At 61.5% G+C, this 55,512-nt stretch carries 58 protein-coding genes, 1 tRNA gene and 1 riboswitch (1 of these 60 only partly in view); of the genes, 34 read left to right on the top strand and 25 right to left on the bottom strand.

Annotated elements, in window-relative coordinates:
- Positions 1 to 243: 243 nt before the first annotated feature.
- Entirely contained in the window at positions 244 to 906 is a 663-nt protein-coding gene (locus tag WMO64_RS08955) for a sigma-70 family RNA polymerase sigma factor (protein ID WP_349231744.1), read from the bottom strand.
- Positions 887 to 1,726, bottom strand: coding sequence for a helix-turn-helix domain-containing protein (locus WMO64_RS08950; RefSeq protein ID WP_349231743.1), 840 nt, complete (start codon positions 1,724 to 1,726; stop codon positions 887 to 889). Before WMO64_RS08950 ends, WMO64_RS08955 begins: the two co-directional genes overlap by 20 nt.
- Positions 1,727 to 1,955: 229 nt before the next feature.
- Here WMO64_RS08950 and WMO64_RS08945 point away from each other — a divergent pair, with 229 nt between their 5' ends.
- The 3 genes from WMO64_RS08945 to WMO64_RS08935 all read left to right on the top strand — a co-directional run bounded on the left by WMO64_RS08945 (position 1,956) and on the right by WMO64_RS08935 (position 4,565).
- Positions 1,956 to 3,335 (top strand): DNA primase family protein, encoded by a 1,380-nt coding sequence (locus tag WMO64_RS08945; protein ID WP_349231742.1) that lies wholly within the window; start codon positions 1,956 to 1,958, stop codon positions 3,333 to 3,335.
- A gap of 80 nt (positions 3,336 to 3,415) precedes the next feature.
- Positions 3,416 to 4,399, top strand: coding sequence for a MobV family relaxase (mobV, locus tag WMO64_RS08940; protein ID WP_349231741.1), 984 nt, complete (start codon positions 3,416 to 3,418; stop codon positions 4,397 to 4,399).
- Positions 4,386 to 4,565: a hypothetical protein gene (locus WMO64_RS08935; RefSeq protein WP_204886078.1), complete on the top strand. Its 180-nt coding sequence runs from the start codon at positions 4,386 to 4,388 to the stop codon at positions 4,563 to 4,565. The genes mobV and WMO64_RS08935 overlap by 14 nt, the downstream gene beginning before the upstream one ends.
- Positions 4,566 to 4,806: 241 nt before the next feature.
- On the opposite strand, the gene WMO64_RS08930 is transcribed toward WMO64_RS08935, so the two are convergent.
- Positions 4,807 to 4,883, bottom strand: a tRNA-Pro gene (locus WMO64_RS08930).
- 208 nt (positions 4,884 to 5,091) lie between these two features.
- On the opposite strand from WMO64_RS08930, the gene WMO64_RS08925 reads away from it, so the two are divergent.
- From WMO64_RS08925 to rsmA, 3 genes are read left to right on the top strand one after another with little or no spacing between them, the layout of a single operon-like run.
- Entirely contained in the window at positions 5,092 to 6,141 is a 1,050-nt protein-coding gene (locus tag WMO64_RS08925; protein ID WP_294522155.1) for a M23 family metallopeptidase, read from the top strand.
- A 52-nt stretch (positions 6,142 to 6,193) separates the two neighbouring features.
- Positions 6,194 to 6,787 carry a site-2 protease family protein gene (locus tag WMO64_RS08920; protein WP_349231740.1) on the top strand — a complete coding sequence of 198 codons (594 nt, stop codon included), beginning with the start codon at positions 6,194 to 6,196 and terminating at the stop codon, positions 6,785 to 6,787.
- A 58-nt stretch (positions 6,788 to 6,845) separates the two neighbouring features.
- Positions 6,846 to 7,715, top strand: coding sequence for a 16S rRNA (adenine(1518)-N(6)/adenine(1519)-N(6))-dimethyltransferase RsmA (gene rsmA / locus WMO64_RS08915; RefSeq protein ID WP_349231739.1), 870 nt, complete (start codon positions 6,846 to 6,848; stop codon positions 7,713 to 7,715).
- 52 nt (positions 7,716 to 7,767) lie between these two features.
- On the opposite strand, the gene WMO64_RS08910 is transcribed toward rsmA, so the two are convergent.
- The 8 genes from WMO64_RS08910 to WMO64_RS08875 form a co-directional block, all read right to left on the bottom strand.
- Positions 7,768 to 8,355, bottom strand: coding sequence for an HdeD family acid-resistance protein (locus tag WMO64_RS08910; RefSeq protein WP_349231738.1), 588 nt, complete (start codon positions 8,353 to 8,355; stop codon positions 7,768 to 7,770).
- Between the two features lie 94 nt (positions 8,356 to 8,449).
- Positions 8,450 to 8,932 carry a YbaK/EbsC family protein gene (locus tag WMO64_RS08905; protein ID WP_294522143.1) on the bottom strand — a complete coding sequence of 161 codons (483 nt, stop codon included), beginning with the start codon at positions 8,930 to 8,932 and terminating at the stop codon, positions 8,450 to 8,452.
- The gene (locus WMO64_RS08900; protein WP_294522139.1) at positions 8,922 to 9,326 is read right to left on the bottom strand and encodes a thioesterase family protein; all 405 of its coding nucleotides are present in this window, start codon (positions 9,324 to 9,326) and stop codon (positions 8,922 to 8,924) included. Before WMO64_RS08900 ends, WMO64_RS08905 begins: the two co-directional genes overlap by 11 nt.
- A gap of 170 nt (positions 9,327 to 9,496) precedes the next feature.
- Positions 9,497 to 10,588, bottom strand: coding sequence for an ABC transporter substrate-binding protein (locus tag WMO64_RS08895; RefSeq protein WP_294522136.1), 1,092 nt, complete (start codon positions 10,586 to 10,588; stop codon positions 9,497 to 9,499).
- A gap of 36 nt (positions 10,589 to 10,624) precedes the next feature.
- On the bottom strand, positions 10,625 to 11,581 hold the full coding sequence (locus WMO64_RS08890; protein ID WP_294522133.1) for an ABC transporter permease: 957 nt from the start codon (positions 11,579 to 11,581) through the stop codon (positions 10,625 to 10,627).
- A complete protein-coding gene (locus WMO64_RS08885; RefSeq protein WP_349231737.1) occupies positions 11,578 to 12,390 on the bottom strand; it encodes an ABC transporter permease in 813 nt (270 codons plus the stop codon). Before WMO64_RS08885 ends, WMO64_RS08890 begins: the two co-directional genes overlap by 4 nt.
- Positions 12,380 to 13,507: an ABC transporter ATP-binding protein gene (locus WMO64_RS08880; protein WP_294522128.1), complete on the bottom strand. Its 1,128-nt coding sequence runs from the start codon at positions 13,505 to 13,507 to the stop codon at positions 12,380 to 12,382. The genes WMO64_RS08885 and WMO64_RS08880 overlap by 11 nt, the downstream gene beginning before the upstream one ends.
- A gap of 266 nt (positions 13,508 to 13,773) precedes the next feature.
- Positions 13,774 to 14,739, bottom strand: coding sequence for an RluA family pseudouridine synthase (locus WMO64_RS08875; protein ID WP_349231736.1), 966 nt, complete (start codon positions 14,737 to 14,739; stop codon positions 13,774 to 13,776).
- 198 nt (positions 14,740 to 14,937) lie between these two features.
- On the opposite strand from WMO64_RS08875, the gene WMO64_RS08870 reads away from it, so the two are divergent.
- The 6 genes from WMO64_RS08870 (at position 14,938) to WMO64_RS08845 (ending at position 20,327) form a co-directional block, all read left to right on the top strand.
- Positions 14,938 to 15,441: a YceD family protein gene (locus WMO64_RS08870; RefSeq protein WP_277216173.1), complete on the top strand. Its 504-nt coding sequence runs from the start codon at positions 14,938 to 14,940 to the stop codon at positions 15,439 to 15,441.
- Between the two features lie 42 nt (positions 15,442 to 15,483).
- A complete protein-coding gene (gene rpmF, locus WMO64_RS08865; protein WP_040646773.1) occupies positions 15,484 to 15,678 on the top strand; it encodes a 50S ribosomal protein L32 in 195 nt (64 codons plus the stop codon).
- A gap of 127 nt (positions 15,679 to 15,805) precedes the next feature.
- The gene (locus WMO64_RS08860; protein ID WP_294522114.1) at positions 15,806 to 17,191 is read left to right on the top strand and encodes a DUF512 domain-containing protein; all 1,386 of its coding nucleotides are present in this window, start codon (positions 15,806 to 15,808) and stop codon (positions 17,189 to 17,191) included.
- A 63-nt stretch (positions 17,192 to 17,254) separates the two neighbouring features.
- A complete protein-coding gene (der, locus tag WMO64_RS08855) occupies positions 17,255 to 18,580 on the top strand; it encodes a ribosome biogenesis GTPase Der (RefSeq protein WP_294522111.1) in 1,326 nt (441 codons plus the stop codon).
- Between the two features lie 4 nt (positions 18,581 to 18,584).
- Positions 18,585 to 19,253, top strand: coding sequence for a glycerol-3-phosphate acyltransferase (locus WMO64_RS08850; protein WP_349231735.1), 669 nt, complete (start codon positions 18,585 to 18,587; stop codon positions 19,251 to 19,253).
- 72 nt (positions 19,254 to 19,325) lie between these two features.
- A complete protein-coding gene (locus WMO64_RS08845; protein ID WP_349231734.1) occupies positions 19,326 to 20,327 on the top strand; it encodes an NAD(P)H-dependent glycerol-3-phosphate dehydrogenase in 1,002 nt (333 codons plus the stop codon).
- 61 nt (positions 20,328 to 20,388) lie between these two features.
- On the opposite strand, the gene WMO64_RS08840 is transcribed toward WMO64_RS08845, so the two are convergent.
- Positions 20,389 to 20,571 carry a DUF6774 domain-containing protein gene (locus WMO64_RS08840; protein ID WP_294522103.1) on the bottom strand — a complete coding sequence of 61 codons (183 nt, stop codon included), beginning with the start codon at positions 20,569 to 20,571 and terminating at the stop codon, positions 20,389 to 20,391.
- Between the two features lie 217 nt (positions 20,572 to 20,788).
- On the opposite strand from WMO64_RS08840, the gene WMO64_RS08835 reads away from it, so the two are divergent.
- Positions 20,789 to 21,646 (top strand): sigma-E processing peptidase SpoIIGA, encoded by an 858-nt coding sequence (locus WMO64_RS08835; protein ID WP_294522100.1) that lies wholly within the window; start codon positions 20,789 to 20,791, stop codon positions 21,644 to 21,646.
- 26 nt (positions 21,647 to 21,672) lie between these two features.
- Positions 21,673 to 22,395 carry an RNA polymerase sporulation sigma factor SigE gene (gene sigE, locus WMO64_RS08830; protein ID WP_294522097.1) on the top strand — a complete coding sequence of 241 codons (723 nt, stop codon included), beginning with the start codon at positions 21,673 to 21,675 and terminating at the stop codon, positions 22,393 to 22,395.
- A 53-nt stretch (positions 22,396 to 22,448) separates the two neighbouring features.
- On the opposite strand, the gene nth is transcribed toward sigE, so the two are convergent.
- Positions 22,449 to 23,090: an endonuclease III gene (nth, locus tag WMO64_RS08825; protein WP_349231733.1), complete on the bottom strand. Its 642-nt coding sequence runs from the start codon at positions 23,088 to 23,090 to the stop codon at positions 22,449 to 22,451.
- A 209-nt stretch (positions 23,091 to 23,299) separates the two neighbouring features.
- Here nth and glyA point away from each other — a divergent pair, with 209 nt between their 5' ends.
- Complete coding sequence (gene glyA / locus WMO64_RS08820) at positions 23,300 to 24,541, top strand: serine hydroxymethyltransferase (RefSeq protein ID WP_349231732.1); 1,242 nt, start codon at positions 23,300 to 23,302, stop codon at positions 24,539 to 24,541.
- Positions 24,542 to 24,586: 45 nt separating this feature from the next.
- Here glyA and WMO64_RS08815 read toward each other — a convergent pair whose 3' ends face one another.
- Complete coding sequence (locus WMO64_RS08815; protein WP_349231731.1) at positions 24,587 to 25,798, bottom strand: tRNA(Met) cytidine acetate ligase; 1,212 nt, start codon at positions 25,796 to 25,798, stop codon at positions 24,587 to 24,589.
- Between the two features lie 154 nt (positions 25,799 to 25,952).
- Between WMO64_RS08815 and WMO64_RS08810 the strand changes: the two genes are divergently transcribed.
- From WMO64_RS08810 to WMO64_RS08775, 8 genes are all read left to right on the top strand, one after another.
- Positions 25,953 to 27,152 carry an acetate/propionate family kinase gene (locus WMO64_RS08810; protein WP_294520636.1) on the top strand — a complete coding sequence of 400 codons (1,200 nt, stop codon included), beginning with the start codon at positions 25,953 to 25,955 and terminating at the stop codon, positions 27,150 to 27,152.
- A gap of 195 nt (positions 27,153 to 27,347) precedes the next feature.
- A complete protein-coding gene (locus WMO64_RS08805) occupies positions 27,348 to 28,613 on the top strand; it encodes a replication-associated recombination protein A (protein WP_349231730.1) in 1,266 nt (421 codons plus the stop codon).
- A gap of 5 nt (positions 28,614 to 28,618) precedes the next feature.
- The gene (locus WMO64_RS08800) at positions 28,619 to 29,473 is read left to right on the top strand and encodes a patatin-like phospholipase family protein (RefSeq protein WP_294520642.1); all 855 of its coding nucleotides are present in this window, start codon (positions 28,619 to 28,621) and stop codon (positions 29,471 to 29,473) included.
- Positions 29,474 to 29,846: 373 nt separating this feature from the next.
- Positions 29,847 to 31,775 carry an FAD-dependent oxidoreductase gene (locus WMO64_RS08795; RefSeq protein ID WP_349231729.1) on the top strand — a complete coding sequence of 643 codons (1,929 nt, stop codon included), beginning with the start codon at positions 29,847 to 29,849 and terminating at the stop codon, positions 31,773 to 31,775.
- A 126-nt stretch (positions 31,776 to 31,901) separates the two neighbouring features.
- Positions 31,902 to 32,807, top strand: a complete 906-nt coding sequence (locus tag WMO64_RS08790) for a LysR family transcriptional regulator (RefSeq protein ID WP_349231728.1) — start codon at positions 31,902 to 31,904, stop codon at positions 32,805 to 32,807.
- Between the two features lie 70 nt (positions 32,808 to 32,877).
- Entirely contained in the window at positions 32,878 to 33,471 is a 594-nt protein-coding gene (locus tag WMO64_RS08785; protein ID WP_294520652.1) for a DUF1836 domain-containing protein, read from the top strand.
- Positions 33,472 to 33,536: 65 nt separating this feature from the next.
- Positions 33,537 to 34,289, top strand: coding sequence for a hypothetical protein (locus WMO64_RS08780; protein WP_349231727.1), 753 nt, complete (start codon positions 33,537 to 33,539; stop codon positions 34,287 to 34,289).
- Between the two features lie 32 nt (positions 34,290 to 34,321).
- Entirely contained in the window at positions 34,322 to 35,740 is a 1,419-nt protein-coding gene (locus tag WMO64_RS08775) for a flotillin family protein (RefSeq protein WP_294520660.1), read from the top strand.
- Positions 35,741 to 35,864: 124 nt separating this feature from the next.
- Here WMO64_RS08775 and WMO64_RS08770 read toward each other — a convergent pair whose 3' ends face one another.
- The 7 genes from WMO64_RS08770 to ylxM all read right to left on the bottom strand — a co-directional run bounded on the left by WMO64_RS08770 (position 35,865) and on the right by ylxM (position 40,515).
- Positions 35,865 to 36,701, bottom strand: a complete 837-nt coding sequence (locus WMO64_RS08770) for a DegV family protein (protein WP_349231726.1) — start codon at positions 36,699 to 36,701, stop codon at positions 35,865 to 35,867.
- 167 nt (positions 36,702 to 36,868) lie between these two features.
- Entirely contained in the window at positions 36,869 to 37,630 is a 762-nt protein-coding gene (gene trmD, locus WMO64_RS08765) for a tRNA (guanosine(37)-N1)-methyltransferase TrmD (protein WP_349231725.1), read from the bottom strand.
- The gene (gene rimM / locus WMO64_RS08760) at positions 37,623 to 38,126 is read right to left on the bottom strand and encodes a ribosome maturation factor RimM (protein WP_294520670.1); all 504 of its coding nucleotides are present in this window, start codon (positions 38,124 to 38,126) and stop codon (positions 37,623 to 37,625) included. The genes trmD and rimM overlap by 8 nt, the downstream gene beginning before the upstream one ends.
- A gap of 79 nt (positions 38,127 to 38,205) precedes the next feature.
- Positions 38,206 to 38,436, bottom strand: a complete 231-nt coding sequence (locus WMO64_RS08755; RefSeq protein ID WP_040646823.1) for a KH domain-containing protein — start codon at positions 38,434 to 38,436, stop codon at positions 38,206 to 38,208.
- Positions 38,437 to 38,460: 24 nt separating this feature from the next.
- Positions 38,461 to 38,700 (bottom strand): 30S ribosomal protein S16, encoded by a 240-nt coding sequence (rpsP, locus tag WMO64_RS08750; protein WP_040646762.1) that lies wholly within the window; start codon positions 38,698 to 38,700, stop codon positions 38,461 to 38,463.
- 68 nt (positions 38,701 to 38,768) lie between these two features.
- The gene (gene ffh, locus WMO64_RS08745; protein WP_294520682.1) at positions 38,769 to 40,139 is read right to left on the bottom strand and encodes a signal recognition particle protein; all 1,371 of its coding nucleotides are present in this window, start codon (positions 40,137 to 40,139) and stop codon (positions 38,769 to 38,771) included.
- A gap of 4 nt (positions 40,140 to 40,143) precedes the next feature.
- Positions 40,144 to 40,515: a YlxM family DNA-binding protein gene (gene ylxM / locus WMO64_RS08740; RefSeq protein WP_294520685.1), complete on the bottom strand. Its 372-nt coding sequence runs from the start codon at positions 40,513 to 40,515 to the stop codon at positions 40,144 to 40,146.
- A gap of 296 nt (positions 40,516 to 40,811) precedes the next feature.
- Between ylxM and yfmF the strand changes: the two genes are divergently transcribed.
- From yfmF to folD, 4 genes are read left to right on the top strand one after another with little or no spacing between them, the layout of a single operon-like run.
- Positions 40,812 to 42,098, top strand: a complete 1,287-nt coding sequence (yfmF, locus tag WMO64_RS08735) for an EF-P 5-aminopentanol modification-associated protein YfmF (RefSeq protein WP_349231724.1) — start codon at positions 40,812 to 40,814, stop codon at positions 42,096 to 42,098.
- Positions 42,095 to 43,375: an EF-P 5-aminopentanol modification-associated protein YfmH gene (gene yfmH / locus WMO64_RS08730; RefSeq protein WP_349231723.1), complete on the top strand. Its 1,281-nt coding sequence runs from the start codon at positions 42,095 to 42,097 to the stop codon at positions 43,373 to 43,375. Before yfmF ends, yfmH begins: the two co-directional genes overlap by 4 nt.
- A complete protein-coding gene (lgt, locus tag WMO64_RS08725) occupies positions 43,372 to 44,361 on the top strand; it encodes a prolipoprotein diacylglyceryl transferase (RefSeq protein ID WP_294520694.1) in 990 nt (329 codons plus the stop codon). Before yfmH ends, lgt begins: the two co-directional genes overlap by 4 nt.
- Positions 44,342 to 45,184 carry a bifunctional methylenetetrahydrofolate dehydrogenase/methenyltetrahydrofolate cyclohydrolase FolD gene (gene folD / locus WMO64_RS08720; protein WP_294520697.1) on the top strand — a complete coding sequence of 281 codons (843 nt, stop codon included), beginning with the start codon at positions 44,342 to 44,344 and terminating at the stop codon, positions 45,182 to 45,184. Before lgt ends, folD begins: the two co-directional genes overlap by 20 nt.
- A gap of 119 nt (positions 45,185 to 45,303) precedes the next feature.
- Here folD and rpmB read toward each other — a convergent pair whose 3' ends face one another.
- The 4 genes from rpmB to asd all read right to left on the bottom strand — a co-directional run bounded on the left by rpmB (position 45,304) and on the right by asd (position 48,543).
- Complete coding sequence (rpmB, locus tag WMO64_RS08715) at positions 45,304 to 45,492, bottom strand: 50S ribosomal protein L28 (RefSeq protein WP_006572618.1); 189 nt, start codon at positions 45,490 to 45,492, stop codon at positions 45,304 to 45,306.
- A gap of 191 nt (positions 45,493 to 45,683) precedes the next feature.
- Positions 45,684 to 46,454, bottom strand: coding sequence for a 4-hydroxy-tetrahydrodipicolinate reductase (dapB, locus tag WMO64_RS08710; RefSeq protein WP_294520702.1), 771 nt, complete (start codon positions 46,452 to 46,454; stop codon positions 45,684 to 45,686).
- 69 nt (positions 46,455 to 46,523) lie between these two features.
- On the bottom strand, positions 46,524 to 47,417 hold the full coding sequence (dapA, locus tag WMO64_RS08705; RefSeq protein WP_294520705.1) for a 4-hydroxy-tetrahydrodipicolinate synthase: 894 nt from the start codon (positions 47,415 to 47,417) through the stop codon (positions 46,524 to 46,526).
- A 34-nt stretch (positions 47,418 to 47,451) separates the two neighbouring features.
- Positions 47,452 to 48,543, bottom strand: a complete 1,092-nt coding sequence (gene asd, locus WMO64_RS08700) for an aspartate-semialdehyde dehydrogenase (protein ID WP_294520708.1) — start codon at positions 48,541 to 48,543, stop codon at positions 47,452 to 47,454.
- A 198-nt stretch (positions 48,544 to 48,741) separates the two neighbouring features.
- A riboswitch (Lysine riboswitch) is annotated at positions 48,742 to 48,919 on the bottom strand.
- A gap of 90 nt (positions 48,920 to 49,009) precedes the next feature.
- Here asd and WMO64_RS08695 point away from each other — a divergent pair.
- From WMO64_RS08695 to scfB, 7 genes are all read left to right on the top strand, one after another.
- On the top strand, positions 49,010 to 50,668 hold the full coding sequence (locus tag WMO64_RS08695) for a SpoIID/LytB domain-containing protein (protein WP_349231722.1): 1,659 nt from the start codon (positions 49,010 to 49,012) through the stop codon (positions 50,666 to 50,668).
- A 55-nt stretch (positions 50,669 to 50,723) separates the two neighbouring features.
- Positions 50,724 to 51,749, top strand: coding sequence for a tRNA preQ1(34) S-adenosylmethionine ribosyltransferase-isomerase QueA (gene queA / locus WMO64_RS08690; protein ID WP_294520756.1), 1,026 nt, complete (start codon positions 50,724 to 50,726; stop codon positions 51,747 to 51,749).
- A gap of 35 nt (positions 51,750 to 51,784) precedes the next feature.
- Positions 51,785 to 52,924 carry a tRNA guanosine(34) transglycosylase Tgt gene (gene tgt, locus WMO64_RS08685; RefSeq protein ID WP_349231721.1) on the top strand — a complete coding sequence of 380 codons (1,140 nt, stop codon included), beginning with the start codon at positions 51,785 to 51,787 and terminating at the stop codon, positions 52,922 to 52,924.
- A 92-nt stretch (positions 52,925 to 53,016) separates the two neighbouring features.
- On the top strand, positions 53,017 to 53,316 hold the full coding sequence (gene yajC, locus WMO64_RS08680) for a preprotein translocase subunit YajC (protein ID WP_294520717.1): 300 nt from the start codon (positions 53,017 to 53,019) through the stop codon (positions 53,314 to 53,316).
- 141 nt (positions 53,317 to 53,457) lie between these two features.
- Complete coding sequence (locus WMO64_RS08675; protein ID WP_294520720.1) at positions 53,458 to 53,880, top strand: TIGR04086 family membrane protein; 423 nt, start codon at positions 53,458 to 53,460, stop codon at positions 53,878 to 53,880.
- A gap of 78 nt (positions 53,881 to 53,958) precedes the next feature.
- A complete protein-coding gene (scfA, locus tag WMO64_RS08670; protein WP_294520725.1) occupies positions 53,959 to 54,102 on the top strand; it encodes a six-cysteine ranthipeptide SCIFF in 144 nt (47 codons plus the stop codon).
- 74 nt (positions 54,103 to 54,176) lie between these two features.
- On the top strand, positions 54,177 to 55,512 hold the 5' portion of the coding sequence (gene scfB / locus WMO64_RS08665; RefSeq protein ID WP_294520728.1) for a thioether cross-link-forming SCIFF peptide maturase. It continues 47 nt past the right edge of the window; only the first 1,336 of its 1,383 coding nucleotides appear in the window; its start codon is at positions 54,177 to 54,179; its stop codon lies beyond the right edge, outside the window.

The following is a 55,512-nucleotide window of genomic DNA, read 5'->3' as shown; positions in this document are numbered from 1 at the left end:
CGACTTTCCCTCGGAAAGTCTAGTGTGTTATACCTTTGCTTCCGGCTGTCGCCGGGAAGGGGTTGGCTGCGGCATCTGCAACTTGGGCAGATGGGCAGCGGGCAGACACTTCTCGGCGGCAGTAGGGCAGGCGGATTTTGTGCGATCACGGACGAAATCGGGATTTGCACAGAGGGCAAAATCCGCCTGACTGGAAAAGGAAGCAAAGGTATATCATCCCCCGTCCCGCCGCAGCGAAACGCACTAATACCACCAGGGTAGCTCCAGCCATAGGTTGTCCAACGCCTGTTCCTCGGTGCGCTTTGCCCGGCTTTCACCGAGGTGAAAATGCAGCGCCGTCCCAAGTAGGGGATGGGCTGTATCATCCGCAAAGCCAAACCGATACAGGAGATAGGTTTGCTCTCTGGCAGACAGCTTCCCAAGGGCTTGATACAGCTCGGAAAGTTCCTCCTGCTTGATGTAAATTTCCTCTGGAGAATGTGCCAGAGGATGGGAAATGGCCTCGATGCGCTGGGCCTGTTCTTCCTCGCTCCGCACATCTTCCAGACGGATGATCTGAATGCCCAGTTCGTTTTCACCATGCACCACTTTTTGCTCAAACTGGGCAAATTCCGCCCGGATCAAATCGGTCATGGCGTTGCGGATGGCAGGGGCCGCATAAGTCAGAAACTTTATGCCCCGTGCAGCGTCAAACCCCGCAGCGGCGCTCAACAGGCCGATGCTACCCTCCTGGACCAAATCTTCGCAGTCCACGCAGAGATTACTTTGGGCAAGGTTCATGCTTCGGTACAGTTCTCCGGCGGTCTTACGGAGAAACCCCGCGTTTTGCTCCACCAGCAGACTGCGGGCTTCGGTATCCCCTTTTTGAGCCAGGGCGCACAGCTGCTCATTGGTTCGGTTCTTCATCTGTATGTGACGCTGGCGGTGCTAAGGTGCTTTCCAAGAATGTCTGGATTGCCTGCCCGAACTGATTTAGAGCATCCAGATTGACGCCATCCATGCCGGACACGCTGCTTGTAACCGCCTGTGCAATCTGCTCCGGTGTGATGGATGGGCTTTGCATATCCTGGCCCTTGGTCAGCTCGGTAAACATCTTCTGGGTGACGGCTTTAGAGAGGCTTTTGGCGGCATCCAGATCGTTTCCTACCTCTTGCTTGACTTCCCGCACCGCCGCCATAAATTGGTTTTGAATGGTGGTCAAGTCGGCCTGATAGGGTGGCACTTTCAGGCGGTTTACCTCTCTAGCCGCTTGCACGGCGGCGTCGGTCCGCACAGCCCCCATCAGCATGGAGCGGAGGGTGGTCATCATCTGGTTTTGAAGCGCATATCCCTCTGCCAGTGTATCGTCCAGATATTGGCCGATCAGATAGGTCACCTCCGCAAAGCGGGGGCTTTCCAAAAGCCGATTGACCACATCCGGCTGCACCTTGCCCAGATACAGATTTTTAGCCGCCTCCACGGACAATCCCAGCTCGGAAATCTCATAGTTTTTACGGTCCGGGATCTCTGTCAGCCCCAGCAAAAAGTCGGTGGATACCTGGAAGGTCCGGGCCAGGCGGAGGACCTGCTCATGGCCCAGCTTTTCCACCTTTCCAGTCAGAAAACGGTTTAAGGTACTCTCGGTTACGCCTATTTTCACGGCCAGATCCGCCTGAGAAATCTTATGGTATTTCATCAAATCCACGATCCGGGTCCGAAGGTCTCCCGGCAGAAAAACTGGTTCCATAAACGCTCCTCCTTTCTCAATCAGCCTGTCTCCACTGTATCGGGGAGCACTGAAACGATTCAACAATTTTCTATGCTGCACCGCCCTGTGGTCTTGCATTTCTGCAAGATGGCAGGGCGGATTTTTTTATTTCCTGCATTTTCGCCTGTTTTTTAGGTCTATAGCCTTTTTCTTCGTATATTCAGGCAGACAGGCAGAAACCTACCACACTTTAAGGAGGGATAGATCCATGAAAAATAAACAGAAGCCTGAGGGAATGCCTATCTGGTTCGATGGAAAAAGCATTAACGAAGCCCTGTTTTGTGAGGAGTTCTTGCAGACACACAAGATCATCTTCACAAACGGGGCTTTTTTCACGCCAGAAGGCCGTGTCACCGATGAACTGCCTTTGCGGGGAGAAATCTTTGAGGAATTGAAGTGTTGCGCCGTCAGCAACGTCCCCCGCAAAATCAGCAACATTGTAGAGCTGATGAAGCTGGCGGCGCTGGTGGAGGATTTTCCACCGGAGCCGGATCGGATTCATCTGGCAAACGGCACCTTATTCCTGGACGGTACCTTTGAGGAAAGCAAACCTAATATTGTCCGCAACCGTTTCCCTGTGGCCTACCATCCTAACGCTCCGAAGCCCGTCCTTTGGCTGCAATTTCTGGATGGCCTGCTTCACCTGGAGGACATTCCCACCTTGCAGGAGTATATCGGCTATTGCCTGATTCCCAGCAATAAGGGCCAAAGGATGATGATTCTCAAGGGGAACGGTGGTGAAGGCAAGAGCCAGATTGGCGCTGTAATGGGGCATTTATTCGGTGTGAATATGAAGGACGGCAGTATAGGAAAGGTATCGGAGAACCGATTTGCCCGTGCGGACCTGGAGCATATCCTCCTGTGCGTGGACGACGATATGCGGATGGAGGCCCTGCGCCAGACCAACTATGTAAAATCCATTGTTACCGCCCAGGGCAAGATGGATTTGGAGCGCAAGGGCAAGCAGAGCTATCAGGGATGGATGTGCGCCCGGCTGCTGGCCTTCTCCAACGGAGATTTGCAGGCACTGTTTGACCGGAGCGACGGATTTTATCGCCGCCAGCTGGTGCTAACCACAAAGGACAAGCCTGCTAACCGTGTGGATGACCCAGATCTGGCCGAAAAGATGAAGGCCGAGGTGGAGGGCATCCTGCTCTGGGCCTTTGAGGGGTTACAGCGGCTGGCAGCCAACAACTTCAAGTTTACCGAAAGTGAGCGCACCAGAGAAAACCGGGAGGCAGTCAAACGGGACAACAACAATGTGTTCGATTTTCTGGATTCGGACGGATATATCCGGCTGAAAGCCGATGCTTCCGCCAGCTCCAAGGAGCTGTACGAGGCATATCAGATTTTCTGCACCGAAAACAGCCTGCTTTCGCTAAAACCCCGCAGCTTCAGCGATGCTCTCATCGCCAACCAGAGCCGCTACCATCTGGAATACTGCAACAATGTGACCAATGCCGCCGGTCGGCGTGTGCGTGGATTCCTGGGCATCGAGGTGCTGGTGAGAAACAATATGTCGGTGTTTTCCGGTGATTCGCTGCGTACGTGCGTACCGGAAGATGTGCCGGAGGAGTGGCGGCGCTGACCATGTACGCACGTACGCAGTGATTGACGGCTCTTCACTCTTTATACAGCAATTTGTCTATCAAACAGGAGGGGTCAAACATGGATCAGGCACAATATGGGATTATGCGGTTTGCCAAGTACAAGGGGCCGGAAATCGGGAACATTGAGGCCCGCAATGAGCGCACCAAGGAAAAATACGCCAGCAACCCCGATGTGGACGTTAGTAGAAGCAAGTACAATTTTCATCTAGTGAAGCCGGTGCAGCGATACCGCACAGAGGCAGAAAAACAGATTGTCGCCGCTGGCTGCTGCACCCGAAAAGACAGCGTTCGGGTGGTGGAGGTGCTGTTTACGGCCAGCCCGGAGTTTTTCAAAGGAAAAAAACGGGCAGAGGTTCGAGCCTACTTTGAGGAGGCCCTGCGATTCTTTGAGCAGCATCAGAATAAAGCGAATATCATATCCGCCGTGGTGCATATGGACGAGAAAACGCCCCATATGCACCTTTCTTTTGTCCCGCTGACTGCGGACGGTAGGCTGAGCGCCAAGGAAATCGTCGGCAATAAGAAAAAGCTGACCCAGTGGCAGGACAACTTCTGGTCCCACATGGTCCAAACATACCCGGAACTGGAGCGTGGCGAGAGTGCCAGTCAGACTGGGCGGGACCACATTCCACCCAGGGTGTTCAAGGAGATGACCCGATTGACCAAGCAGAAAGCCAAGCTGGAGGAACTGCTGGCCGGTATTGGAGCATTTAACGCCAAAAGCAGAGCTGCTGAGATTGCGGCACTGCTGGACAAGTATATCCCGGCGGTGGAGCAGATGCACACCACGATGAAGAAGTATCAGGTGGTGTTCACGGCCACTACCGCCGAGAACAAAAAGCTGAAACAGGAGAACGCACAGCTGGAGCAGTCTCTGGACAAGGCCACCAAAGAAAGCACATTGAAGCAGCTGGCCGACGCCAAACTGCGGCGAGACTATGCGGATGCCGTCGCTGTGCTGGATCGTATCCCCAAGGAAGTGTTAGATGTATATGCCCGTGGAGACCACGGGAGAGAGGAGCGGCCTATTGAAGAACGGTAAAAAGAAAAAGCTGAACGATTATGGTACCGGCATCCCGCAGCATGAGATGGAGGCGCTGGCCCGTGTGCTACTGCCGGAGATCGAAAAGTTTTACGCCAGCGAAGAAGGGCAGCGCCGATTTGCTCAGTGGCAGGCTGAGCAGGCCAAGAACCAAAAGACCAAGTGATTGCCTGTAAGCTGTGATCTACATTAAAAACGAAAACACAAGGAGGTCTGCAAAAGAACTGCTATGGTTCCTATCATACACCGGAATTCGACAAAAATAAATCGAAAAAGGGCGAACTTTCCTCGGCTAGAAGGAAGGTTCGCCTTTTTTTTGTTTATCGGGTCAAATTTAAGTTTTCAGTAAAAAGAAGAAATCCGAACGCATCCCCCACACGGAAGATGCAGTTCGGATTATCCTCTTTTGGTCCGAGTGGCGGGATTCGAACCCACGGCCTCTTGGACCCGAACCAAGCGCGATACCAAGCTTCGCCACACCCGGATATGAACTTCCTGCCTGCACTGCAAAGAACATGTCCTGTACAGACTGCAATTTATTATAGTGATTTTGCCGCCAAATGTCAAGGCAATTTTTCCGCTGCCAGGGAGATATTTTCCGCATAAGACAGGCGGAAAGCGAATAGGGATAATACACAGGAAAATGGACGGGCAGCGGTTGCGGTACGCCAGAGAAGGGGAGGACACAGGGCATGGAGAGCGCATATCGTCAGTGGGAAAAGCGGCGGGAGCGGCGGCAGGGTAGGCCGGCAGAACGGCGGAGCGGGAAAAAGGTGGCGCTGGCGCCCAGAGAGTGCCGGAGGCTGGTCCAGCTGGGCGTGTGCATTGCACTGTTCCTGGTGGTGTTTGTGGGCAAGGGTGTGTTCCCAGAGCAGATGCTGGCGGCCCGGGAGAAAATCGTCCAGGTGATCCAGGGCGACACGGACTTCCGGGCGGCATTTGCCAGCCTGGGGCAGTCCATCTCGGAGGGAGAGCCGGTACTGGATACCCTGGGGGCGCTGTGGATCGACGTATTTGGCGGGGAACAGGTGGAGCTACCGGACAGCGGCTGGGAGCCGCTGCCGCTCTACACGGAGACAGTGGCCAAACTCCAGGGCGGCGTGACGGTCCAGGGTATGTTGGATCTGGAGTTGGACACAGCTGCTCCTCCGGCGGAAGAAGCACCTGCGGAGGAGCAGCCAGTGGCCAGCCCAACGCCTGCGGAGGATACCGTCCAGCCCCAGCCTGACGCGGCAGAGGACGCGGTGCAGCCCACGCCGGTACCGGACGTCATCCACGTGGACTACGATGGCCCGGCGCTGCCTGCCAACGCCACAATGGACCAGTATAACCTGGGTCTGGCTGCAACCATCTCGCCTGTGGATGGAGCGGAGGGCTGGTGGGTGTCCTCGCCCTACGGCTGGCGGGAGCACCCGGTGGACGAGGAGGAGAAGTTCCACAACGGTGTGGACCTGGCGGTCAACACCGGCACTAGCATAAAAGCTTTTGCGGACGGCGTGGTGGACTATATCGGAGACAGCCCGGTCTACGGCCTGTACACCCAGATCGACCACGGAAACGGCGTCACCTCTTTTTATGCCCATTGCAGTGAACTGCTGGTGCAGCAGGGGCAGACGGTGTCAGTGGGCGACGTGATCGCCCTGTCCGGCGCCACGGGGAACGCCACCGGGCCCCACCTACACTTTGAACTGAAGAAGGAGGGAATCCTGCTCAACCCCCTCTACTATATCCCCAGCGCGTGAGGTGGGCATGCTGAGGTGGGGGAGAGCTGAGGTATCGGGCGGCTTTCTGCTGTTGGCAGCGCTGCTGTGGTATCTGGACGAGGACGGAACGCTGCTGCTGGCCGGGATAGCCTGCCTGCTCCATGAGCTGGCCCACTGTGCGGCCATCTGGGTCCTGGGTGGGAAGATCGCCGGACTCAGGCTGTCGGTCACCGGCGCGGAGCTGGTCCTCTCCGGGACCCGACCGCTGGGGCATACGGCTCAGTTCCTGGCGGCGGTATCCGGGCCTGTGGCCAACACGGCGGCGGCCCTGGCGGCGGCCCGATGGGCGGAGCGGGGCGGGGGAGAGGCACTGTGGGTCTTTGCGGGGCTGAATCTGGGCCTGGCGGGCTTCAACCTGCTGCCCATGTCCCAACTGGACGGCGGTCGGGCGGTGCGCAGCCTGGCCGGAATTTTTTTGCCCGAAGCAGCCGCGGACGGATTGGCGGCCGCGCTGTCCTGGATTACTAGGGTGGGGATCCTGGCGCTGGGCGGTCTGCTGTTCTGGCGGAATCAGGCCAATTTCACCATGCTGCTCACCGCCCTCTGGCTGGTGTATGCCAACAGCCGGAGCCGGGGCGGCCTGCGCACGGCAAGACGGCGGGACAGGACGGGAAGAAAACGGTGACAAACAGGGGAGAGCCTGATATAATCCTTGTAGAAGCAAACAGAAGCGAGGATGAGTCATGGACCTCTGTAATGTAAACGACATCAAGGCCCTGCTGGGACGGCATGGATTCCGTTTTTCCAAGAGCATGGGGCAGAACTTTCTGATCGAGGACCGGGTTCCCCGGGACATCGCGGCGGCCTCCGGCGCCGATAAAGACTGCGGCGTACTGGAGATCGGCCCGGGCATCGGACCCCTGACCGTCCGGCTGGCGGAGCGGGCCGGACGGGTGGTTTCAGTGGAGCTGGACAAGGCGCTGCTTCCGGTGTTGGCCGAGACGCTGGCCGGGCGGGATAACGTGGAGATCGTGCCGGGAGACATCATGAAGCTGGACATCGCCGCCCTTGTGGCGGAGAAGATGGGCGGCCTGAAGCCTCTGGCCTGCGCCAATCTGCCCTACAATATCACTACGCCGGTGCTGACCGCCCTCATTGAGGCGGGCTGTTTCCAGGCCATCACGGTGATGATCCAGCGGGAGGTGGCCCTGCGGATCTGTGCCGCGCCGGGCAGCGGGGACTACGGCGCTTTCTCGGTCTACTGCCAGTACCACACCGCGCCGGAGCTGCTCTTCGACGTGCCGCCCGACTGCTTTATCCCCGCGCCCAAGGTCACCTCGTCGGTGATCCGGCTGGTGCCCCGGCCCGCGCCGGAGGAGGTGAAGGACGAGAAGCAGTTCTTCCGGCTGGTGCGGGCGGCCTTTGCCCAGCGGCGCAAGACCCTGCTCAACGCCCTGTCCTCCGCCTACGGGAATCAGCTGAGCAAGGATGAGCTGCGGGACGCCATCGCCGCCTGCGGCCTGCCCGCCGACGTGCGGGGCGAACGGCTGGGGATCTCGGAGTTTGCAGCGTTGGCCGACGGGCTGGCGCAGCGGATGGCGGGAAGAGATTAAAAAAATGGCTCCTCTCACATGAGAGGAGCCATTTTTTTGCGGAAAATCGGGTTTACTCGATGTCGATGGGGTCCACCTCGATGGGGTGGAGTTTGCGCAGCTCCTTGGCGACCCGGCCCAGCTTGAACAGGCCCCACAGGTCGGAGATGCCGGTGTAGATCAGCACGGCGCCGATGACCATGAAGATGACGTCCGCCAGGAACAGGGGACGGCAGAGGATGAGCACGCCGAAGGCGGCGGACACCAGGGAGAGGATCAGCACCACCCACCAGTGGGAATAGTTCATCCGGTTCAGGTCAATGGCCCGCTTCAGGTTGAGCAGGGCGTCGATGACGATATAGATGCCCAGCACCACGGGGAGGATGGAGAGCACGATGTCGGGCCGGATGAGGAACACCAGGCCAACGCCGGCGGCCACAATGCCCAGGAACAGCTCCAGACGGAAGGAGCCCTGGCGGCTGTCATGGACGAAGAAGCTGATGATGGTGATGACACCGTAGACCAGGAGGACCAGGCCGAACGCGAAGCACACCAGGCTGCCGGTGATGTCAGGCCAGATCAGGAGAACCAGACCCAGGACAATATAGAGGATAGCGGCCAGGAAGTAGCTGATTTTCATGTTTTTCAGGTATTCCCGCATGAGAGATCCCTGCCTTTCTGTATCTTGGCACTAGTATATCCCGTCTGTGGGAAAATGTCACGGGACAAAACAGTGGGCGTGTGTGGGAGCGCCGTTACGCCTCCGGCTGCCAGTTCTTGCACACGTCGATCCAGCCGGCGCTGTGGGCATACTCCGACAGCTCGTCACAGGTGAGCTGGATGGCGGAGTTGGAGGAGCCGGCGGCGGGGTAGACCGTGTCGAAGCGGCGGAGGGATACGTCCAGATAGGTGGTGACGGCGGGATTGTCGATGCCGAAGGGACACACGCCGCCCACCGCGTGGCCGGTGAACGCCAACACCTCATCAGCTGTCAGCATTTTGGCTTTACAGTGGAACATGGCCTTGAACTTGGTGTTGTCGATCTTGGCGTCCCCGGCGCAGACGATGAGGACGCAGCCGCCCTCGACAGAGAAGGACAGGGTCTTGGCGATGCGGGCGGGGATCACGCCCACCGCCTGGGCGGCCAGCTCCACCGTGGCGCTGGAGACGGGAAATTCCAGAATATCCTGCTCCCGGCCCAGGGCGCGGAAGTAGGTGCGTACTGCTTCAATTGACATGGGGCGCCTCCTTTTTCTGATTGGTCCGGGCCAGGAACTTTTCGTTGGAGATGATGCAGCGCTGGTGGGTACCGCTGCCGATGGGGCCGGCCTCGTCCCACGCGGAAACTGTAAAGGAAATACGCCTGCCGTCAACGGCGGTGACCCTGGCCTCTGCCCGTACCTTCATGCCCACAGGTGTGGCGGCGTCGTGGGTGATGTCCAGACGGGTGCCCACGGTGCCCTGGCCCTCCTCCAGGCCGGTGGCCACCGCATCCATGGCGGCGGCCTCCATCAGGGCGGCCATCATGGGAGTGGCGAACACGGGGAGAGCCCCGCTGCCCACCGCCAGCGCGGTGTTCCGGTCAGTGACAACGGTCTCCGCCCGGCCTGTCATACCGATTTCAATTGACATGGAAACTTCATCCTCTCGGAAAAACTGCGGCTCTCGCTGTGCCGGCAGAAAGCCGCGCCAACAGACAGTATTTTACACCGGTATGGACGGCCGCGCAAGCGGCAGATGAAAACGGAAAATGGCCGCCCGAAGGCGGCCATTTTCCATTCCCGGCAGGGACGAATATCTGCTTAAAAGAGACCCCAGAAGCTGCCGGTGGTGGTTTTGAGCCGGATCCACTCGCTGTCGTACAGGTCCAGGATGTTCTGAGGCAGGCCGGCGTAGCTCTCGCACTTGGCCATGATGTCGGCGTCAGGGTAAGCGTAGGGGTCGTCGGCGATCTCCGGGTCCAGCGCTTCGCGGACGGAGAGCAGGGGAGAGGAGTACCAGATGGCCTCGCAGTTCTTCAGTCCGGCCTGGGTGGAGCACATATAGTTGATGAAAGCCTCGGCGTTGGCCTTGTTGGGGGCGTCCTTCAGGATACACATGGCGTCCACGTAGATGTTGGTGCCCTCCTCGGGAATATAGAAGCCCAGGTCCGGGTTGTTCTCGTACATGGTGAGGTAGTCGCCGTAGTAGTAGGTGCCCACGTAGGCGTTGGCGCCCTCCAGCTTCTGAAAGATATCGTCCATCACGTAGGCCTGGACGATGGGCCACTGGTCCACCAGCAGATCCACGGCCTCACGGATCTGGGACTCGTCGGTGGTGTTGTAGGAGTAGCCCAGACGCTTGAGGGCGATGCCGATGGCGTCCCGGGAGTTGTCGATCATGAGGATGTCGCCCGCGTACTTCTCGTTCCACAGCAGGTCCCAGCTGCCCAGGTCCTCCTCGTCCACGGCCTTGGTGTTGTAGATGACCCCCATCAGGCCCCACATGTAGGGGACGGAGTAGAGGTTCTCCGGGTCATAGGCGGGATTCTTCAGCGCCGGGTCGATGTCGGCAAAGTTGGGGATGTTGTCGAAGTCAAGGGGGGCCAGCAGGTCCTCGGAGATCAGCCGGGCGATCATGTAGTCGGAGGGGATGACCACATCGTAGTTGGCCCCGCCGCCGGCGATCTTGGAGTACATGGTTTCGTTGCTGTCGTACATCTGGTAGTTGACCTTAATGCCGGTGGCGGCCTCAAAGTCGTCCAGTACGGACTCGTCGATATACTCGCCCCAGTTATATACGTTGACCACGTTGGAGCCGGTGTCGCCGCCTACATCGTCCCGGCTGCGGACGCATCCGGTGAGCAGCCCGGCGGTGAGGGACAGAACCAGGGCCATGACAAGCAGTTTTTTCACTTTGGTTCCCAATCTCCTTTCACGCGGCGCGGGGGTTCAGCGCTCTCCGGGCTCGCGGCCCACGTTTTCCGCTGTAATATCCATGATGCTCTCGGGGGCCGCGGGCGGAGCGCCCAGCACCTTCCGCCGCCTGGCCTCCTTGGCGTCCTGGCGGACCTGGCGCAGGTTGATGACAATGAGCAGCACCAGCACCGCCACGAACATCAGGGTGGACAGGGCGTTGATCTCCGGGCTCACCCGGCGGCGCACCATGGAGTACACCACCATGGACAGGGTGGACTCCTGGCTGCCGGCGGTGAAGTAGCTGATGACAAAGTCGTCGATGCTCATGGTGAAGGCGATGAGGGCGCCGTTGACCACGCCGGGCATCATCTCGGGCAGCACCACCTTGCGGAAGGCGTACAGGCTGGTGGCGCCCAGGTCCTGGGCGGCCTCGGCGATGTTGGGGTCCAGCTGCCGCAGCTTGGGCATCACCGACAGGATGACGTAGGGAATGTCAAAGGTGATGTGGGCGATGAGCAGGGTGCCGAAGCCCAGGTTGAAGCCCAGGTCGAACCACAGGTTGGCGTTGATGACCCAGTCCAGATTGTTGAGCCAGCCGGACAGGGAGGCCAGGGCCTGGCCCGCGAAGACAAAGAGCAGCATCATGGACACGCCGGTGATAATGTCGGCGTTGGTCAGGGGGATGTTGTTGATGCCCAGGAAGATGCCCCGGGGCCGCCGCTTCATGTTGTAGAAGCCGATGGCCGCGGCGGTGCCCACCACGGTGGCGATGAGGGTGGCCAGGAAGGAGACCAGCAGGGTAGTCCGCAGGGCGCTGAGCACCGTGTCGTTCTGGAAGAGCTGGACGTACCAGTCCAGGGTGAAGCCGCCCCACACTGCGTTGCTCTTGGAGTCGTTGAAGGAGAACACGATGAGCACGAAGATGGGGGCGTACAGGAAGAGAAAGACCAGCAGGATAAAGAGGCGGGAGAGGGGGCCATTCTTTTTCACAGCAGCACCGCCTCCCCTTCACCTTCGCCGAAGCGGTTCATGACACCCATGCAAATCAGCACGATCACCATCATTACCAGGGAGATGGCGCTGCCCAGATGGGGATTGTAGGCCGAACCCAGGAACTGCACCTCGATCAGGTCGCCCAGCAGCAGGGTCTTGCCACCGCCCAGCAGCCGGGAGATAACAAAGGTGGACACCGAGGGAATGAACACCATGGTGATGCCGGAGAGCACGCCGGGCAGGGACAGGGGGAAGGTGATCCGGCGGAACACGGTCAGGCTGTCGGCGCCCAGGTCCTGAGCGGCCTCGATGACCCTGGGGTCGATCTTCTCGATGACCGAGAAGATGGGCAGCACCATGAAGGGCAGGAAGTTGTACACCATGCCCAGCACTACCGCGCCGGAGGTGTTGATGATGTCCAGCCTGGGCAGGCCGATGGCGGAGAGCAGGTTGTTGAAGAAGCCGTTGCGCTCCAGCAGGAACACCCAGGAGTAGGTCCGCAGGAGGAAGTTCATCCACATGGGCAGCATGATGAGCAGCATGGCCATGCCCCGCAGGCGGCCCCGCTCCCGGGCCAGGAAGTAGGCCAGGGGGTACCCGATGAGAATGCACACGATGGTGGCCACAAAGGCCAGCAGGAAGGACCGGCCGAACACGCCGGCATACTGTCCCAGAGTGGTGAAGTGGTCCAGGGTGGCGCTCCAGTCCCGGTTGGTGAAGGCGTATACCACCACAACAACCAGGGGGGCCACCACAAAAATGGCCATCCAGACCACATAGGGGATGGCGATACCCTTACTCTTCATCGCCGCCCTCCGGAGTGTCCTCGTTGAGCTCGTCGTACTCCTCGCTGTAGGAGCTGTAGTCGCCGAACATGCCGGAGTACCGGCTCTTCTTCATGACATGGAAGCCGTCGGGGTCGATCTTCACGCCGATGCGGGAGCCGACAGGGGAGAAGTCGGTGGTCTGGATCAGCCACTTGAAGCCTCGGAAGTCCACGATGATGTCGTAGTGCATGCCCTTGAAGGTGACCTCGGTGACGGTGCCGGTGAGCTGGCCCTGCTCCACGGGGACGATGTCGATGTCCTCCGGCCGGATGACCACGTCCACCGGTTCATTGGGGGCGAAGCCGCTGTCCAGGCAGGGGAACTTCTTGCCGTACATGCCCACAACCTTGTCCTCGTGCATGATGCCGTCGATGATGTTGCTCTCGCCGATAAAGTCGGCCACAAAGGCGTTCTTGGGCTCGTTGTAGATGTCCTCAGGGGTGCCGATCTGCTGGATGTTGCCCTTGTCCATGACCACAACCGTGTCCGACATGGTGAGGGCCTCTTCCTGGTCGTGGGTCACGTAGATAAAGGTGATGCCCACCTGCTGCTGGATCCGCTTGAGCTCGATCTGCATGTCCTTGCGCAGCTTCAGGTCCAGGGCGCCCAGGGGCTCGTCCAGCAGCAGCACCTGGGGTCGGTTGACGATGGCGCGGGCGATGGCCACTCGCTGCTGCTGGCCGCCGGACAGGGAGTTGACCGACCGCTTGCCGTATCCGGCCAGGTTCACCAGGGCCAGGGCCTCCTCCACCCGGGTGCGGATCTCCGGCTCGGGCACCTTGGCAATGCGCAGGCCGAAGGCCACGTTCTCAAAGATGTTCATGTGGGTGAACAGGGCGTACTTCTGAAAGACCGTATTGACCTTCCGCTTGTGAGGCGGAACGTCGTTGATCCGCACGCCGTCGAAGAACACGTCCCCCGAGGTGGGCTTCTGGAACCCGCCGATGATCCGCAGGGTAGTGGTCTTGCCGCAGCCGGAGGGCCCCAGCAGCGTGAGGAATTCCTTGTCGTTGATATAAAGGTTAAGGTGGTCCAGGATAATATCGTCGTCATACTTCATGACGCAGTCTGACAGACGAATCAACTCTTTGGCCATGTATCCTCCCCCATTTCTCTCTAAAATTACAGCAGACAGGAAAAAAGACGCACCCCACATGGTTGAATCGGGCACGTCCCTACAGACGTGATAATCATATATTTTCCCCATGGGAAAGTCAATAAAAAACCGCAAAATTTTACGGGATTTTTCCATGGAAAATGGAAAGAAAGCGCGTCTGAGGGAAAAAAGCGGAGAAGAACCCCGCTTAATCCCGCCAGACGCGCGGAAAAGCAGTATAATCAGGAAAAAGAGGAAATCAGTGCTCACAGTCCGGGGAAGTACTCGTCCACAAAATCCACGTGCTCCACCGTGAAGGTCCTGCCCTTCAGGTTGTTGAGGATTCCCGCGTCGGTGGGGAAGGAGAAGGTGAGCTTATAGGAGTAGAGGGCCTGGCCATTGGTGCGGCCGAAGCGGCGGTTGTCCCGCTCCCGACCGTACTTGCCGTCGCCCAGCAGGGGGTGCCCGGCGTCAGCGAACTGGGCGCGGATCTGGTGGGTGCGGCCGGTGAGCAGCTCGCACTCCACCAGGGAAAGTCCGTTGCCCACCTTCAGGGTCTTGTACACAGTGAGGGCAGTCCTGCCGTCGGGCACCGGGCGGTGGTACACCGTCACCTGCTTCTTGACCTCGTCCTTTACCAGAAAGCCCTCCAGCCTGCCCTCCGGCGGGGTCATCTTACCCAAGATCACTGCCAGATAGAATTTGTCGATCTCCCGATCCTTGATCTTCTGGTTCATGATCCGCAGGGTCTCGGCGTTCTTGGCCGCGATGACGATGCCGCCGGTGTTGCGGTCGATCCGGTTGCACAGGGCGGGTGCAAAGGAGTTCTCCTTGTAGGGGCTCCACTCCTTCTTCTGGTAGAGGTAGGCCTGGATGTGGGTGATGAGGGTGTTGACCCGCTCCGTCTCGTCGGGGTGGACCACGATGCCGGGCTGCTTGTCCACCAGCAGCAGGTTCTCATCCTCGTATACAATGTTCAGCCGGGGCTTGAACACGGAGAGAAAGGCGTTTTCCAAAGTGGGGGTATCAAAAAACTCGTCGTTGATGTATAATTGGAGCAGGTCCCCCTCCTGGAGGCGGTAGTCCCGGGCGGAGCCCTTGCCGTTGACCTTGACCCGCTTGAGGCGGATGTACTTCTGGGCCAGGGGCGCGGGGAGGAGGGGGAGGGTCTTGCCCAGCCAGCGGTCCAGCCGCTGCCCCGCGTCATTCTTTTTTATGGTAAATTCCTTCATAAATCATCTTCTCCGGTGAGGCCGGCCGAAAACACGGCCTGATTTTCTATCTGTAAAGGGCGAAAAACGGGGGAATCAGATTGCCTTTACAGCTGCTCGGGTTATTCTATCACATTTTAAGAAAAATTTGAAGAAAGTATTTGACAATAGCCGAGGTTTTTATTATAATACCATCTGTGTCATTGTGCGAGGTGTACCATGCGTTTAAATCTGCGTAAGATTATCCCGGCGCCCGGCGCAAGCATTCCGTTCGACTTCCAGATGGACCTGTCCGATCTGGAGTGGAACGGGGAGCGGCCCGCGGCACATCCCATTCATGTCAGCGGTACCGTCCGGAATATGGCCGGCGCCCTTCTTCTGGAGGGAGAGGCGGACACGGTTCTGGAGCTGCGGTGCGACCGCTGCCTGAAGCCCTTTTCCCGCGAGACCCGGATTCCTCTGGAAGCTCTTCTGGCCACTGAGCTGGCGGACGAGGAGAATGAGGATGACATCGTCCTGCTGGACGGGGACGAGGTGGATGTGGGCGAGATTGCGCGGACGGCATTCATTCTCGCCATGGATACCAAGCATCTCTGCTCAGAGGATTGCAAAGGCCTTTGCGCCAAATGCGGCGCGAACCTCAACAACGGCCCCTGCGGGTGCAAGCCCGAGGTTGACCCGCGTCTGGCCAAGCTGGCTCAGTTACTGGACCAGCCTGAGTAAGTAATTCATGCCCGCCCGGGCATAGCCTAAGGAGGTGTCACCATGGCGGTTCCTAAGAGTAAAGTATCCAAGCAGCGTCGGAATAAGCGTCGCAGCTCCGTTTGGAAGCTGGAGACCCCCAATACCACGACCTGCCCCAAGTGCGGCGCGTTTCGTCTGCCTCACCGGATGTGCAAGTCCTGCCTGACCTACAATGGTCATGAGATGGGCAAGGCTCAGGCCGAGGCTGCGAAGTAAAACCGAACAGCAAGAAAAAGAAGAGGGGGGAACCCCTCTTTCTTTTTGCGTGGAAATCGGGTAAAATAAGAACAGTATGTCTCCGAACCGTTGGAGGCGGAATACACACAGGAAGAGAGCAACGACCATGAGCCTTACCGTAATTCGCTCCGTGGACGCGGGCAGCCCGGCCTGGGACGCGGGCATCCATCCCGGGGAGACCCTGACCAAGGTCAACGGCCATCCCATTGTGGATGTGATGGACTACAAATACTATACCTATGACGCCCGCCTGGAGCTCACCCTCACCGAGGCAGGCGGCAATACCCGCACTGTGCGGGTCCGCAAAGAGGAGGGGGAGGACCTGGGCCTCAACTTTGAGACCTACCTGATGGACAGGGCCCGATCCTGCGCCAACAACTGCATTTTCTGCTTTGTGGACCAGATGCCGCCGGGGATGCGGGAGACCCTCTATTTCAAGGACGATGACGCCCGGCTCTCCTTCCTGATGGGCAACTACATTACCCTGACCAACCTGTCGGAGCGGGAGCAGCAGCGGATCATGGATCTGCACATCTCGCCCATCAACGTCTCGGTCCACGCCACCGACCCGGCCCTGCGTACCGAGATGCTGAAAAACCGGAACGCGGGGAAGTGCCTGGAACAGATGAAGCGGTTTGCCCAGGCGGGCATCACCATGAACTGCCAGATTGTCTCCTGTCCCGGCGTCAACGACGGCCCGGCCCTGGAGCGCACCCTCGCCGACCTGGCCGGGCTCTATCCCCAGGTGAACAGCGTCTCAGTGGTGCCTGTGGGACTGACCAAATTCCGGGAGGGCCTGTGCCATCTGGACGGCTACACGGCGGAGACCGCCGGGGCGGTGCTGGACCAGGTGGAGGCCTTTGCCAAGCGGTGCATGGACAAGCTGGGCACGTCCCTGGTCTGGTGCTCCGATGAGTTTTACCTGAAGGCGGGCAGACCGCTGCCCGAGGACGAGTACTATGAGGAGTATACCCAGCTGGAGAACGGCGTGGGCATGCTCCGCCTGCTGGAAGTGGAGTTCCAGGGCGCCATGTTTGCTCTGGAGGGGGATGAGACTCCGCCGCCCTTTTCCGTTGCCACCGGCGTGTCTGCTGCGCCCCACATCGCCGCCCTGCTGGAGAAGCTCCAGGCCCGCTGTCCCGGTGTGCGGGGCGTAGTCTACCCGGTGGTGAACCGCTTCTTCGGCGAGACCATCAACGTGGCCGGACTGGTCACCGGCCGGGACCTGATGGACCAGCTGAAGGGAAAGGACCTGGGAGAGCGGCTGCTCATCCCGGCCAACATGCTCCGCTCCGGCGAGCAGGTGTTCCTGGACGACGTGACGGTGGCCCAGGCCGAAGAGACCCTGGGCGTGCCCATCGTCCCGGTGGAGCAGGACGGCGGCGTCCTGCTGGACGCCATGCTGGGGCTGGACAGCCCCGAACCCCAGCCCGGCCCTCCGCTGGGCGGCGGCGAGGAGTTTTACTGCTATAACCCCGGCGCCGGAAGATAAACCGATTGATTGACAGGGAAGATGACTTTACAGTTGTTCTCCCTGAGAGAGGTGTGATATTTGATGAAGCCCCTGGTAGCAATTGTGGGCCGGCCCAACGTGGGCAAGTCCATGCTCTTCAACCGACTGGTAGGTCAGCGGCTGTCCATTGTGGAGGACACCCCGGGCGTCACCAGAGACCGGATCTATGCCGAGTGCGAGTGGCGGAACCGGAAGTTCGACATTGTGGACACCGGCGGTATTGAGCCAAACACCGACAGCGAGATCCTCAGCTTCATGCGGGAGCAGGCGGAGATCGCCATCCGCAACGCCGACGTGACCGTCTTTGTCTGCGACATCAAGAGCGGTCTCACCGCCTCGGACCAGGAGGTGGCCAACATGCTGCTCCGGTCCGGCAAGCCTGTGGTGCTGGCGGTCAATAAGATGGACCAGGTGGGTATGACCAACCCGGACATCTATGAGTTCTACAATCTGGGCCTGGGCGACCCCATCGCGGTCTCCGCCGTCCACGGCCACGGCACCGGCGACCTGCTGGACGCCTGCTTCCAGTACTTCCCCCCGGAGGACCAGGTGGAGGAGCAGGACGATGTGATCAAGGTGGCTGTCATCGGCAAGCCCAACGTGGGCAAGTCCTCCCTCATCAACCGGATCCTGGGGGAGGAGCGGGTGATCGTCTCCAACATGGCGGGCACCACCCGTGACGCCATCGACAGCTATTATGAGAACGACAAGGGCAAGTATATCCTCATCGACACGGCGGGCATGCGGAAGAAGTCCAAGGTGGACGACCGGATCGAGAAGTTCTCGGTGCTCCGGGCCACCATGGCCATTGAGCGGTGCGACGTGTGCCTGATCATGATCGACGCCCAGGAGGGCGTTACCGAGCAGGACACCAAGGTGGCCGGCCTGGCCCACGAGGCGGGCAAGGCCTGCATCATCGTGGTCAACAAGTGGGACGCCATCGAAAAGGACGACAAGACCATGGACAAGATGCGGCAGGATGTCCGCCGGGATCTGGCCTACATGACCTACGCGCCCATCCTGTTTATCTCGGCCAAGACCGGCCAGCGGGTGGAGCGGCTCTTTGAGCTCATCAACTATGTCAACGACCAGGCCGCCATGCGCATCACCACCGGCATGCTGAACACCGTCCTGGCCGACGCCACCGCCCGGGTCCAGCCGCCCACGGACAAGGGCCGCCGGCTGAAGATCTACTACATGACCCAGGTGGGCATCAAGCCGCCCCACTTTGTGGTCTTCTGCAACGACGCTCAGCTGTTCCATTTCTCCTATCAGCGCTATATCGAGAACCAGATTCGGAATACCTTCGGCCTGGAGGGCACCCCCGTGGTGCTGACTGTGCGGCAGAAGGGCGATAAGGAGGACTGACGAGATGAGTGTGGAGCTTCTCACGGAGATGGGCCCCGGTTTTGTGCTCCCGGCCCTGGTGGTTGCGGTGATCGCCTATTTCTGCGGCTGTTTCAACGGCGCGGTCATCGTCTCCAAGTATATCCTGCGGGATGACGTCCGCAAGCACGGCAGCGGAAATGCAGGCCTGACCAACTTCTACCGCACCTTCGGCGGACCGCTGACCCTGGTGGTCATCCTCACCGATGTGCTGAAGGCCATTGTGGCCGTGTGGGTTGGCATCCTGGCCGCCAAGTATTTTGTGGCCGACGACGCGCTGATCATCGCCCTGGGCAAATACTGGGCAGGCACCTTCTGCCTGCTGGGCCACATGTTCCCCTGCATGTTCCAGTTCAAGGGCGGCAAGGGCATCCTCTCCGGCGGCACCATCGCCATCATGATGGACTGGCGGGTGGCGCTGGTGGTGTGGGGCGGCTTCCTGGTGCTGGCCATCATCACCAAGTGGGTGTCCCTGGGCTCCTGCTGGGCGGGCCTGTCCTTTCCCTTTGTGAGCTGGTTTGTCTATCAGGACCTGATCATCCTGGTGCTGGCCATCGTCTGCGGCGGCCTGATCCTCTGGAAGCACCGGGGGAATATCAAGCGCATTCTCAAGGGCGAGGAGTCCAAGTTCAGCTTCCACCATAAAAAATCCTGACGGCGGAAACAATACGCCTGAAAGCGCCCGCCCCATGGGAGCGGCGGGACGCCCATCAAGGAGGTCATTGACATGAAAATTGCGGTTCTTGGTTCTGGCGGCTGGGGTACGGCCCTGGCTATGGTCCTGCTGGAGAACGGCCACGACGTCACCCTCTGGTCCTACAATCCTGCTGAGTCCAAGGTGCTGCAGGAGACGGGGGAGAACCCCATGCTCAAGGGGGTTCCCCTGCCTGCGGAGCTGAAGTTCACCGCCGATATGGCCTGCGTGGCGGGCTGCGGCGCGGTGGTACTGGCCACGCCCTCCTTTGCTGTCCGCGAGACGGCCCGGAAGCTGGCCGGCCTGCTTACCCCCGGGACCATCCTGATCTCTGTGTCCAAGGGCATCGAGAAGGACACCTCTCTGACCCTGACCCAGGTCATCGAGTCCGAGGTGGGGGAGGACTTCAAGATCGTGGCTCTGTCCGGCCCCTCCCACGCGGAGGAGGTGGGGCGGCACGTGCCTACCACCGTGGTGGCGGCCTCCCGGGACCAGGCGGCGGCCGAGCTGGTCCAGGATCTGTTCATGAACCCCCGCTTCCGGGTGTACGCCTCCGACGACGTGGTGGGCGTGGAGCTGGCTGCGGCGCTGAAGAACGTCATCGCCCTCTCCGCCGGCGTGTGCGACGGCATGGGCTTCGGCGACAACACCAAGGCGGCCCTGATGACCCGGGGCCTGTCCGAGATCGCCCGGCTGGGCGAGGCGCTGGGGGGACGGAAGGAGACCTTTGCCGGTCTGGCCGGCGTGGGCGACCTGATCGTCACCTGCACCTCCATGCACTCCCGCAACCGCCGCTGCGGCATCCTCATCGGCAAGGGCACTCCGGTGCCCGAGGCGGTGAAGGAGATCGGCGCTGTGGTGGAGGGCTACTACGCTGCCGCCACGGCCAAGGCCCTGGCGGACAAGACCGGCGTGGAGATGCCCATCACCGAGGCCGCCTATCAGGTGCTCTACCACGGGAAAGACCCCAGGGTGGTCATCACCGAGCTGATGACCAGGGCCAAGAAGCATGAGATCGAGGAGAGCTGGGTGTAAAGCTTTTCCGCCTTGCAGAAAAAGCGGCGTGGCCGATACTCCGGCCACGCCGCTTTCCTGTCTATTGCGATTGCTCCGGCTGGCTGCGGCCCGTGGCGATCAGGGCCAGATTGTCGCCGAGGGCGGTAAAAAATGCGGCGGTCAGCGCCAGATCCTGGTCAGGCAGGGCCCGGGACAGCTGGACGGACACCAAAGAGGCCAGAACAGGCAGCAGCTCGCCGGAAGACCCCTGTTGCTTTGACAAGGCGGCGCCTCCTCTCATGTATCATTCTACGCCGCAGCGAGAAAAAGGGGACCGGAACACAGCCGGGTATCTGCGAACAGCCGCGGATACCCGGCTTTTTGCTGACAAGGAAAAATGCTTGTCGGCATTCTTTTCCGGCCCGTCCCGGATTTGACCTTTTTTGAAGGGCCGGGCCGGTATAATAAGGTCTGCTGAGCAATGGCGGAGGGGGGAGGACATGACGGTCGTATACATAGACTCCCTGTTTCTCCTCAACTTTGTGGTCAACTACCTGCTGCTGCTGGCCGCTGCCCGGCTGTCCGGCGCGGTCATCCGCCGTCCGGCTCTGGCCGCCGGAGCAGCTCTGGGCGGGGGATATGCCGCTGCGGTCTTTCTGCCCGGTATGGGGTTCCTGCTTCACCCGCTGTGCAAGCTTGGAGCTGCGGTGCTCATGCTGCTGTGTGCCTTTGGAAGCAGCAGGCGGCTGCTGCGGACGGGGTTGATTTTCTTCGCGGTGGCGGCGGCCTTCGGCGGCGGAATTTTCGCCATTGAGCTGCTGGGGGGCAGGGGACTGAGCCTGAAAAACGGCATCTTCTACTCCGCCATGGATTTAAAACTGATCCTTCTTTCAGCAGCCGGGTGCTACGTGGTCATTAGCCTGGTGCTGCGCCGGACCGGGGGGCACAGCGCAGCCCGGCGGGAGCTGCGGCCCGCGGTGGTGACGCTGGGGGAGAAAAAAGCCGTGCTGACCGCCCTGGTGGATACGGGCAACACCCTCACCGATCCGGCCACCAACCGGCCCGTCATGGTGGCGGAGGGAGAGAAGCTGTCCGGCCTCTTTCCAGCGGATGCAGTTCCCGACCCGGCGGCCCTGGCCGATCCGGTGTCGGCTCTGGAGCATATGGCGGACGGTCCGCTGCGGAGCCGCTGCCGTCTGCTGCCCTACCAGGCGGTGGGGGTGGCGTGCGGTATGCTGCTGGCGGTCCGGATGGACCGGGTCCAGGTGGGGACAGAGGACTACGGGGGCATTCTGGTGGCGCTGTCACCCAACCGGCTGTCGGACGGCGGGGGATACAGCGCCCTGATCGGGGCCTGACGGGAAACAGAGAGGGAGGATGGAGTATGCGAGGATGGAAGCTGCGCTGGTATGTCCGGGTCCAGCGCATCCTGGCCCGGCTTGGGATAAAGCTGCCGGGAAAGATCATGTACATCGGCGGAAGCGATACCCTGCCGCCGCCCCTCTCCAAGGGGGAGGAGGCGGAGCTGATCGCACGGCTGGACAGGGGAGAGGAGACGGTCAAGTCCCAACTCATTGAGCGGAACCTGCGCCTGGTGGTGTACATCGCCCGCCGGTTCGAGAACACCGGCGTGGGCATTGAGGATCTGATCTCCATCGGCACCATCGGACTCATCAAGGCCATCAACACCTACAAGCCTGCCAAGAACATCAAGCTGGCCACCTACGCCTCCCGGTGCATTGAGAATGAGATTCTGATGCACCTGCGCAAAACATCCGGCCTGAGAAGCGAGGTATCCTTTGACGAGCCGCTGAACACCGACTGGGACGGCAACGAGCTGCTGCTCTCCGACATCCTGGGCACGGAGAACGACGTGGTGATGAAGCCCATTGAGGACGACGTGGACCGCCAGCTGTTATTGGAGGCCATGGAGAAGCTGGACGGCCGGGAGAAGCAGATCATCACCATGCGCTTCGGTCTGGACGGCAGGCCGGAGCGCACCCAGAAGGAGGTGGCCGACCTGCTGGGCATCTCCCAGTCCTATATCTCAAGGCTGGAGAAGCGAATCATCTCCCGGCTGAAGAAGGAGATCCTGAAGATGCTGTAACAGCCCGGGTCCCTGCGTTTACCGCAGGGACCCGGGCTGTGTTGTAAGCGCGCTTAGCAGGAGCCGGAGTAAAAGTCGCACCAGGGGCGCAGGGTACAGTTGGCGCACTCAGGCCCACGGGCCATGCAGACCGCCCGGCCGTGGAGCACCAGCCGGTGGCAGAAGTCGTTGGACTCCTCCGGTGGGAGGATTTTCCGCAGCTGAGCCTCTACCTTGGCCGGGTCCTTGGTGCCGTCGGTCAGACCCAGACGGCCGGACAGGCGGATGCAGTGGGTGTCCGCCACCACCACGCCGGGCTTGTGGTACACATCGCCCAGGATCAGGTTGGCGGTCTTGCGGCCCACGCCGGGCAGGCGGAGCAGATCCTCCATGGTGTCGGGCACCACGCCGCCATACTCGTCCAGCAGCATCCGGGAGGCGGCCACAATGTCCCGGGCCTTGGCCCGGAAGAAGCCGGTGGAGTGGATCAGCTCCTCCACCTCGCTGATGTCGGCGTTGGCCAGGGCCTCCAGGGTGGGGAAACGGCCGTAGAGCCCGGGGGTGACCTTGTTGACCCGCTCATCGGTGCACTGGGCGGCCAGCCGGGTGGCAAAGAGAAGCTCGTGGGGCTTCTGGTAATCCAGGGAGCAGATGGCCTCAGGGTAGAGCTTTTTCAGCTCCTCCACAATGGCCAGGACATCCTGTTCAGACTTCATCGCTTTATCACCTCAAAGACATTTTGGCTTGATTTGTACGCCAGAAAAAGAAGATTGTAATTACAGCATCGATTCGGTATAATATCCCATATGGGATTTGGACAGATGTCCCCTGCGGGGTGCCGCGGACGGCGTCTGGCCGCCCTCTGTACCGCCTGTGGGCAGGAGAGGTGCATCCCGATTCAACGAAAAAACAGGGGGAGATCGTCATGGTAAAGGATATCATGGAATTTCTGGCCGCGCAAGACCCGGAAGTTGGGGCTGCCGTCCGGTCTGAGTACGACCGCCAGCGGAGAAACATCGAGCTCATCGCCTCCGAGAACTTTGTGAGCGAGGCGGTGCTGGCTGCCGCGGCCACGGTGCTCACCAACAAGTACGCCGAGGGCTACCCCGGCAAGCGGTACTACGGCGGCTGCCAGTGCGTGGACGTGGTGGAGAACATCGCCCGGGAGCGGGCCTGCAAGCTCTTCGGCGCGGACCATGCCAATGTCCAGCCCCACAGCGGCGCCAACGCCAACTACGCGGTCTATCAGGCCCTGTGCAACCTGGGCGACACGGTCCTGGGCATGGACCTGTCCAACGGCGGCCACCTGACCCACGGCTCTCCCGTCAACTTCTCCGGCAAGAACTACAACATTGTGGCCTATGGCATCAACGACCAGGGCTTCATCGACTACGATCAGGTCCGGGACCTGGCCAAGAAGCACAAGCCCAAGATGATCCTGGCCGGCGCTTCCGCCTATCCTCGCTTCATCGACTACAAGACCTTCGCCGACATCGCCCACGAGGTGGGAGCCTACCTGTTTGTGGACATGGCCCACGTGGCCGGCCTGGTGGCCACCGGCCTCCATCCCAATCCGGTGCCCTATGCCGACGTGGTCTCCACCACCACCCACAAGACCCTCCGGGGTCCCCGGGGCGGCATGATCCTCTGCAAGGAGGAGCTGGCCAAGAAGATCGACTCCGCCATTTTCCCCGGCAGCCAGGGCGGCCCTCTGGAGCACATCATCGCCGCCAAGGCGGTGGCCCTGGGCGAGGCCATGAAGCCCGAGTTCAAGGCCTATCAGGAGCAGGTGCTCCGCAACGCCAAGGCCATGGCCGCGTCCCTGATGGAGTCCGGCTTTGACCTGGTCTCCGGCGGCACGGACAACCACATGATGCTGGTAGACCTGCGCAAGGCGGGGGTCACCGGCAAGGAGCTGGAACACCGGCTGGACGAGGTGAACATCACCGTCAACAAGAACGCCATCCCCAACGACCCGGAGAAGCCCTTTGTCACCAGCGGCATCCGGGTGGGCGTGCCCGCCGCCACCACCAGAGGCTTCGACGAGGAGGACATGAAAGTGGTGGGCCGCCTGATCTGGCAGGCCGCCACCGACTTCGAGGCCCAGGCCGACGCCATCCGCGCCAAGGTGGCCGAGCTGACCGCCAAACACCCTCTGTACGAATAAGAACCGATAAAACGAGACGCCCGGGGCTTTTCCGGGCGTCTCGCTTTATATATCCAGGATCACCGGTCCATTGGTCCACTCCAGCCCGCAGGGGCGGGGCAGGGGGGAGCACAGGGCGTACAGGTCGGTGCAGCGGGCCTCAAGCTCAAAGAGCCGCCGGGCGGGCTGAGGCAGCCGCCGGGCGTGGGCGCTCTTTACCAGTATGGGCAGGGAGGCCCGCTCTCCCATGTCCCGAAGCAGCGCCTGCCCCCGGCGGTTGAAGCCCAGCACCCGCAGATAGGGCGGGGCGGCGGGGCGGTCGGCGGCGGTCAGGCCCAGGAAAGCCCACAGCACCAGCCGCCGGATTCTGGCATGGGTGTACCGCTTGGTCTTGGCGGCGGCGCAGAACGCCTCGATAGAGCAGCTGGTCCTGGCCGCCTCCGTCAGCCGCCGGGGCAGGCCCTCGGCGGAGCCGCTGTCCGGCAGGGTGGCGAAGGCGGACTCGTCCATGGTCCGCAGTCTGGCCAGAACCGCCCGCTCACACTGCTCCAGACCGGCGGGGCAGCGGCCAGGTTCTGCGGCTTGGGCGAGGAGGGAGGCCGTGGACTGCGGCAGATAGCGCCCGGCCTCCTCCCACCGGCCTTCATGCAGCATAGTCCGGACGGCGGAGGCGGAGGCAAAGCCGCCCGCCGGGGCGGCGGCGTCGTGGCCGGCGCCCACCCGGGATACGGCCAGGGGCGTGATGGAGGAGCGGAGCAGCGTCAGCGCCTTCAGGTACTCCACGGCCAGGTTGTTGTTGGGTGTGCTCAGGCAGCCGGCCGCCGGGCCGATGAGACGCTCCGCCGCCGCCTGCCGGGCTGCGGGGAAGGACACGCCGCGGCTCAGCTCTTCCCGGAGCAGCGCCCGGTGGGCGTCTGTGAGCAGGCAGTCGGCGGCGGCGGAGAGGGACGTGGCATCCCCGCTCTCACAGCCGAAGGACAGCACATCCACCACACCGGTGGCCGCCAGGAGGGTCACTGCACCCTGGGCGAAGGCCTCTGCCGACGCAGCTGCCCACACGGTAGGCAGCTCCAGCACCAGGTCGGCGCCGCCCAGCAGGGCGCACTCTGCCCGCAGCCATTTGTCCGCCACAGCGGCCTGGCCCCGCTGGACGAAATTCCCGCTCATGACGCAGACGATGCCGGCGTCTCCGCCCAAAAGCCGCTTGGTTTCGGCAATATGCCAGCCATGGCCCAGGTGAAAGGGGTTGTATTCCGCCACAATACCGGCAACCTGCATGAATTTCCCTCCGAAATGAAGAATTCTTCGATTTGCTGCAAAAAAGGTGTTGTCCTTTCGGGACAAAGGGGATAGAATAGAGTATGCTTATTCTACTACGGAATCATCCTGCCCGCAAGGCGGAGAACGATTTGCAAAAGGAGAGACTAGTTACATGAAGGTACTCGTCATCAACGCAGGAAGCTCTTCCCTGAAGTATCAGCTGATGGACCCGGCCACCCGGGACGTGCTGGCCAAGGGCCTGTGCGAGCGCATCGGCATCGACGGCCGCCTGACCCACAAGGTGCCCGCCAAGGACCAGAAGTTTGAGGCTGAGATCCCCATGCCCACCCACGCCGAGGCCATTGAGGCCGTGCTCCAGGCCCTGACCGACAGCGAGCACGGCGTCATCGCCAGCATGGACGAGATCGACGCTGTTGGCCACCGCGTGCTGCACGGCGGCATGGCCTTCACCGAGAGCTGCATCATTGACGACGCCTGCATCGAGGCCATCAAGGAGTGCATCCCCCTGGGCCCCCTGCACAACCCCGCTAACCTGATGGGCATCGAGGCCTGCCAGAAGGTCATGCCCACCAAGCCCCAGGTGGCCGTGTTCGACACCGCCTTCCACATGACCATGCCCGAGAAGGCCTACACCTACGCCATCCCCTACGAGTACTACGAGAACGACAAGGTCCGCCGCTACGGCTTCCACGGCACCTCTCACCGCTATGTCTCTGCCCGCGCCGCCGCCCTCATGGGCCGCGATCCCAAGGGCCTGAAGCTCATCTCCTGCCACCTGGGCAACGGCTCCTCCCTGGCCGCCATCGTGGACGGCAAGTGCGTGGACACCACCATGGGCCTTGGCCCTCTGGCCGGTGTTCCCATGGGCACCCGCGCCGGCGACATCGACGCCACCATCCTGGAGTACCTGATGGGCCGGTATGGCTATGACATCAAGGAGATGCTCAATATCCTGAACAAGAAGTCCGGCGTGCTGGGTATTTCCGGCGTGTCCTCCGACTTCCGCGACCTGGAGAGCGCCGCCGCCGAGGGCAATCACCGCGCCCGCCTGGCTCTGGATGTGTTCTACTATGACGTGAAGAAGTTCATCGGCGCCTACGCCGCCGCCATGGGCGGTGTGGACGGCATCATCTTCACCGCCGGCGTGGGCGAGAACGCCGCCGGCACCCGTATGGCCATCGCCTCCGGCCTGGAGTATATGGGCGTGAAGATGGACGCGGAGAAGAACAACACCCGGGGCAAGGAGGCCATTATCTCCGCTGACGACTCCAAGGTGACTGTGATGGTCATTCCCACCGACGAGGAGCTCATGATCGCCTCTGATACTGCCGAGATCGTCTCCAAGCTGTAAGAAAAACAGAACTTGGGGCCTATTTGCCGGGAGCGGGACCGTTATGCGGTTCCGCTCCCGGTATTTTTGGACACAGATGGGGAAATGAGCCTTTACGGGCAATCGAACACATGTTACACTTATAAAATAAGAAGACGGTGCGGGGACTGTCCCGGAAGAGAGCCCTGCAAACCGGCAGAAAAGGAGGCCGTGGATATGGCGTACCGGCCTTTGGCAGACGAGATCCGTCCGGACAGCCTGGACGACGTGGTGGGACAGAAGCATATCCTGGGGGAGGGGGGACTCCTGCGCCGCATCATCGAGAGCGGCAAGATCCCCAACCTGGTCTTTTACGGCCCGTCGGGTACCGGCAAGACCACGGTGGCCAACATCATCGCCCGCCGTTCCGGCCGGGCCCTGCGGCGGATCAACGCCACCACCGGGTCCCTCTCCGACATCAAGGACGTGATCGCGGACGTGGGCACCATGCTGGCTCCAAACGGCATTCTGCTGTACCTGGACGAGATCCAGTACTTTAACAAGAAGCAGCAGCAGTCCCTGCTGGAGGTCATCGAGAAGGGGGATGTGACCCTGGTGGCCTCCACCACGGAGAACCCCTATTTCTATGTCTACAACGCGGTTCTCAGCCGGTCCACGGTCTTTGAATTCAAGCCGGTGACAGCGGAGGAGGTGCTGCCCGCCGTGGACCGGGGCATCGCCATCATGGAGCAGCGGCTGGGAGAGCAGGTGGTCTGTGAGGACGGAGTGCGGGAGCATATCGCCTCTGCCTGCGGCGGCGACGTGCGCAAGGCCATGAACGCGGTAGAACTGCTGCTCAACTCCGCCCGGCGGAGGGACGGCGTGCTGACCGTGACGCTGGAGGACGCCAGAGCGGTGGCCCAGCGGTCGGCCATGCGGTACGACAGGGAGGGGGACGACCACTACGACATCGTCTCCGCCCTCCAGAAGTCGGTCCGGGGCTCCGACCCGGACGCGGCTCTCCACTATCTGGCCCGGCTGCTGGAGGCGGGGGATCTGGTCTCCGCCTGCCGGCGGATGATGGTCATGGCCTGTGAGGACGTGGGGTTGGCCTATCCACAGATCATCCCCATTGTCAAGAGCTGCATCGACGCGGCCAATATGCTGGGCCTGCCCGAAGCCCGGATTCCTCTGGCCGACGCGGTGGTGCTGATGGCCACGTCGCCCAAGTCCAACTCCGCCTATGTGGGTATGAACCGGGCCATGGCGGACATACGGGCGGGGAAGACGGGGGACATTCCCCGCCACCTTCAGAATGTCCACGCCGACTCTGCCGGCATGGAGCGGGAGCAAGGATATCTGTATCCCCATGACTATCCCCATCACTATGTAAAGCAGCAGTACTTGCCGGATAAGCTGGTAGGGGCCGTGTACTACGAGTACGGCGAAAACAAGACCGAGCAGGCCGCCAGGCGCTACTGGGATGAAATCAAGGGAGATTGAGAGCAATGAAGACGGGACTGGTATTGGAAGGCGGCGCATTCCGGACGATCTTTTCCAGCGGTGCCTGTGACGGACTGCTGGCGGCGGATATCATGCCGGACTACTGCGTGGGCGTGTCTGCGGGCATCGCCTACGGCGTCAGCTATATCTCAAAGCAGAGCGGGCGCAACCTGGAGATCCTCACCCGCTATGCCAACGACAAGCGGTACATGGGAGTGAACAATATCTTCCGGCCGGGCAACCACCGGTGCTACTTTGGGCTGAAGTTTACATACGACGATATCCCCAACCAGCTCATTCCCTTTGACTATGAGACCTTTGCCGCATTCCCGGGGGAGGTGGAGGCGGTGGTCACCAACATGGACACCGGCGAGGCGGAATACCTCCCTGTGCCCAAACAGGACGAGCACTTTGAGCTGCTCCAGGCCACCTGCGCGCTGCCCTTCCTTTTCCCGGTCTACCACATCAACGGCAAGCCCTATATGGACGGCGGCACGGCGGACGCCATCCCCTACGACCACGCGGTGGAGAAGGGCTGTGACCGGGTGGTGGTGATCCTCACCCGGGAGAAGTCCTATGTCCGCAAGACAGAGTCCATCCAGCCGCTGATCGACCGATTCTACCGGAAGTACCCCAAGTTCTGCGACGCCATGCGCCGCCGGGCGGAGGTGTATAACGCCTGCCGGGAGAAGCTGTTCCGCCTGGAGAAGGAGGGACGGGTGCTGCTCATCGCGCCCACGAACACCCAGGGCTTCTCCCGCACAGAGCGGGACCTGGCAAAGATCAAGGCGCTGTATCAGGATGGATACCAGCAGGCGGTGGCCCGGCAGGAGGAGATCAGGGCGTTCTTAAAGAGCTGAAGGAGAAGCTGGCGACACAGAAAGAGAACAAGCAGAGGTACCACGGCGGCAGGCCGGGTATCTCTGCTTGTTTTAGTTTCAACCAATGGTTGAACCCATGAAACAATGGGGTGATTTACTTTATGTACGAGATCACTTAAAATAGTTTGTGAAAAAAGTGTCACTCTGACGAAAATGTACACGGTGACGCTGGAAAGAGGGAGGAACAGATATCCTTCGAAGGTTCAAGAAAGGAATTGCCACGGCACTGCTCATTGCCATGGCGGCAGGGCTTGCGGGCTGCGGCAGCGGAGAGGCGCCGTCCAGCACCGAGCCGTCCTCTGCGGCTCCGGGACTGTACACAGCCGGTACATACAGTGCCGAGGTCCAGGGCATGGAGAGCACGGTCAAGGTGAGTGTGACTGTCAGCGAGAGCGCCATCACCGATGTGACCATCGACGTCTCCGGCGAGACCGCCGGCTATGGCGCCGACGTGGGGGAGCCCATGAAGGAGGCCATCCTGGAGGCCCAGTCCGCTGAGGTGGACGGCGTCTCGGGGGCTACCATTACCAGCGACGCCGTTAAGTCCGCTGTCCAGCAGTGCCTGGACCAGGCCATGGGCAAGGAGCCCGAGGAGGTGGGCGGCTATACGGCGGGGACCTATACCGCCGAGGCAGAGGGCCGCAACGGCCCCATCGCCGTGTCCGTCACCTTCAGTGAGGACGCCATTGAGGACGTTGAGGTGACAGATCAGGCGGAGACCTTTGGCCTGGCCTGGGGCCTCTCCACCTCTCCCATTGAGGTCCTGCCGGAGGAGATCGTGCGCTGGCAGTCGCTGGGCGTGGATTCCGTCTCCGGCGCCACCCTGACCAGCGCCGCGCTGAAGGCGGCGGTGGCGGACTGCGTGACCCAGGCCGGCGGAAACGCGGATGCGCTGAAGAACGTGCCCGCCACGGACAAGGAGCCCGCCGACGAGACCTATGATGCCGACGTGGTGGTGGTGGGCGCAGGCGCGGCCGGCCTGAGTGCCGCGATCGCGGCGACGGATCAGGGCGCCAAGGTAATTGTCCTGGAGAAGCAGGGCGTCACCGGCGGTGCGGCAGCCCGCAGCGGCGGCAAGATCGTGGCCGCCGGAACAAAATGGCAGGAGGCCCAGGGCATCACGGACACCCCTGACATGATGTTCGACTATTTCAAGGAGATCGGCGGCGACCTGCTGGACGACGATCTGGTCCGGCTCTACTGCGACAACTCCGCGGAAAACATGTACTGGCTGGAGAGCAAGGGCGTGGTGTTCCAGGATGTGGAGGCCATTCACAGCTCCCTGTCTCCCTGGCGTGTGCACAATCCCCAGGGCGGCGGCGGCCAGAAGAGCGGCGGCAGCGGCAACGGCGCCCAGATCACCGTGCCTCTGACCAAGGACCTGGAGGAGAGCGGCGTTGAGATCCTGTACAATGTGTGCGCGGATGAGCTGCTGCGCGGGGACGACGGCGCGGTGGCAGGTGTCTCCGGCACCCGTCCGGACGGCAGCCGCGTGACGGTCAATGCAAAATCGGTGGTGCTCTGCACTGGCGGCTACGCCCAGAACAAAGAGATGATGGAGCGCTATGCCACGACCACCGAGGGGTTCACCACCTTGGTCCCGTCCAGCAACACGGGCGACGGCCTGATTATGGCCCAGGCGGTGGGCGCGCAGGTCTTTGACAGCCCGGCCACCCAGGTCATCTATGTCAGCATGACCTGCGGCGTGGGCATCAAAGAGGAGGCCGGCCTCATTGTCAACGCCAGAGGCGAGCGCGTAGTCAACGAGTACACCTATCAGTACCACGTGGGTCAGGGGATCGCCAACAGTGGCTGCTCCTACGGCTATTACATTGCCTCCGCCAACGACCCCAACGCTACCGTTCAGTACGGCCTGACCCTGGACAGCACGCCCCACGCCTCCACCGCGGCGGAGCTTGCCCAGCAGATCGGCGTGGACCCGGAGGTGCTGGAGGCCACCATCAGCAGATACAACGAGCTGTGCGCCCTGGGTGTGGACGAGGACTTCGGAAAGCCGCAGGACAAGATGGTGCCCATTGAGGGCGAGATCTACGCCCTGCGCCTGGACCCCTCGGTGACCGTGACCTACGGCGGACTGGTGACCGACACCAGCGGACATGTGCTGGACGAGAACGACCAGACGATCTCCGGGCTGTATGCTGCCGGTGAGGTGGCTTTTACCGGTCTGTGCGGCGAGGAGTACCCCAGCTGCGGCCTGGCGGTGGGAACCGCCACATTCTATGGGAGAGTCGCAGGCGAGAATGCCGCCAAGGCGGAATAATCAAATGATATGTCCCTCGAAAGAGCTGACGCCGGGTGACCGGCGCCAGCTCTTTTTGTCGGACGGATGTTCCAAAACACGGGATTTTCTGCTATAGTAGTCTCATACGGAAGTGGAGGGGTCAAGGTGAACACAGCAGCGCTGACATATTTTTTGGAGACATGCCGCTGCGGCAGTTTTTCAGAAGCGGCGGAGCGGCTCTATCTCTCTCCGCAGGGCATCAGCAAGGCGGTGAGAACGCTGGAGGAGGAACTGGGCTGCCCCCTCTTTCTGCGGACGCCCGGAGGCGTCAGGCTGACAGAGCAGGGCGTCCTGGTCCGCACATACGCCCAGCGGATCATGGAAGAGGTAAACCAGATGCAGGAGGAGCTGAACCGGATCTGGGGCACGCCGGTCCATCGGGGCTGTCTGGGTATCACCATGGGCGCGTCGGAAGTCCTCGGCAGGGAGAAGCTGTTTCAGATTCAGAGGATGGCCTCCCAGGCCGGGATGAGCTGGGTGGATTCCGTGGATCTTCTCTGCGAAGAGGAAGTGCTGAGCGGGACCTATGATCTGGCGATCACCGCCGGTCCGGTGGACAGGAATAAATTTTCCGCCAAGACGTTATATAAAGGGAATCTGTGTGCCTTTGTCCACAGGTCCCATCCCTTCTATAGGCGGGAATCCATTACCTATTCCGACCTGAAAGGTCAGCGCATCATCACAACCAATTCCAAGTTTCGCACTTACCATCAGCTGGTGGATGCCTGCCGCCATTACGGCTTTGAGCCCAAGATCATTGCGACGACTATCACGCTGCGGGACACCTGTCGCAGCTATCCGGACAAGACGGTGATAGGGATCAGCACCTATCTGATCCTAGGCAAGATCAATTACCAGGATTTCCGGGCCGTTCCCATTGTCGATGAGAATTACTGCTGGGAGCTGGTGCTGATCGCCAAAAAGGGAAAGCGGCTGTCCGACGCCCAGACCGGGCTCTACAAAAGAATCCTGACCTGTATCCACCCAGAGGGGCCGGCAGCTCTATTGTAAAATCTAAAGAACTCTATTGACAATTAAGTGACCATATGATATATTCTAATCACCTTAAGGAGGCGGTCGAATGAAAGATGTACTGCCGGGAACCACGGTCGAAGCCGATCTGAGACGGCCTGACGCAGCGGATATGCTGCTGTCCCCGCTGTTCCTCACCGGAGGCCTGACACTTTCCCAGGTCTCCCAGCTGACGGGGCTGGAGTCTTACGTCATCCAGAATTGGGTGAAACGGGGATTTGTGTCCCCGCCGGAGCGAAAAAAATACAGCCGCAGACAGTTCTGCCGTATCCTGTTTATCAACATGCTGAAGGATGTCCTTCAGCTGGAGAAAATCTGCCAACTTTTATCCTACGTCAACGGTGTGCTGGCCGACGAGTCAGACGACCTGGTGGACGATTCCTATCTCTACACCTGCCTGGTCCGCCTGCTTGGGCGGCTGGAGGAGACGCCTATGCCGGAGGAGGAAGAGCTGGTTCGCTGGTGCGACGAAGTGCTCTTTGACTATGGCGATGAGCCCCGTCCGGGCGCCCGGAGGAGGGTGAGCCGTACCCTGCGGGTTCTTCTCACAGCCTACCAGGCTGCCCGTCTCAAGCGGGAGGCGGAGGGGCTGATCCGGACGCTGGAGGAACCCGGGGAAGGAGCGCCTGCGGCTTTTCAATAAATTTTCCAGAGGCGTCACATTTTCCGCATGAGAACACATATTCAAAATGAAAGGAGGGGAGAGCGATGGAGGCCTGGCTGGAATCACTGACCGCGCTGCAGCGGGTGATGCTGTTTATCGCAGTGCCCGCCACGCTGCTGCTCCTGATCCAGACGGTGATGCTGTTCATCGGCCTGGGGGGCGGCGACGGGGATGCTGATGGCGCGGATCTGGACGGGGACGGTATCCCGGACGGCGATGGCCTGGATCTGGACGGGGACGGTATCCCGGATGGGATCGAGGAGGAGGCTGTGGACCTGGATGGGGACGGAATTCCCGACGGGCTCCACGGTGGCATTCACCCCGACGGCGATGCCGGAACAGACAGCGATGCCCATGGCGGATTCTTCAGCGGACTGCACATCTTTACCATCCGCGGCTTCATCACATTTTTCACCCTGTTCGGCTGGAGCGGCCTGCTGTTCCTGACGCTGGGCCTGCACTGGCTGCTGTCCCTGTTCCTGGCGGTCCAGATCGGTATCATCGGTATGGTGGCTGTGGCCGTGATCCTGCGTGAGGCCATGCGCCTCCAGTCCGATGGAACCCTGGACGTCCGCAATGCACTGGGAGAGCGGGGGAGCGTGTACCTGACCGTGCCTGCCCGTGGGCAGGGGACCGGCAAGGTGAACGTCACCGTGCAGGAGCAGCTGCGGGAGTTTGAGGCCGTCACAGAGCAGAGCGACCCCATCCCCACCGGCTCGGAGATCATCGTGACCGGGCTGGCGGAGGACGGCGTGCTTATCGTATCCCCGGTTGCGTCTGAGAGAGAAGAAGTATAAACCTACGACAGAATGAAGAAGGAGAGAATTGTATGGATCAGATCATCACCCTCGTACTGATTTGCGTCGTTGTGGTCATCCTGTTTTCCCTGGTCCTGTTCCTCATCAAGCGATATAAGAAGTGTCCCTCCGACAAGGTCATGGTCATCTACGGTAAGGTGGGCAACAACAAGGACGGCTCCACCCGCAGCGCCAAATGTATCCACGGCGGCGCGGCCTTTATCTGGCCCGTCATCCAGGCCTATGAGTTCCTGGACCTGACCCCCATGTCCATCTCCGTGGACCTGGAGAACGCCCTGTCCCGGCAGAACATCCGCATCAACGTGCCCTCCCGCTTCACCGTTGGCATCTCCACCGAGCCCGGCGTCATGCAGAACGCCGCCGAGCGCCTGTTGGGCCTCCGGCTCCAGGAGATCCAGGAGCTGGCCAAGGACATTATCTTCGGCCAGCTGCGTCTGGTCATCGCCACCATGGACATCGAGGAGATCAATACTGACCGCGACAAGTTCCTGGAGGCTGTGTCCCGCAACGTGGAGGGCGAGCTGAAGAAGATCGGCCTGCGGCTCATCAACGTGAACGTGACCGACATCAGCGACGAGTCCGGCTACATCGACGCCCTGGGCAAGGAGGCCGCCGCCAAGGCCATCAACGACGCCAAGAAGAACGTGGCTGAGCGGGACCGCGACGGTTCCATCGGCGAGGCCAACGCCCACCGCGACCAGCGTATCCAGGTGGCCCAGGCCGACTCCGCCGCCATCCAGGGCGAGAACAGCGCCAAGGTTGAAGTGGCCATGTCCAACGCCCAGCGCCGGGAGAAGGAGGCCGAGGCCACCCGTATCGCCACTGCCGCCGAGAAGATCGCCGCCGCCCAGGCCCTGGAGGAGGCCTACGCCGCCGAGCAGAAGGCCGAGGCTGCCCGTGCCGCCCGTGAGAAGGCCACCCAGGAGGCAGACATCATCGTCAAGACCGAGATCGACAAGCGCCGCAAGGAGCTGGAGGCTGAGGCTGAGGCCGAGCAGATCCGCCGGAAGGCCCAGGGTGAGGCCGACGCCATCCGCGTGAAGATGGAGGCCGAGGCCGCCGGTACCCAGGCCCTGCTGGTGAAGCAGGCCGAAGGTCTGCGGGAGATCGTGGCCGCCGCCGGCGGCGACGCCGACGAGGCGGTGCGCCTCATGCTGGCTGACAAGATGGAGCAGCTCATGCGCATCCAGGTGGACGCCATTAAGAACGTGAAGATCGATAAGGTCACCGTCTGGGACGGCGGCCAGGGCCAGGACGGCAAGACCGGCACCGCCGGGTATATCTCCGGCCTGATGAAGTCCATCCCGCCCATGAGCGAGATGTTCGACATGGCGGGCATGAACCTCCCCAAGTTCCTGGGGGAGAAGAAGGAAGAGCCTGCCCAGCCCACCGCTGAGCCCGCTCCCAAGCAGGAGCCCGAGCAGAAGTAAATACAACGAACAATGCCGGAGGTCTGCGACTTGCAGACCTCCGGCATTTCTCTGCCTTATTCAGCGGAAAATAGATATGACGAAGCCCCCGACCGGCGGCCGGGGGCTTGCTGTCTCTGTGAACTCAGTAGGCGACCACAATGCCGCCGTCGTTGGCGTAGACTGTGCTGATGCCGCCGGTCTCGCAGATGATCACGTCGTGGAACCGGCAGGACTTGAGGGCCTGCTCCTTGAGGTAGAAGGCGCGCTCCAGGCAGTTGCAGTGGGTGATGCACAGAGTGCGCCCGGCGTGCTTCTCGTCGGCCTCCATGAGGGAGATCATCTTCCCCAGGGCCTGCTTCATGGACAGCGCCTGCCCCCGCTTGCAGATCTCTCCCTCGGGCGTGGAGCCCATGAGCAGTTTGATCTTCAGGGTACCGGTGACAATGGACTGGAGCCGGGTAAGCCGGCCATTCTTGCGCAGGTTGTCCAGGTTTTCCAGCACAAAGAGGGTCTCCATCTCGTTGATATAGCGGGAGGTGCGGCTGACCACCGTGTCAAAGTCCTTGCCGGAAGAGGCCAGCTCCTGGATCTTCAATGCGGTGAGCACCTCGCCGGAAGAGGCGGAGCAGGAGTTGAAGATGTGCACGTGGGCATCGGGGTGCTCCTCCAGATACATGGCGCGGGCCTGTGCGGCGCTGTTGTGGGAGCCGGACAGCAGGGCGGAGAGGGTGACCACATAGATGTCGTCCGCGCCGCACTCCATGGCGTCCAGATACTGAGCAGGGGAGGGGCAGGCGGAGGAGGGGGCCTTTTCGCTCTCCTTCATCCGCCAGAGCAGGGCGGCCTGGTCAAAGGAGGCGTCGTCCACCACCACGGTGTCGCCCACCCGGATAGTGAGGGGAACGCTGATAAAGTTCCCGCTGCGCAGCATGGCGGGCGTCAGGTCACAGCAGCTGTCCACAATAATTTTAAAACTCATATCGTCAATCTCCAGATGTAATATTAAAAATAAGATTGTCGCCTGTGTTATTGTATCATGGGCATCATGGAATGTAAAGGGAAAAAAGAACGACAGGCAGAAAAACCTTGCGTCTGTAATGGGCGAAAAACAGCGCAAATACAGATTTTTCTACCTGTCGAAATGCCTTATGATTCCGCGGAGCCGTCCGCCTCTTCCTGGGAGATCTCCCGGAGCAGCTTCTGGTCCTCCTTGGAGGAGAGGTCCAGCTTGGCGTACATATCGGGTCGGCGGTCCCGGGTGCGGATGATGGACTGCTTCCGCCGCCACCTGGCGATGCTCTTGTGGTCGCCGGAGCGGAGGATGGGGGGGACCTTCCGGCCATGCCACTCCTCGGGGCGGGAGTACTGGGGGTACTCCAGCATGCCGTTCCAGTGGCTCTCGTCCTCAAAGCACTCCGGGTCGGAGAGCACGCCGGGCACCAGCCGGGCCACCGCGTCGGCCACCACCATGGCGGCCAGCTCGCCGCCGGTGAGCACAAAGTCGCCGATGGAGATTTCCTCGTCCACGCACTCCTCAATAAAGCGCTCGTCAATGCCCTCATAGTGGCCGCACACCAGGATCAGGTGGTCGTAGTCATCCCGCAGGCGCTTGGCGTCCGCCTCCCGGAAGGTCTTGCCGGCGGGGGACATGTAGATGGTGTGGCCGGGGCCGTAGGTGTCCGTGATGTGCTTCCAGCACTGGTAGAGGGGGTCGGCCTGCATCACCGCACCCCGTCCGCCGCCGTAGGGGTAGTCGTCCACCTGCTTCTGCTTGTTGAGGGTGTAGTCCCGGATCTGGTGGGCCTCGATGCGGATAAAGTCCCGCTCCTGGGCCCGGCCCAGAATGGACTCGTTCATCATATCGCCCACCGTCAGATCAAAGAGGGTCATGATGTCGATTCTATACATCGCTCTCCATCCCCTCGATGAGATGCACCCGGATATAGCCACCCTCCACGTTGGTCTCCTTCAGGAACGCATCCACGGCGGGGATCAGGTAGGAGTGGGCGCCGCCCTTCACCACGTAGACCTCGTGGGCAGGGGGGGTGAGGATGTCCCTGATCTCGCCCAGCACCTCACCGGTGTCGGCGTCCCGCACCTCCAGGCCCATCAGGTCGGCCAGGAAGTGGCGGCCGTCGGGCAGTTCCACGCCGGTGCGGTCGATGGACACCTTCTTGCCCTTGAGCCGCATGGCGGCGTTCACGTCGGACACGCCCTCCAGGGTGGCCAGCACGTTGCCCTTGTGGACCCGGGAGGAGCGGACCGGGACCGGCTGGCCGTCGATGTAAAGCACATCGAACTGACAGAGAAACTCCGGGCTGTCGCACCAGGGGACGATCTTCACCTCGCCCTGGACGCCGTGGGTATTCACGATCTGACCGGCTTCGAGAAATTTGTTTTTCATGCTTACCTCCGATTGCAGACGGCAGTCCGTCCGTATGCGCATGAGGGAACAAAAAACGGCGGGTCAGCCCCGCCGTTTTTCAGTCTACAATTTCGACAGAGACCCTGGTCCCGTTCTTCTGGGCAACAGAGCGCATCAGCGTGCGGATCTCCTTGGCGATACGGCCCTGACGGCCGATGACCTTGCCCATATCCTCGGGAGCGACCCGGAGCTCCAGGACGGTCTCGTCCTCGCCCGCGTGCTCCGTGACGGACACCGCCTCGGGGTGGTCCACCAGGTTCTGGGCGATATAAGTGAGCAATTCCTTCATGCTGCCCTCCTAGCAGGCCGCCGCTCAGATGGCGTTAGCCTTCTTCAGCAGAGCCTTCACGGTCTCGGTGGGCTGAGCGCCGGTCTTGATCCAAGCCTGGGCGCGGTCAGCGTCGACCTTGATCTCGGCGGGAGTCACCAGGGGATTGTAAGTGCCGATCTCCTCGATGAAGCGGCCGTCACGGGGATAACGGGAGTCAGCCACCACGATACGATAGAAAGGAGCCTTCTTGGCGCCCATCCGACGAAGTCTGATTTTAACCATTGTATCTTCACCTCCAAAATTATTTCACATCTATATGGAAGCGCCCCGGGGGACGCTAACCAACCACGTTAAAAGGGAAAGCCGCCCTTTTTGCCCAAGCCGCCGAATCCGCCGAAGCGGCCCTTTTTGGCCATCTTCCGCATCCGGCCGCCGGTCATCTGCTTGGTCATCTGCTGCATCATCTCAAACTGCTTGAGCAGCCGGTTCACATCCACCACCTGGGTGCCGCTTCCGGCGGCGATCCGCTTCTTGCGGCTGTTGTTGAGCAGGGAGGGGTTCTCCCGCTCCTCAGGGGTCATGGAGAGGATGATGGCCTCGGTGCGGCCCAGAGCCCGCTCGTCTACGCTGGCGCCCTCCAGCGCCTTGGCGTTGACGCCGGGGAGCATCCCGGCGATGTCCGCCAGGGAGCCCATGTTCTTCACCTGGACCAGCTGGTCGTAGAAGTCGGTGAGGGTGAGGCGGTTTTTCCGCATCTTCTGCTCCAGCTCCGCCGCCTTCTGCATGTCAAAGGACTGCTGGGCCTTCTCGATGAGGGAGAGCACGTCGCCCATACCCAGGATGCGGGAGGCCATGCGGTCGGGGTGGAACACCTCGATCTGATCCAGTTTTTCGCCGGTGCCGATGAACTTGATGGGCTTGCCGGTGACGGCCTTGATGGAGAGAGCCGCGCCGCCTCGGGCGTCGCCGTCCAGCTTGGTGAGCATGACGCCGGTCAGGTCCAGTGTCTGGTCAAACACCTTGGCGGCGTTGACTGCGTCCTGACCGATCATGGCGTCCACGATGAGGAGAATCTCGGTGGGGGAGACGGCCTCTTTCATACGGGAGAGCTCGGCCATGAGCTCGTCGTCCACATGGAGCCGGCCGGCGGTATCCAGAAACACGATGTCGTTGCCGTGGGTTCTGGCGTGCTCGATGCCGGCCTTGGCGATCTCCACCGGGTCGCCCAGTCCCTGCTGGAACACAGGCACACCCAGCTGTCCGCCCACGACCTCCAACTGCTGGATGGCGGCGGGACGGAAGGTGTCGCAGGCCACCAGAAGGGGCCGCTTGCCGTTCTGCTTCTTCATGTAGCCGGCCAGCTTGGCGCCGTTGGTGGTCTTGCCGGCGCCGTTGAGGCCCACCAGCATCACCACCGTGGGCGGCTTGGAGGAGATGGTCAGCTTGGCGCTCTCACCGCCCATCAAGGCGGTCAGCTCCTCGTTGACGATCTTGACGATCATCTGGGCGGGGGTGAGGCTCTCCAGCACGTCGGAACCCACAGCCCGCTCGGTGACCTTGGCCACAAAGTCCTTGACGACCTTGTAGTTGACGTCGGCCTCCAGCAGGGCCATGCGGATCTCCTTCATGGCCTCCTTCACGTCGGACTCAGTGAGGCGGCCCTTGCCCCGCAGCTTTTTGAATGCGTTGGAGAGCTTTTCGGTTAATCCTTCAAATGCCATGGGGTCACTCCTGCTTCATCTGGGCCACGGTGTCCTTGATCTGCCGGCAGAGGCCCTCAATGGCTGGGTCTCCGCTGCCGCGCTGGTCGTTCATCTCCATGATGCTGTCGGCAAAGCGGTCGATGTCGGAGAGCTGGGACTGCATTTTCTGGAAGCGGCGGATGATGCCCGTCTTGTCTTCCAGCTCCTGCATGATGCCCTCCGCCCGGACGATCACGTCCCGGACGCCCTGGCGGGTGATGTCGTAATTCTCGGCGATCTCAGCCAGAGAGAGGTCCTCATTATAATAGAGGTCAAAGAATTCCTTCTGCCGGTCGGTGAGCATGTCACCGTAAAAGTCGAACAGGAGCGCCATGCGGTAAGCCTGGTTTTTCATTCTTCAGCCTCCCTTCGGTTTCGTAAAGCGCATCAGCTTTACAACGTTGGTTATGATACAATATTTTGTGGTTTTTGTCAAGACGAAAATGGAAGATGGCTCGGGGAAATTTTCCGACAATCTGAACAAGGCGCCATAAGCGTTGCGTTTCCCCTGCGGCGGAGACAATCTTTTGGATTTGGGGGTGTCAAACGAGAGGAATCGTTGTATAATAAGGCTTGTCAATTTTCCATGCCTCTCTGTGCGATTTCGCCTAAAACCGGCAGCAGGAGGGAGGCAAGAAAGGATGAGCGCGGATGACCAAAGTCACCCGAACGGAACTGCTGCCCGGCGTGTATCTCACGGCGGTGCATACCATGAAATTCAAATCCTCCTACATGGGGATTCAGCTTCTCACACCCCTGAGTGAGGAGCATGCCGCCGCCAACGCCCTGGTGCCCATGGTGCTGCGGCGGGGCACGGAGCGCTGCCCGGACATGGAGCGCCTGTCCGCCGCACTGGATGAGCTGTACGGCGGGGCGGTGGAGCCCATTGTGCGCAAAAAAGGGGAGACCCAGTGCGTGGGCTTTGTGGCCAGCTTTTTGGACGACGCCTATGTGCCCGACGGCACCCCTATTCTGGAGCGGGCCGCCGCTCTGCTGGGGGAACTGCTGCTCACCCCGGCCAGGGAGAACGGCGGCTTTGTCTCCGCCTATGTGGAGCGGGAGCGTTCCAACCTGGTGGACCGCATCCGGGCCCAGGTCAACGACAAGCGGCAGTACGCCGTGCTCCGGCTGGTGCAGCTGATGTGCCAGGGGGAGCCTTACGGGGTGGACCGGCTGGGCAGCGAGCCCAGTGCCGCCGCCATCACCAATGAAGAACTGTGGACGCGCTATCAGACCCTGCTGTCCGGCGCCCGGGTGGAGCTCTATTTCTCCGGCTCCGCTCCCTTTGACCGGGTGGAGGCCGCTTTCCGCAGCGCACTTTCCGGGCTGAAAGGCCGCGCCGTGGAGGACATCTCCATTGGCCGGAACGGGATCGGCGTGGGAGAGGAGACGCCCCGGAGCTTTGAGGACGCGCTGGACGTGACCCAGGGCAAGCTGTCCATAGGTCTGCGCACGGATATTAAGGTGACGGACGAGGAGTATCCCGCGCTGATGCTCTTTAACGCCGTGTTCGGCGGCACCACCACCTCCAAGCTCTTCCTCAATGTGCGGGAGAAGCTGTCCCTGTGTTACTACGCCGGCTCTCAGCTGGAGAAGTTCAAGGGCCTGATGCTGGTGTCCTCCGGCGTGGAGTTTGACAAGCGGGATGCCGCCCAGAGCGAGATTCTGGCCCAGCTGGAGAAGTGCCGCCGGGGCGAGATCGAGCCCTGGGAGCTGGAGGCCGCCCGCCGCAGCGCGGTGAGCAGCCTGAAGAGCATGCTGGACAGCCAGGGCCGCATGGAGGACTTCTGGCTGGGGCTGGCCGTGGGCCGGGGGGATGCGCCGGAGACGCTGGCTGCCAAACTGGAACAGGTCACCGCGGACCAGGTGGCCGCGGCCGCCCGCCGGGTGCGGCTGGACAGCATCTATTTCCTCAAGGGGAAGGAGGAACACCAGTGAATCGCAAGGAATATCCCCGGATGGGGGAGACCGTCTTTTCCGCCCGGCTGGACAACGGCCTGACCGTCTACGTGGATGTGAAGCCGGATTTTCAGAAGAGCTACGCCTTTTTCGCCACCGACTACGGCGGCATGGACATGAAATTCCAGCTGGACGGCAAGTGGCACGACACCCCTGCCGGGGTGGCCCATTTTCTGGAGCACAAGACCTTTGACACCAAGGACGGCAACGCCCTTCAGGACCTGGCCGCCAATGGCGCCAGCCCCAACGCCTTCACCAGCTCGGCCATCACGGGCTACTACTTTGAGAGCACGGAAAAATTCTATGAGAATCTGAAGATCCTGCTCTCCTTCGTCTCCCAGCCCTACTACACTCAGGAGAGCGTGGACAAGGAGCAGGGCATCATCGGCCAGGAGATCCGGATGATCGAGGACGATCCGGAGAACCAGGTGTACTACGCCATGCTGGAAGGGCTGTACGCCCATCACCCCATCCGCACCTCGGTGGCGGGGACCATCGAGTCCATCTCCCGCATCACGGCGGATACCCTGAACCTGTGCCACAGCGCCTTCTACAACCCGGGCAATATGGTGCTCTGCGTGGCGGGCAACGTGGACCCGGAGAAGGTGTTGGAGATGGCCCGGGAGATCCTGCCCAAAGAGGGCAAGGGCTCCATCTCCAGGGACTACGGCCCCGCCGAGCCCCAGGCCGCGGCCAGGAGCCGGACGGAGCTGAAGATGGAGGTGTCCACCCCCATCTTCCAGCTGGGCTGGAAGATGGACCCGGCGCCCAGGGGGGAGGAGCAGTTCCGGCAGAAGCTGGTGGCGGAGCTCTCCTGCGAGGCCCTGCTGGGCAACTCCAGCCCCCTGTATGTCCGGCTGTACCGGGAGGGCCTGCTCAACAGCAGCTTCACCTACGGCTTTGACGGCTATCCCTCCTGCGCCTATGCCATGGCCGGCGGGGAGAGCACCGACCCGGACGCGCTGGCCGCGGCCATTGCCGCCGAGGCGGAGCGGATCGGTCGGGAGGGCGTGGACCCGGCCCTGTTTGCCCGGCTGAAAAAGGGCATGTACGGCACCAAGGTGCGGGGCCTCAACTCCTTTGAGAACATCTGCGTGGGCATGGCCCAGGCCTATTTCGCCGGCTACGATATGCTCCGTTTCCCGGAGGTCTTTGAGAACATCAGCCAGGCGGACGTGGAGGCGTGCATCCGTACCTGCTTTACGCCGGAGCGGGCGGCGCTGGCCGTGGTGATGCCGGGGGAGGGACAGGCATGATCAACACGGTCTCTTTTCCCGGCCTGGGGCTGGAGTTCACGCTCAATAGGGTGGCGGCCAGCCCCTTTGGCTTCAACATCTACTGGTATGCCGTCATCATCGTGGCTGGCGCCGTTCTGGCCTGGTTCTATTGCAGCCGCAAGGGCCCCAAGCTGGGTATCAGCGACGACGACCTGACCGACCTGCTCATCTTTGCCGTGCCCCTTGCCCTGGTGGGGGCGCGGCTGTACTACATCCTGTTCTACCTGGACCTGTTCAAAAATGAGGACGGCAGCCTCAGCTTCAGTAGGATGCTGGACGTGCGGGATGGCGGCCTGGCCATCTACGGCGGCGTTATCGCGGCGGTCATCGTGCTGTTCTTTGTCTGCCGGTACAAGAAGATCCCCTTTCTGGCCTTTGCCGACCTGGGCGGCATGGGCCTGCTCATCGGCCAGTGCATCGGCCGTTGGGGCAACTTCGTCAACGTGGAGGCCTACGGCGGCCTGACCGACCTGCCCTGGCGGATGTGCTCCGAAAAAATTGCCAACGAGCTGTATGCCAAAGGGCTGGTGGATGCCGCCGGGTGGCAGCAGGTGATGGACGGCACCCTGGGCGTCCATCCCACCTTTTTCTACGAGTCGGCCTGGAACCTGGTGGGCTTCCTGCTCATCGTATTGATCTCCCGGAAGTGGCGCAAGTTCGACGGCCAGCTCTTCTTCACCTACCTGGCCTGGTACGGCGTTGGCCGGGGCATCATCGAGGGCATGCGTACCGACAGCCTCTACTTTATGAATACCCCCATCCGGGTGTCCCAGGTGTTGGGCTTTGCCTCCGCTCTGGTGGCGGCGGCCCTGTGGGTGTGGTTCTACCTGCACCGGCCCGCTCCGGATCAGCTGTGGGTGCACCGCCGGGCCGCCATGGAGGCGGCCAAAGCGGCGTCGCAGCAGGCGGACACGGACGAGAACAGAGACAAGGAGGACGAGGACAATGGCAGCGACCATCATTGACGGAAAGGCTCTGGCGGCCAAGTGCAAGGCCCGGATCAAGGACGAGGTGGAGCATCTCTCCAAGCGGCCCGGCCTGGCCGTGATCATCGTGGGGGACAATCCCGCCTCCCGCATCTATGTCAACCACAAGAAGAAGGACTGCGCCGAGTGCGGCATTTACAGCGAGGAGTACGCCCTGCCCGAGTGCGCCCGGCAGGAGGAGCTGCTGGAGCTCATCGGCCTGCTCAACGGCAGGGAGGACATTGACGGCATTCTGGTCCAGCTGCCGCTGCCCGCCCAGTTTGACGAGAAGGCGGTGCTCAACGCCATTGACCCTGGTAAGGACGTGGACTGCTTCCACCCCTATAATGTAGGCCAGCTGATGATCGGGGAGCACACCTTTCTGCCCTGCACGCCGGCCGGTGTGATGGCCATGCTGGACGAGTACCACATTGACCCCGCGGGGAAGCACGCGGTGGTGGTGGGACGCTCCAACATCGTGGGCAAACCCCAGGCCATGCTGCTGCTCCAGCGCCACGCCACCGTGACCATCTGCCACTCCCGCACCCCCGATCTGGGAGCCATCACCCGTCAGGCAGACATCCTGGTGGCGGCGGTGGGGAAGACCGGCCTCATCACCGCCGACATGGTGAAGGAGGGGGCTGCCGTCATCGACGTGGCCATGAACCGGAACGCGGAGGGAAAGCTCTGCGGCGACGTGGACTTTGAGGCGGTAAAGGAGAAGGCATCCTTTATTACCCCGGTGCCCGGCGGTGTGGGGCCCATGACACGGGTCATGCTGCTGGAGAACACCCTCACTGCGGCGCGGGTCCACGGGAAGTAAACGGCAATAAACGAAAAACATCCTGGAGCATCTGCTCCAGGATGTTTTTATGGAAAGGGAAGACGGGTGCAAAAAGGCCCCTGCGCTTGAGCGCAGGGGCCTTTTCTCAGTTCAGAGAATCACACGGCGCGGGTGACCTTACCCGAACGGAGGCATCTGGTGCACACATAGACGTGCTTGGGCGCACCGTCCACGATCGCCTTAACACGCTTCACGTTGGGCTTCCAGGGACGGTTGGTGCGGCGGTGAGAGTGGGACACCTGAATGCCGAACACAACGCCCTTGTCGCAAAATTCACACTTGGCCATTCGCTAAACCTCCTCGCTCGTCAGGTTTTGCTTACAAAGCATCGACTGATATAATAACAGAAACTGCGGAAAAATGCAAGCTTTTTTTCAAAGAAAGATAAACGGGGCAAAAATTGAGGCAAACACAGGCGAAAGAGGAGAAAAACGGCCCTATTTCGTCCGTACAGATGGAGAATAAAAAACAGAGAAATTCAGTCCAGTCCGGCGGCGGCCACCAGATCGGCCATGGAGTAGAGGCCGGGCTTCTCCACGCCGGCCAGGAATCGGGCCGCCTTGACCGCACCGGCGGCAAAGACCTCCCGGGACTGGGCGGAGTGGCGCAGTTCAATGACCTCGTCCCGTCCGGCAAAGATGATCTCGTGGTCACCCACGATGGTGCCCCCCCGGACAGAGGAGATGCCGATCTCGTGGGGGTCTCTGGGCTTGCGGACGGACTGCCGCTCGTAGACGTACTGGGGCTGGTAGGGGAGGGCGGAGGCCGCCGCGTCGGCGATCATCAGGGCGGTGCCGCTGGGGGCGTCCACCTTCCGGTGGTGATGCCGCTCCACGATCTCCACATCGTAGTCGCTGCCCAGGATGGAAGCGGCCCGGCGCACCAGCTCCAGCAGCACATTGATGCCCAGGGACATGTTCCCGGAGCGGAAGATGGGCACCAGCTTGGCGGCCTCGTCAATGGCGGTCAGCTGCTCCTGAGAGTAGCCGGTGGTGGCCAGGACCAGGGGGACCTTGCGGGTGGTGCCGAACTCCAGCAGGCCCTGGAGGGCGGCGGGGCTGGAGAAGTCGATGACCGCGTCCACCTCACCGTCGAACTCAGCGGGGGAGGTACAGACCTTGAAGTCCCGGTCGCAGGTGCCCAGGATATCAAAGCCCACGGCGATTTCAATGTCCGGCGCGGAGCGGCAGATATCCTCCACCACCCGGCCCATGTGGCCGTTGCAGCCGGAAATACCGATTCGGAGCATAATTCAACGTCCCTTTCCGTGGCGCGGGCGCTGCCCGCGCGGATGAGCCGCGCTGCGGCTTTCTGACAGTTAGGCCTTGAGCAGGCCCATCCGCTGCATGGAGGCCTTCAGGCTCTCCAGGTGGGCGGGGGAGATGTCACACAGGGGCAGGCGGAGGCCGCCGGCCTTCATACCCATCAGGTCCATGGCAGCCTTGATGGGGATGGGGTTGACCTCGATGAAGAGAGCGTCGATCAGGTCCATGTACTCCACCTGGAGCTTGGAGGCGGCGGCGAAGTCGTCGTCCAGGCACAGGTGGCTCATCTTCACCATGACCTGGGGGACGATATTGGCGGCCACCGAGATGACGCCCTTGGCGCCCAGGCTCATCATGGGCACCACCTGGTCGTCGTTGCCGGACCAGATGTAGAAGTCCTCGCCGCAGAGGAAGCGTGTGTGGGCCAGCAGGGAGAAGTTTCCGCTGGCCTCCTTGACGCCGTTGAACCGGGGGTTCTGGGAGAGAACCTTGTAGGTCTCGGCGGTGAAGGACACGCCGGTGCGGGAGGGGACGTTATAGAGGATGATGGGCAGCTCCACCCGGTCGGCGATGTACTCGTAGTGCTTGATCAGGCCGGTCTGGGAGCACTTGTTGTAGTAGGGGGTCACCAGCAGCAGGGCGTCGGCGCCGGAGTCCTGGGCGTGCTGGCACAGGTAGACAGCGGCGGTGGTGTCGTTGCTGCCGGCGCCGGCGATGACCTTGACCCGGTGGTTGACGTGCTTGACGCAGAACTCCACGGCGGCGATGTGCTCCCGGATGCTCATGGTAGCGCTCTCGCCGGTGGTGCCGCAGACACACAGGGCGTCAATGCCGCTGTCGATCTGGGCGTCGATCTGGGCGGCAAAGGCGTCGTAGTTGATGGCGCCGCTGTCGTCAAAGGGAGTGACCAGCGCGGTGCAGGCGCCGGTAAAGACAGGTTCTCTCATAGATGTACCTCCTCAGGTCAGGATGGATGAAGGATCAGGCGCGGGGCTCGATATAGCCCTCGGCGCACAGCAGCTCGGCCAGCAGCACGCCGCCGCCGGCAGCGCCCCGGAGGGTGTTGTGGGACAGGCAGACGAACTTGTAGTCATACTGGGTGTCCGGGCGGAGGCGGCCCACGGAGATGGCCATGCCGCCCTCCAGCTCCCGGTCCAGACGGGCCTGGGGACGGTCGGGCTCCTCAAAGTAGTGGATGAACTGCTTGGGGGCGGTGGGCAGGTCCAGCTCCTGGGCGCGGCCCTTGTAGCTGGCCCACAGGGCCTTGATCTCGTCCACGGTGGGCTTGTGCTCGAAGTCCACGAACACAGCGGCGGTGTGGCCGTTGGACACGGGCACCCGCAGGCACTGAGAGGTGATGGCGGGGGAGTCGGCGGTGACAATGACGCCGTTCTCTACCTTGCCCCACACCTTCAGGGGCTCCTTCTCGCTCTTCTCCTCCTCGCCGCCGATGTAGGGGATCAGGTTATCCACCATCTCGGGCCAGGTCTTGAAGGTCTTGCCCGCGCCGGAGATGGCCTGGTAGGTGCAGGCCAGCACCCGCTTGAGGCCGAAGGCCTCCTTCAGGGGGTGCAGGGCGGGGACGTAGCTCTGGATGGAGCAGTTGGACTTGACGGCGATGAAGCCGCGGGTGGTGCCCAGGCGGCGGCGCTGGGACTCAATGACCTGGAGGTGCTCGGGATTGATCTCAGGCACCACCATGGGCACGTCAGGGGTCCAGCGGTTGGCGGAGTTGTTGGACACCACAGGGCACTCGTGGCGGGCGTAGTTCTCCTCCAGAGCCAGGATCTCGTCCTTTTTCATATCCACCGCGCAGAACACAAAGTCCACCATGGAGGCGATCTTGTCCACGTCCTCCTGAGCGTTCATGACGATGAGCTTCTTGGCCTCCTCGGGTATGGGAGTGTCCATGGCCCAGCGGTCTCCGATGGCCTCCTCATAGGTCTTGCCGGCGCTGCGGCCGCTGGCCGCCACGACGGTGAGATGGAACCAGGGGTGGTGCTCCATCAGGGTGACAAAACGCTGGCCCACCATACCGGTGGCGCCGATCACGCCTACTTTGTACTGCTTCATGTTCAGGACCTCCATCGCTCTCTTTTAACTTATGCTATTCCGGCGCCGGCCGGTTTAAGACCAGTGCCGGAAGGGAAACCAAAATGAATGACTGCGACCCGAAAAATGCATCCGGATAAAAAAAGAAATCAGCGGGTTTACATACCGGCTGATTTTGTACTATAATGTCAGGGACGGTCGTCCGGCCCCGGCACTACAAAAGCAGACAGCACTCCGCCGGAGGACCGGCGACAGTCGCAGGGCTGATGTGCCCGGCGCCCAGGAAAGGCGGTTCCGTACCCGCGTTCCCTTCGGCGGTTTTCCCTTTGACGCGGATCGCCGGGCCAGCGGAGCCCTCACCGCGCTACTTTTGAAAACCGCAACCTCTATCTTGCAGTAATTCAGTTGATTTTTGAAAATAGTATCACAACCGCTTTGCTGTGTCAATACAGGGAACGGCGGCAATCCCAAAGATTTGGAGTTTCCTATGAAAAAAAAGCTGATGCAATTTGCAGCGCTGGCTCTTGCAGCCGCGCTGGCGCTCCCTGCGCTTCCCGTGCCCGCCCAGGCGGCCAGCATCCCCATGAGTTCCAGCATCCGTATCGGGCTGACCTACGGTACCGACGCCGTCCCCGGCGCCAACCTGCTCAACAGCACCGGCAGCGGATACCGGCTGGGCTACTATGACGACAGCCTCAACTTCGTCCAGCTGGGCTATACCACGGAGACCGGCATCTCGGTGGTCAAGACCCAGAACGTCTGGTACGGCCCCCTCTCCAGCGGTCTGAACGGCTATACCGACGCCCAGACCTCGTCCATCGCCGTGGGCTGCTACCACATCCAGCTGCCGGGCACTTATACGACCTTTGAGCAGGTGTCCGCCGCGGCGGCTGCTGTGTCCGGCGGATTCCCCGCCTGGACCAACGGGACCTATACGGTCCGGATGGGGGCCTACCTCACGTCGGAGGAGGCCAACACGGCCCTGACCGCACTGGGCGTCTCGGGCGCCACTGTCTGCGGAACCAGCAGCTACGGCGTGTCTGTGGTCAAGACGGGCACCAGCACCATTCTCTTTCAGTTCGACGGCGGCGCGTCCCTCTCTCTGGGGGTGCTGCCCGGGCTGGACAACTCGGTCAAGACCCTGACCTGGTACGCCAAGCAGAAGTACTACGGCGGGTTCCGCTACCAGCGCATCAACGGCGGCAACCTGACGGTGGTCAATGTGGTGGACCGGGAGGACTACATCAACTGCGTCATCTCCCAGGAGATGAGCCCCTCCTGGCCGTTGGAGGCCCTGAAGGCCCAGGCGGTCACCGCCCGGAGCTATGCAGCCTCCTGCACGGGACGCCACACCTCCAGCGGCTTTGACCTGTGCGCCACCACCCACTGCCAGGCCTATCCCGGCGCAGGCTCTGTCAACGACAATACATACCGGGCAGCCCAGGAGACGTCAGGCCAGTACGTATGGTACAACGGATCCATTGCGGAGACCTATTATTTCTCCTCGGACGGCGGCGCTACGGAGAGCGCCAAGAACGTCTGGGGCGGCGACCTGCCCTACCTGGTTGGTGTCACGGATCCCTGGGAGGCCACGGTGGCCAGCAAAATTTCCGGCTACAACTGGAGCTATACCTTTACCGCCGATGAGCTGGCTGCCAAGCTGCGCTCCTCCGGCCGCAACTGCGGCACGCTGGCCAGCGTGCGGGTGTCGGAATACACAGCCACAGGAAATATAAGGGCGTTGACCTTTACGGATACAAAGGGCAGCAGCTGGACCATCACCGGCTGCGACAACTGCCGGATCTTCCTGGGCGTGAAGTCGCCCCGGTTCACCGTCACCGGAGGAAGCGGCGGGAGCTACTACGTTAACGAGGACGGCGGAACGCTGTCCTCTGTCTCGGGTGCCTACGCCATTGACGGCGGCGGAAATGTGTCCGCCATCAGCGGCACGCCCTATGTCATCACCGGCAGCGGCACAGAGGTGCTGACCTCCTCCGGCTCCACAGGCGGCAGCTTCACCTTCACCGGAGCCGGCTACGGCCACAACGTGGGCATGAGCCAGTGGGGCGCCTACGCCATGGCCCAGGCAGGGAAGACCTATGTGGACATTCTGAAGTTCTACTACACCGGCGTGGAGATCCGATAAACCAATCCGGCGTGTTATTTTCAATCTGAAAGCAGGGAACAACAAGAGCATGGAACTGAAAACATCTGATTTTTACTACGACCTTCCCCAGGAGCTGATCGCCCAGACGCCGCTGGACCGGCGGGACGGCTCCCGGCTGATGGTGCTCAACAAGGAGACGGGGGAGACCTCCCACCACCACTTCTATGAGCTGCCCAACTTCCTCCGCCCCGGCGACTGCCTGGTGCTCAACGACTCCCGGGTGCTGCCCGCCCGTCTGCTGGGCCACCGGGAGCCCACGGGGGGCGCAGTGGAGGTGCTGCTGCTCATCGACCGGGGCAACAAGGTCTGGGAGTGTCTGGTGCGGCCCGGCCGGAAGGTGAAGCCGGGCACCAAACTCTCCTTCGGCGACGGCCTGCTGACCGCCGATGTGCTGGAGGAGGTGGAGGGCGGAAACCGGCTGATCGAGTTCCACTATGAGGGGATTTTCCTGGAGATCCTGGAGCAGCTGGGCAAGATGCCCCTGCCGCCCTATATCAAGGAGGAGCTCAACGACCCGGAGCGGTACCAGACGGTGTACTCCCGTGAGGTGGGCTCCGCCGCCGCTCCCACCGCTGGTCTCCACTTTACAAAGGAGCTGCTGGCTCAGATCGAGGCCATGGGCGTGCGCCTGGCCTATGTGACCCTCCATGTGGGCCTGGGCACCTTCCGGCCTGTGAAGGAGGAGAACATCACGGACCACGAGATGCACGCCGAGTACTGCATGATCTCCCAGAAGACGGCGGATATCATCAATGAGACCAAGGCCAATGGCGGCCGGGTCATCTGCGTGGGCACCACCTCCTGCCGGACCATTGAGAGCTGGGCGGCTGAGGACGGCACGCTGAAGGAGAGCGCCGGCTGGACCAGCATCTATATCTATCCCGGCTACCGCTTTAAGGCGCTGGACTGCCTGATCACCAACTTCCACCTGCCTGAGTCCACGCTGATCATGCTGGTGTCCGCCCTGGCGGGACGGGAGCACATTCTGGCGGCCTATGAGGAGGCGGTGCGGGAGAAATACCGGTTCTTCTCCTTCGGCGACGCCATGTTTATCTGCTGAAGCGGGCATAAATCAAAAGAGATAGGAGTTTTTGCGTGTTTGAAGTAGTGAAGACCCAGGGCAGGGCCCGGCGGGGCGTGTTTACCTGTGCCCACGGCACAGCCCAGACCCCTGTTTTCATGAACGTGGGCACCCAGGGCGCCATCAAGGGTGCGGTGTCGGCCCACGACCTGAAGGATGTGGGCTGCCAGATCGAGCTGTCCAACACCTACCACCTCCACCTCCGTCCGGGTGACGGCGTCGTGAAGGAGATGGGCGGCCTCCACAAGTTTATGGACTGGGACGGCCCCATTCTCACCGACTCCGGCGGGTTCCAGGTGTTCTCCCTGTCCGGCCTGCGGAAGATCACGGAAGAGGGAGTCACCTTCGCCTCCCACATCGACGGCCGCCGGGTCTTTATGGGCCCGGAGGAGAGTATGCGCATCCAGTCCAACCTGGGCAGCGACATTGCCATGGCCTTTGACGAGTGCGTGGCCAACCCCTCCACCCGGGAGTACGTGAAGCCCTCCTGCGAGCGGACGCTGCGGTGGCTGGAGCGGTGCAAGGCAGAGCACGACCGGCTCAACAGCCTGCCCGACACGGTCAACCCGGACCAGATGCTCTTCGGCATCAACCAGGGAGGCATTTACCCCGACCTGCGGGTGTGGCACATGCAGGAAATCGCCAAGATCGACTGCGACGGCTACGCCATCGGCGGCCTGGCAGTGGGGGAGCCCACCCAGACCATGTACGACATCATCGACGCTGTGGAGCCCCACATGCCCAAGGACAAGCCCCGGTATCTGATGGGGGTGGGCACGCCCTCCAACATCATTGAGGCGGTTGCCCGGGGCGTGGACTTCTTCGACTGCGTCATGCCGGCCCGCAACGCCCGCCATGGGAAGCTGTACACCTGGGAGGGCACCCTGAACATCAAGAATGAGAAGTACAAGACCGACCCCATCCCCATCGACCCCACCTGCACCTGTCCGGCCTGCCAGTCCTTCTCCCGGGCCTATCTGCGCCACCTGTTTGCGGCGGGGGAGATGCTGGCCATGCGCCTGGCGGTGCTCCACAATCTCCACTTCTACAATGAGCTGATGGTCCGCATCCGGGCGGCTCTGGACGAGGGTACCTTTGAGGAGTTCCGGCGGACGTACAGCGGAAAATTGGACGCGCCCATCGGAAATTCGTAAAGAGGACTTGCCAAGTGGTGAGAATGCCGCTATAATGTATAAAGTTGCCACAGGGCAAAGGGGCAGAAATACTGTATTTGGAGGAATTGACCTTGGATATCATTTCCATCGTAATGATCGTCGCAATGCTGGCCATCTTCTACTTCCTGCTGATCCGGCCGGAAAACAAGAAGAAAAAGGCCATGGCCGAGATGCGCAACAGCCTGGCGGTGGGCGACCTGATCACCACCATCGGCGGCATCGTGGGAACCATCTGCGCCGTGAAGGAGGACACCATTGTCATCGAGACCGGCGCCGACCGGGTGCGCATCGAGTTCACCAAGTGGGCTGTGTCCACCAAGGGCACCCAGACCTCTGAGGACTCCGCTCCCGCCAAGGAAGACAAGAAATAACTCCACTGCAAGACAGCCGGCCGCACATGCGGCCGGCTGTTTTTTTATGCGCCGGATCTCAGAAGCGAAAAAGCAGACATGCCGGACGGAACGATGGCATATAATCCACCAGACAAGCACAATGTCTGGGAGGGGAATGGAATGAAACATGTGGAAGAGGACCAGGGAGCCAGACTGGTCCGCTGTGTACTGGGCGTGCTTCTGGGGGGCGGCGTGGCGCTGCTGGCCTGCTTTCTCTTTCTGCTGCTGGCCTCCGTAGGCATCTCCAGGGGATGGATTGGGGAACAGCTGATGTATCAGGTCACCATTGTGGGCTGCGTCATCGGCGGCTTTTCCGGCGGGACGGCTGCCATCCGCCGCTGCCGCTCCAGGGCGCTGATTGTGGGCTTGCTGACGGGCTGTGTGTTTTTTCTGATCCTGCTCACAGTGGGCGTGATCTTCTTCGGACCTGCCGCTCCGGAGGAGGGGCTGGCCCTTCTCTGCGGCGCTCTGTGCGGCGGCGCAGCGGCCGGCCTGCTGGGCGGAAAACGGCCCGCAAGGAAAAAGCGGAAGAGCCGCCGCTAAAAATGGATTGAAAAGAACCGCTTCCTATGCTATAATGAATCGAAGCTCCAAAAAACGACAGTGGAGGAGGGGAAACAGATGAAGCATGTGAAGACGCTTAACGGCGCTACCCTGAAGAACAGCGCTGCTCACGGCGGCTGCGGCGAGTGCCAGACTTCTTGCCAGTCCGCTTGTAAGACCTCTTGCACGGTTGCCAACCAGAAGTGCGAGAACAACAAGTAAGTCGAACAACAAGACTGGAAACGGGGTGGGTTTTGCCCACCCCGTTTCCGTGCCTGTCATTAGGAGAGAAAAGAATGGTACATACTTTTACTGCCCTCGGCGTATCCATCGCCGTGGATGTAAACAGCGGTGCTGTCCACGTGCTGGATAAGACCGCCTATGACCTGCTGGAGGCGCTGGACCGGCAGACTGCCAACCCCGGCCGGCTGGCCGAGCACTGCCCGGCGGACCTGGCCGCCCAGCTGCCCCAGTACAGCGCAGACGCGCTGGAGGAGGCCTGGCAGGATCTGCGTGGCCTTCAGGAGGAGGGGCTCCTCTTTGTGGAGGACGACTACATCGACCCCGCCGCCGCCGTGGCCATGCAGCGGGAGGCGCCCATCAAGGCCCTGTGCCTCCACGTGTCCCACGACTGCAACCTGCGCTGCAAGTACTGCTTCGCCTCCACCGGCGATTTCGGTACCGGCCACCGCATGACCATGGACTTTGAGACCGCCAAGCGGGCCATCGACTTTGTCATCGAGCGCTCCGGGAAGCGGCGGAACATCGAGGTAGACTTCTTTGGCGGCGAACCGCTGATGGCGATGGACACGGTGAAGAAGACGGTGGAGTACGCCCGCTCCATTGAGAAGGAGCACGGCAAGTGCTTCCGCTTTACCATCACGACCAACGGCGTCCTGCTCAACGACGAGAACATCGAGTACATCAACCGGGAGATGTCCAACGCGGTCCTGTCCATCGACGGCCGCAAGGAGGTCAACGACCGGATGCGCCCCACCGTCAACGGCAAGGGCAGCTACGACGTGATCGTCCCCAAGTTCCAGAAGCTGATTGCCGGCAGGGGAGACAAGGACTACTATCTCCGGGGCACCTTCACCCGGGACAACCTGGACTTTGCCGCCGACGTGATGCACATGGCGTCCCTGGGCGCCAAGAACATCTCGGTGGAGCCCGTGGTGGGCGGCGCTGAGGACCCCTATGCCCTCCGGGAGGAGGACGTGCCTACCATCCTGGCTGAGTATGAGAAGCTGGCGGAGGAGCTGCGGGAACATCCCGAGGTGAACTTCTTCCACTTCAACGTGGACCTGGCCCAGGGCCCCTGCGTCATCAAGCGTCTGCGGGGCTGCGGCGCCGGCTGTGAGTATGTGGCCATCACGCCGGAAGGGGATATCTACCCCTGCCACCAGTTCGTGGGCAACCTGGACTACAAGCTGGGCAACCTCTATGAGGGCACCTTCAACATGGAGATCTCCAAGGCCTTCTCCAACCTGAATATCTACACCAGGGAGGACTGCAAGAACTGCTGGGCCCGGTTCTACTGCTCCGGCGGCTGCAGCGCCTCCAACCTGCTTGTCAATGGAGACATAAAAAAGCCTCACCATGTTGGATGCGAACTGGAGCGCAAGCGGCTGG

This window comes from Pseudoflavonifractor intestinihominis, from assembly GCF_040096055.1.
In the GTDB taxonomy this organism is placed as follows: Bacteria; Bacillota; Clostridia; order Oscillospirales; family Oscillospiraceae; genus Pseudoflavonifractor; species Pseudoflavonifractor intestinihominis.
Note: the sequence above shows the minus strand (reverse complement) of the source record. Positions and strands in the feature narration are given on the sequence as shown.

Bases quoted from the DNA above. Each gene is read 5' to 3' on its own strand.
- WMO64_RS08955 (WP_349231744.1), bottom strand. From the start codon at position 906: ATGAAGAACCGAACCAATGAGCAGCTGTGCGCCCTGGCTCAAAAAGGG.
- WMO64_RS08950 (WP_349231743.1), bottom strand. From the start codon at position 1,726: ATGGAACCAGTTTTTCTGCCGGGAGACCTTCGGACCCGGATCGTGGAT.
- WMO64_RS08945 (WP_349231742.1), top strand. From the start codon at position 1,956: ATGAAAAATAAACAGAAGCCTGAGGGAATGCCTATCTGGTTCGATGGA.
- mobV (WP_349231741.1), top strand. From the start codon at position 3,416: ATGGATCAGGCACAATATGGGATTATGCGGTTTGCCAAGTACAAGGGG.
- WMO64_RS08925 (WP_294522155.1), top strand. From the start codon at position 5,092: ATGGAGAGCGCATATCGTCAGTGGGAAAAGCGGCGGGAGCGGCGGCAG.
- rsmA (WP_349231739.1), top strand. From the start codon at position 6,846: ATGGACCTCTGTAATGTAAACGACATCAAGGCCCTGCTGGGACGGCAT.
- WMO64_RS08910 (WP_349231738.1), bottom strand. From the start codon at position 8,355: ATGCGGGAATACCTGAAAAACATGAAAATCAGCTACTTCCTGGCCGCT.
- WMO64_RS08905 (WP_294522143.1), bottom strand. From the start codon at position 8,932: ATGTCAATTGAAGCAGTACGCACCTACTTCCGCGCCCTGGGCCGGGAG.
- WMO64_RS08900 (WP_294522139.1), bottom strand. From the start codon at position 9,326: ATGTCAATTGAAATCGGTATGACAGGCCGGGCGGAGACCGTTGTCACT.
- WMO64_RS08885 (WP_349231737.1), bottom strand. From the start codon at position 12,390: ATGAAGAGTAAGGGTATCGCCATCCCCTATGTGGTCTGGATGGCCATT.
- WMO64_RS08880 (WP_294522128.1), bottom strand. From the start codon at position 13,507: ATGGCCAAAGAGTTGATTCGTCTGTCAGACTGCGTCATGAAGTATGAC.
- WMO64_RS08875 (WP_349231736.1), bottom strand. From the start codon at position 14,739: ATGAAGGAATTTACCATAAAAAAGAATGACGCGGGGCAGCGGCTGGAC.
- WMO64_RS08870 (WP_277216173.1), top strand. From the start codon at position 14,938: ATGCGTTTAAATCTGCGTAAGATTATCCCGGCGCCCGGCGCAAGCATT.
- rpmF (WP_040646773.1), top strand. From the start codon at position 15,484: ATGGCGGTTCCTAAGAGTAAAGTATCCAAGCAGCGTCGGAATAAGCGT.
- WMO64_RS08860 (WP_294522114.1), top strand. From the start codon at position 15,806: ATGAGCCTTACCGTAATTCGCTCCGTGGACGCGGGCAGCCCGGCCTGG.
- der (WP_294522111.1), top strand. From the start codon at position 17,255: ATGAAGCCCCTGGTAGCAATTGTGGGCCGGCCCAACGTGGGCAAGTCC.
- WMO64_RS08850 (WP_349231735.1), top strand. From the start codon at position 18,585: ATGAGTGTGGAGCTTCTCACGGAGATGGGCCCCGGTTTTGTGCTCCCG.
- WMO64_RS08845 (WP_349231734.1), top strand. From the start codon at position 19,326: ATGAAAATTGCGGTTCTTGGTTCTGGCGGCTGGGGTACGGCCCTGGCT.
- WMO64_RS08835 (WP_294522100.1), top strand. From the start codon at position 20,789: ATGACGGTCGTATACATAGACTCCCTGTTTCTCCTCAACTTTGTGGTC.
- sigE (WP_294522097.1), top strand. From the start codon at position 21,673: ATGCGAGGATGGAAGCTGCGCTGGTATGTCCGGGTCCAGCGCATCCTG.
- nth (WP_349231733.1), bottom strand. From the start codon at position 23,090: ATGAAGTCTGAACAGGATGTCCTGGCCATTGTGGAGGAGCTGAAAAAG.
- glyA (WP_349231732.1), top strand. From the start codon at position 23,300: ATGGTAAAGGATATCATGGAATTTCTGGCCGCGCAAGACCCGGAAGTT.
- WMO64_RS08815 (WP_349231731.1), bottom strand. From the start codon at position 25,798: ATGCAGGTTGCCGGTATTGTGGCGGAATACAACCCCTTTCACCTGGGC.
- WMO64_RS08810 (WP_294520636.1), top strand. From the start codon at position 25,953: ATGAAGGTACTCGTCATCAACGCAGGAAGCTCTTCCCTGAAGTATCAG.
- WMO64_RS08805 (WP_349231730.1), top strand. From the start codon at position 27,348: ATGGCGTACCGGCCTTTGGCAGACGAGATCCGTCCGGACAGCCTGGAC.
- WMO64_RS08800 (WP_294520642.1), top strand. From the start codon at position 28,619: ATGAAGACGGGACTGGTATTGGAAGGCGGCGCATTCCGGACGATCTTT.
- WMO64_RS08795 (WP_349231729.1), top strand. From the start codon at position 29,847: ATGGAGAGCACGGTCAAGGTGAGTGTGACTGTCAGCGAGAGCGCCATC.
- WMO64_RS08785 (WP_294520652.1), top strand. From the start codon at position 32,878: ATGAAAGATGTACTGCCGGGAACCACGGTCGAAGCCGATCTGAGACGG.
- WMO64_RS08780 (WP_349231727.1), top strand. From the start codon at position 33,537: ATGGAGGCCTGGCTGGAATCACTGACCGCGCTGCAGCGGGTGATGCTG.
- WMO64_RS08775 (WP_294520660.1), top strand. From the start codon at position 34,322: ATGGATCAGATCATCACCCTCGTACTGATTTGCGTCGTTGTGGTCATC.
- WMO64_RS08770 (WP_349231726.1), bottom strand. From the start codon at position 36,701: ATGAGTTTTAAAATTATTGTGGACAGCTGCTGTGACCTGACGCCCGCC.
- trmD (WP_349231725.1), bottom strand. From the start codon at position 37,630: ATGTATAGAATCGACATCATGACCCTCTTTGATCTGACGGTGGGCGAT.
- rimM (WP_294520670.1), bottom strand. From the start codon at position 38,126: ATGAAAAACAAATTTCTCGAAGCCGGTCAGATCGTGAATACCCACGGC.
- WMO64_RS08755 (WP_040646823.1), bottom strand. From the start codon at position 38,436: ATGAAGGAATTGCTCACTTATATCGCCCAGAACCTGGTGGACCACCCC.
- rpsP (WP_040646762.1), bottom strand. From the start codon at position 38,700: ATGGTTAAAATCAGACTTCGTCGGATGGGCGCCAAGAAGGCTCCTTTC.
- ffh (WP_294520682.1), bottom strand. From the start codon at position 40,139: ATGGCATTTGAAGGATTAACCGAAAAGCTCTCCAACGCATTCAAAAAG.
- ylxM (WP_294520685.1), bottom strand. From the start codon at position 40,515: ATGAAAAACCAGGCTTACCGCATGGCGCTCCTGTTCGACTTTTACGGT.
- yfmF (WP_349231724.1), top strand. From the start codon at position 40,812: ATGACCAAAGTCACCCGAACGGAACTGCTGCCCGGCGTGTATCTCACG.
- lgt (WP_294520694.1), top strand. From the start codon at position 43,372: ATGATCAACACGGTCTCTTTTCCCGGCCTGGGGCTGGAGTTCACGCTC.
- folD (WP_294520697.1), top strand. From the start codon at position 44,342: ATGGCAGCGACCATCATTGACGGAAAGGCTCTGGCGGCCAAGTGCAAG.
- rpmB (WP_006572618.1), bottom strand. From the start codon at position 45,492: ATGGCCAAGTGTGAATTTTGCGACAAGGGCGTTGTGTTCGGCATTCAG.
- dapB (WP_294520702.1), bottom strand. From the start codon at position 46,454: ATGCTCCGAATCGGTATTTCCGGCTGCAACGGCCACATGGGCCGGGTG.
- dapA (WP_294520705.1), bottom strand. From the start codon at position 47,417: ATGAGAGAACCTGTCTTTACCGGCGCCTGCACCGCGCTGGTCACTCCC.
- asd (WP_294520708.1), bottom strand. From the start codon at position 48,543: ATGAAGCAGTACAAAGTAGGCGTGATCGGCGCCACCGGTATGGTGGGC.
- WMO64_RS08695 (WP_349231722.1), top strand. From the start codon at position 49,010: ATGAAAAAAAAGCTGATGCAATTTGCAGCGCTGGCTCTTGCAGCCGCG.
- WMO64_RS08675 (WP_294520720.1), top strand. From the start codon at position 53,458: ATGAAACATGTGGAAGAGGACCAGGGAGCCAGACTGGTCCGCTGTGTA.
- scfA (WP_294520725.1), top strand. From the start codon at position 53,959: ATGAAGCATGTGAAGACGCTTAACGGCGCTACCCTGAAGAACAGCGCT.